The organism is Bradyrhizobium lablabi (genome assembly GCF_018131005.1).
Lineage (GTDB): Bacteria > Pseudomonadota > Alphaproteobacteria > Rhizobiales > Xanthobacteraceae > Bradyrhizobium > Bradyrhizobium lablabi_D.
In genome coordinates, this window is sequence record NZ_JAFCJK010000008.1 from 56,761 (window position 1) to 113,133 (window position 56,373).

Genomic DNA, 56,373 nt, shown 5'->3' on the forward strand with positions numbered 1-56,373 from the left:
TTTGCGAATTTCCGCAAGAGCTCGGGAATATCGACACGCGTGTTGAATTCATCGATCGCCTCGATGTCGATATCGACATCCTCACCCAATACCCTGCGCGCGGCGCTGTCGGCTGCGATGCCGTAGAGGCTGGCGAGCGAATTCGACGGGATGATCGAACGCCACCACCTGATCACGTAGCCGTCATCGCCATAGTGTGATGGCTTGATAAGGACAAGCTGGAAGCGACGCCGAACGACTGCGGAGCCACGCATAAATCCCCCACAATCGCAGCCACATCAGCTGCTCACTTAAGACAGACCTGCATATTCGAGATTCTCGTATGGTTCCAAACGAAGCGGAGTAGTTCGGTCAGGATCCCAGCGCCTCGGTCTCGAAGGCGCCTATGATGTGCACATGAATCTTTTCAGAACTATTTCATCTTCGGCCGAAAGCATTTCACTTGTAACGAGACGCCGGGCGGCCGACACGATCAGCCGCAGTCTGGCGACGACGCTTGCGAAATCGCCTGTTGGTCCGTCGGGGAGGTGTGACTGGTCTCGTTGAGGTCCGCTCAGCGAGGTAACGCCGACTGGATCACCCACGGCATGCTTTTCGCGTTTGACCCAAACTCGGCTTCGCCCGTGGGGTTTCCGGCCCGAACGCGCTGACGGGGCCTGCGCACCGGTCGAAATCGCGATCCGGCTGGCGCTCGGACGGCGCTGAAGCGTCATGATGTTTCGTTGAACCGGCGTCTCCGCAAACTCCCTTCACCTCTCCGCTTGCCGGAGCGGTCGCCTTGCTTCGATAGAAGCAAGGCGGGTGGGGCTCTTTCCGCAACGCAACTCGTGGTGAGACCCGACCCCAACCTGCCCCGCAAGCACGTGTCGCCTGCCGCCTTGTTGCGGCCGCGGACCTGACGGCGTCTGTCGACTGGCATACTTGCCAGCCTCGGCCCCGAGTGCTGAATTGCTGTGGGCAGGCAGAACGGAAGGAAGGGTGCGCCGATGGACAGAATCCTCGCCGCCGCAAAGGCGATCGCCAGCGCCCGCCGCAGCCGGGCGCCGCTGAAGGCGCTGACCAAAGACATCGTGCCGCGCGACGAGGCCGAGGGTTACCGCGTGCAACGCGCGCTGCACGATCTGCTGCAGTCCCAGCTCGGCAGTCTTGTCGGCTACAAGATCGGCTGCACCAGCCCGGTCATGCAGGAATATCTCAATATCCAGCATCCCTGCGGCGGTGGCGTGTTCGAGAAGGTCGTACATGACAGCGGCGTGCGGCTTCCGGCCGCCGACTACGTTCATGTCGGCGTCGAGTGCGAGATCGCGGTGCGGCTCGCGCGCGACCTTGCAGCCAGCGAGGCGCCGTTCACCGCCGAATGGGTCGCCGAGGCGATCGAGGCCTATCATCCCGCAATCGAGATTGTCGACGACCGCTATGTCAAATGGGAGACACTGGGCGCGCCGACGCTCGTCGCCGACGATTTCTTTGCGGCAGGCTGCGTGCTGGGCGAGGCAGTGCCGCGCATCACGGCGCCCGACCTGCTTGGCGTGACCGGCCGCGCCATCGTCAACGGCAAGGAGGAGGGCTGCGGCTCCGGCGCCGACGTGCTCGGCCACCCTCACAACGCGTTGGCCTGGCTTGCCAATCATCTTGCGGCCGAGGGCAGGGCCTTGCACGCCAGGCAGATCGTGCTGACGGGCAGCCTCGTCAAGACAGTCTGGCTGAAGGCCGGCGACGCCGTCGTGATGGAACTCGAAGGGCTCGGGAAGGTCGAGGCGACATTTACGTGATAGTCCTCCGTCATTGCGAGCGAAGCGAAGCAACCCACGCTTCCGTTCAACGCAAAATTGCTTTGCAATTTTGTCGCGAGCTCCTCGCAATGACGGTGACGATAGAGCTCACCCGACCAATTCGACCTTGCCATCGCCGAGGCGGTAGATGCCGCCGATGATCTTGAGCTTGCCTTGATCGACCGCCGCGCTGAGGATCGGTGTCGCCGATTTGAGCTTGGCGACGTTGTCGATGACGTTCTGCCGGATCGCGTTCGCGAGCCGGTCACCAGGCTTGCCTTCGGTTGCTTTCACCGCTGGTGCGATTGCGCTGACCAGCGAGGGCAGATGTCCGGGCAGGGTGGTGTTGTCCTTCAGCGATTTGATGGTGGCGTCGACCGCGCCGCAACTGCCGTGGCCGAGCACCATGAACAGCGGCGTGTTGAGCACGGAGGCCGCATATTCGAGGCTCGCGACAGTCTCGTCGCTCGCGAAATTGCCGGCGACGCGACAGACGAACAGGTCGCCGCGGCCGCTGTCGAAGGCATATTCCGGCGCGATGCGCGAGTCCGCGCAGCTCAGGATACCGGCAAAAGGATTTTGACCGCCTGCCAGTGCCTCGCGTTCGTGCTTGAAATCATGCCGCCGCGCCAAGCCCTCGATATAGCGGGCATTGCCTTTCATCAGGCGGTTCAGCGCCGCATCCGGCGACAGCACGTTTTGCGGCTTTGGCGGCGGCTTTGTTTCTTTTGCGAAAGCCGGGGGCCCGAAGGCGAAGCTCGCGGCGGCGCCGCCCGCAGCGATCATGAAGCGGCGGCGCGACATCTGCGGGAGGGCGGCGGCGCAAAGCTGGCACATGAAGTTCTCCGTCGTGACGCAGGCGGCGTCCTCGGCAATGTTATGTCATGGCGAACTGTTGGCTCGCAACGACGATATGGGGCATTCGGGCAAAATAGAATCGCTGTCGCAACAACACTTGCTAGTGTCGATCAGGTCTTGCCAACTTGCAACGAAGCACCGGACCACGGCCCGAGGCATCATGGAATCCGTCTTTCTCGGTCGAGACGTGCAATTTCTCCGTTGGTCACCAAATCCAGCCACGCCCGCACCGAAATTATTCTGCCGTACACGCCATATTTTTCGGGCGCGGCGCAGCCCTCTCCCCAACTGGTATCTGCGAATAGAACGCGGGTACCGCCTTGCCCTCGGGCAAGTGCCGGCCCGCCACTGTCTCCCGCGCACGCATCCTTTCCTCCGCCCTGCACGCCGAGGCAAATCATTCTTGCGGTGACCTTTCCGTCATACGAGTTCGCATCGTTGCAGTCCGAGCGGCTAATGATTTTGACGTCAGCCTTCCTCAGGAACTGCTGAACCTGTCCGTTTGGTTCTACCGCGCCCCATCCGGTGATGGTCGCGACATCGCCTTCGTTGATGAATTGATTATCGGATCGGGTGACCACAGGGATTTCTCGATCCGGAAAGGACGCGCGAATTTTGACCAACGCGAAGTCGTAATCGTGCGTTGCGTCACTATACCTTGGGTGTACCCAGATCTCGTCGATATCAAATTCCTCGAGTTTGTTGAGGTCTATGCTTCCCGCGCCTACAGCGATGAGCTCCTTGAAAGCGACCATGCCCACCACGCAATGGGCCGCGGTAAGAACCCATTGATTGGAAATGATGGAACCCGCGCAAAAAAAGCGATTGATGCCCGGCTGATGGCCGTTGTCATCTTTGGCCAGAAAACCGATTTGATGAGGAAATTCTCCGGGCTTTGCATCGGTACCGCCAACGATTTTTGGCAACAGTTTTCTCTGCTGGGCGACCAGGTCAGAGACGATCTTTTTTGCCGACTCGTCTCTCGGCCCACGAGGCATAAGGCTTTCAGCATCAGCGGAGGCGGCGCATGCGAGGGAAGATAATGCGGCGAGAACACAAGCCAATTTAATACTCATGGCCAATCTCCCTGAAAATTGAAAAGCGTATGAGCAGTGCCTTTTGGGAAGAATAGTCTAGGTTGAGAAGAACCGAGAATCAACGTCGCGGAGAGATTCCGAGAGTTGCTGAAAAACTTTCACCGCAGGTGTAAGAATGCCTACAATTGTCCGCATCGGCGTTTGGAGCGGAGCGCTGTGAAGGGAGCGTGACACGACCGATGGGCGCTCCTGCTCACAGCACAAACTGGATTCAGATCAGAACCGGTGTCGCACCACGGCGTGCACGCCCTCCAGGAATTCACTTATCCTCCCGAGTTCGGCGCGCAGCCTGATGCGCGCATCCCCCAGTGTAGGAGGGCCAAGCAAAAAGCGGGTGCGACGACCCCCGAGATTGGCGCGCCACGTCTGTGTTCTGCTATAATGGCGCCATGACGATCGGGATTTCCGGACCCGAACGGAAGGCTCCAGGGCGAAGCGCCGTGGTGGGGTCGATCATCGCGGCCATCATAGTCGCCCTTGCCCTGACCCTGCTCGCGCTCGCGGGAGACGTCCTGGTCGACTGGATGTGGTTTTCCGCAATCGGTTACGCTCAGGTGTTTTGGACGACGTTCGGCGCGAAGGCCGGAGTCTTTTTCGTTGTTTTCGCGGCGACCGCCTTTGCGGTGTGGACGAACGCGCGGCTGGCACTTGGCCTCTCCGGGCGGCGACGCCACCTTCCGCTCGACTTCCAGGCGAAGCTTGCGGCCACTGCGACGCCACCCGATCCCCTTGAATTCATGCGCAACCGGCTGCAGTGGCCCTGGGTCATCGTCGCCAGTGCGGGGGTCGTCGCTCTGCTGGTCGCCTGGGGAGAAACCAGCAACTGGAATGCCATTCTTCTGTTTCTTTATCACGTGCCCTACGGATCCACCGATCCATTGTACGATAAGGACATTGGATTCTATCTCTTCTCTCTGCCCGCCTTTATCGCCATAAAAAATTGGGCATTGGTCACGCTCTCGTTGAGTGCGCTGTTCGCCGGATTTATCTACTGGGTGCATGGCGACATCGAGTACCCGCCCCAACAATCGATGTCGCCGGCAGCAATCTCCCACGGCTCGGCGCTTCTGGGCTGCTTCTTTGCCGTGAAGGCATGGTCGTATGCTCTCGACCGCTACCTCTTGCTTTACGGGGATAACGGCGTCGTGCTCGGCGCAAGCTACACCGACATCCATGTGGAACTGCCGGTCCTGTGGCTGCTGATCGCGCTTTCGATAGTCGCCGCTTTCGCCGCATGGGCGAACGTGTGGGCGCGCACTTACCGGCTCCCCGCTGCGGCAATCGTGTTGCTGTTCGGGGGCGCTTTCCTGCTGTCGGGCGTGATCCCGGGATTGTTTCAACGATTTTACGTAAAGCCCAACGAACTGGAGTGGGAGCGGCCCTACATCACGCGCAACATCATGCTGACTCGGGAAGCCTACAATCTCAATCGGATCATGCCGAGGCCATTCCCTGCCGAACAGGACCTGACCCGTGAGACACTCGAGGCCAACAAGGCAACGATCGACAACATAAGATTGTGGGACTGGCAGCCACTGGCCGATACCTACGCCCAACTGCAGGAGATTCGCACCTACTACAGACTGCGCGAGCTTGATGTCGATCGTTACTGGCTTGGCGGCACTTACCAAAGTGTCATGCTTTCGGCGCGCGAGCTCAATTCCTCGCTGCTGCCACCGAACGCACAGACATGGGTGAACCGCCATATCCTGTTCACTCACGGCAATGGCGCGGTAATGAGCCCGGTAACCCAAAAGAGCGGTGAAGGGCTTCCGCCGCTCTATTTGCGCGATATTCCCCCGGTTGCGCACGGGGGCCCCGAAATTCGCGAGCCGCGCATCTACTACGGAAAGGAGACTAACGACTACGTCATCGTCCAGGGAATCGTTCCGGAGTTCGACTATCCAAAAGGAAAGGACAACGTCTACGCAGCCTATGACGGCTCCGGCGGTGTCCCGCTGTCGGGGATGGTGAGGAGACTGATCTTCGCCCACCATTTTGGCGACGTAAACCTGCTGCTTTCAGACTACATCACCGACCACAGCCGAATTATGATCCGGCGCAACATACAGACACGGGTCGGCACCATCGCCCCGTTCCTCAGCCTCGATCGCGACCCCTATCTGGTCATCAGCGATGGCCGTATGTTCTGGATACAGGACGCTTATACGACGAGCGATTATTTTCCTTCCGCGCAGCCCGCGCCGGGCCTCAACCTCAACTACATCCGCAATTCGGTGAAGGTCGTGATAGATGCCTATAACGGCACCGTCGATTTTTATCTGATGGATCTGGCGGACCCGATCGTCTCCACCTATCAGCGTATCTTTCCCGAAATGATGAAGCCGTTCGCGGCCATGCCACCCGATCTGCAAAAACACATTCGCTACCCCGAAGACCTTTTCCTGATTCAGGCGCGGCTTTTCCAAACCTACCACATGGAATCTGCTGACGTTTTCTATAACCGCGAGGACCTTTGGCAATTTCCGCGCCAGCCCGCTGGCGACGGCGTCTCTGCAATGGACGGCCTTACTTTGATGGTCCCTTACTACATCGTCATGCGGCTGCCTGGAGAAGCCCAGGCCGAGTTCTTCATCATGATCCCCATGGTGCCGAGCCGCCGCGACAACATGATAGCTTGGCTTGCCGCGCGCTGCGACGCGCCCGACTATGGCAAGCTCATCGTGTACGAATTTCCCAAGGAGAAACTGGTCTACGGACCGTTCCAGATCGAGGCGAGAATCCACCAGAACACGGAAATCTCCCAGCAGATATCGTTATGGAACCAGATGGGTTCGCGAGTGGTCCGGGGAAACCTGCTTGTCGTCCCGATCGAGAATTCGATCCTCTACGTGTCTCCGCTGTATTTGCGGGCCGAGCAAGGACATTTGCCGGAGCTCAAGCGGGTGATCGCCGCCTATGGTGAGAATGTCGTCATGAAGGAAACCCTTGCCGAGGCGTTGTCGGCACTCTTCGTGGAAAGCGGAACCGCGCTGGTAGCGCCCGGCGCTGAAGCGAAGATGTCGGACGAAGGGTCCGCAGTAAGACGCGCGCAGGAGGCGCTCGATCGCTACAATCAGGCGATGGAGCGGTTGAAGTCCGGAGATTGGGCAGGCTTCGGCAAAGAGATCGGCGCGGTGCGCGGTCTTTTGGAAGATATCCGCCGGCAATCGGGTAGCCGCTGAGGTGCCCGGGAAGCGCTATTTTCTGATCTGCACGGCACAGCGTTTATGAGTCCGCACGCTATGCGGAAACGTCGACGAACTGGCCCTTCTTGTCGGCGTTCTTCTCGAGCTCCTGGGTGATGAGATCCTTGATCTTCTGCTCGACCGCGCGTTGCTGGTCCGGCGACATGTTGTTCAGATCGTCTTCCGTCAGACCCATGCTCTTCAGGATATTGGCGCGCAGCCGGTCCATCGGACTCATCTGCGCATATTTGAGGAACTGCTGCTCGACGCTGTTATCCGCAAGTAAACCGACCGGACCTCGGGTGGTCCCGTCGGCGTTCAATGCCGTCTTCAACGCGGCGCTCGTCATGCTCGCCGTGATCGGCCCGAAAGCCGAGATTGCCGTCATCTTCACCCCCTGCGATCCCTCGATCGACGAGCAAGCCCCGTGCCAGCACGGGCGCATGTTTTTCCAGGGAGATTGCAGCCGGTGTCGATGCACCCAGCGGTGAACGCGGAAAGTTCTGCCGAGTCACGTTTTCCCGGTCGCTGCCATGCGAACGGCGGGAAGCCGTTCGCGGCTGGTCATCGCGGTCAAGTCCGGCGGTTGGCGTCGCGGCGACCGTCACGCCTTGGTATGCACAATCACAGGCCCGGCGACCGCGGTAGCTTGACCGACCAGCAACGGCCCGAGATTCTGATCGATCCAGGCAAGCGCTCGGCGGTTGGCCTCTTCGGCGCTGGCGTGATTGTTGAAGACGCTGATCGCGGTTACCGTATCGTCGCCGGCATAGACCACGTAGTAGGCCATGAAGCCTTCGACATCGCTGATAATCGGGATTGCGCCTTCCTTGATCCGGCGTGCGAGTTCTTCGGCCGAGCCGGCTTTCGCCCTGGCCTGACGGATGGCGGCATACATGACTTCCTCCTTCCGGCTGCATCGATCGGGATGTTGCGCGTCGCGGCGGATCGTACGCCCGGTAGGGCGGCGGCGCCACCGGCTTCGGAGTTCCTAAACGTCGGCGGCTGGCGCCTCGGCGCGACGGACGGTCAGCCGAGACGCTTAACGAACGGCTTTGTCGCGCGTCGGTTCGCTGGAAGCTTCGGCAGTTTTCTGATGTCAGGTGATGTGGACGCCTGTTTGGGATCCGGCGCCAGCGACGCTTCCGGCTGCAGGAAAAGCGTGACCTCAAAGCGCAGGCCGGGAGCTTGCTTGGCGGTTCCGGAGCACACCGCGGTGGTGCCCCTGATCTCTCCGGTCAACTGCGCCTCGATCTCATCGAGGCCGAACACGGTGGTCGGGCCGTCGGCGTACCTTCGGGTCGTCACCGTTGCCGTGAAGCGATGCTCGTCAATCTCGTAGGAGCCGCCATAGACGAACGCGCAATCGCCGCCGGAAATTCGGCCGTTTGCCAGATGGACGATCCCGGTGCCTTCACCGTGCGCCGTCCGGTACCAGGCCGCATATTCGCCGTCTCTGAGCATGGAACATTCGGATCAAAAACTCTGCAGGCGCTTAGCTATGGCGGAATGCACGCGATCGCCAGCGGACCCTCATGCGACAGTTAACGAGTCGAGAAGGAGGTCGGAAGATTTGTAAGGGAGGTCGCGTCAAGCCGAGATTGCAGCCCAGTATTTGCGGCCGTCGGTTTGGGGGCCGAATTGGCGTTCGCCGAAAACCAGATGCATTTGCAGGAGCGTCATTCGGTGTCGTCATAGTCGTCGACGAACTTATTGGCCCACCAAGCATTGTGAGGGCGATGTAGTTGCTGTGAGTGCCGGTGAGCGGCCTTCGCCGATCTTGTGCGCCAGTACAGACTCGAAAATTGCGCTGGTCTTGCGCAATTTAAGGATTCACGTAAGAGTGCAACCTGTAGGCGGCCAGCAGGTTCTGAGGAGCGCGGGACCACGATGACCTGGTGGATTCTGACCATTGTGGCTTTGGTCGTACTTCTTTTTTTGGCCTATCGGTTCGCGATGTGGTGGCTCTGGCGCGGCGGCAACTGGAACAAGGATTGATAGTTAGGCGAACGGGAACCCGGTCCGCCGTCTACCCTGCCGATACTCATCCAGTTTGAGCCGCCCGTTGCAAGTCAACTTCAAACCCTAGTTTTTGAATCTACGTTCCACGGCAGCGCCACTGTCTGTGGGCGGCCGCTAGTCCCATCATTGAAAGGCAAGACTTTCCGCTGTCTCGCCAAAACTGACACGGCCCTCGCCAGGGGAGCTAGCGAGGGCCGTGTCGATACACCGCGTCGCGCCTAGGTTCGCGACGAGATGTGGGAGCTCGTCGAACTCTTCAGCCCGGCATGGTTCTTTTTCGGGAACCGGTTCTCATGCTTCGATGCCATGCCGCTAGAATGGCAGCAACACGTCCATCACCTGCTGGCCGTAGCGCGGCTGTTGCACATCGGTGATCTGGCCGCGGCCGCCATAGGCGATGCGGGCCTGTGCGATCTTTGCGGAATCGATGGTGTTGTCGCTCTGGATGTCCTCAGGACGCACAATGCCGGCGACGATCAACTCGCGGATCTCGAAGTTGACGCGAATCTCCTGCTTGCCTTCGACCACGAGATTGCCGTTCGGCAGCACCTGGGTCACGACTGCGGCGACGTTGGTCTGCAGAGCTTCCTGGCGGTTCACTGAGCCCTTGCCGTCGCTGGAGGCGGTGGAGTCGGTGGTGAGGATGCGGCCGGGCAAGATCTTGAGCGGTTGGGTGACTGTCTGGGATCCGAGGAAGGCGGTAATGCCCGAATCCTCCTTGCTCGTGCGGCTGCGCTGGGTCTCGTTGGCGATATTGGCCTTGTCGGTGAAGTTCACGGTGACAGTCAGGATGTCGCCGACGCGGGCGGCGCGTTGGTCCTTGAAGAAGGCGCGACTGCCGTTCCGCCACAGCGAGTTCGGGCTGTAGGAGGCTACTTCCGGCTTCGGCATCGGCATCTGCACCGGCTTGTAGCCGGGCTGCGCGGTCGGATTCTCGATCTCCGTCAGCCTCGGCTTCTCGCCGATCTGGGAGAGACGGTCGATCGACGAGCAGCCGCTGGCGATTGTTCCGAGCGCGAGCAACGCGGCGGAGAGGATAAGGCGATTGATACGAAAGCGGTACATGAACTTTACTCGGCGTTTGGAACGACTGAACTGAGCTTGACGGTGGCGGATGGCGTGGTGTCGCCCGAGGATGGGGTGGCGTCGGCGACCGGCGGCTGGCGCGGCGTCGCGATTGTGATCGAGACCTCGCCGCGGCCCGTGACGACGCCGGAAACGACGCGCTTGGACTGCAGGTTCATGACGCTGACGACGTCACCCTCGGCGCCGCCATCCATCGCCTTGCCGCGGACGGTGAGATAGAGGCCACTGCTGCGATAGATCAGCGTGACGCTCTGATCGCGCGTGACGAGATCGGGCTTTGCGAGATCGGCGGTGCGCAGCGCCTGGCCGGCGCGGAGTTGCCGGCGTGCCTGCATGCCGATGGCGGCGTCGCGCAGCGCGGCGTCGTTGCCGACCTCGACTTTCGGGCGCCGCTCGACCAGCACATCGGAGGCCTTCAGCACCTCGCCGCGCTCCACACCGCGCAACAGCACGGCCGCCTCGATGGTTTCGACTGCGGTTCCCGTGAAGCGCAGCTTGAGTGGCGCGGCGCCGGCATCGTTTGAAATTTCAAAAGTGACGTCGAAACGGTTGCCGCGCGGTTCGTAGCGCACCGCGATTGGCTGCATCGTGCCGCCATAGCTGGCGTCGAGGCGGATGTCGCCGGAATCGCGGTCGAAGGTCAGGGCGATGTTGGCGGCGTCGCCAAGTCCTTGGCGGCGCTCGAGCGCATGCGCGACCTGCCGTTCGATCTCCGCGGTATCCAGCGTGCGGGCGAGACGGGTGACCGTGATCTCCTTGAGATCGCGGGTGTCGACGCCAATCACCTGATGGGTGCGCAGCGTGTTGAGGACCTGCGCAACAGGCAGCGTGCCTGTCATGCCGAGGTCGGGAGAGCGGTAGACCGCGATCGTGGCGGCGCTGCCGGCGTTGTCGATGAGATCGCCGACCCGCACGATATCGCCGGAGACCGTGACGCTGGCGCGCAGCGCCGGCACGGCGATGACCTCGTTGCGGCTTTGGGCGGCGGAACTGACGGTGGCAGCGAGCAGCATAGAGATGGAGAGGAGCGAGCGGGCGATCATCGACGTCAATCCTCAGCGGAACAGGTTGGAGGTGGACTGCAGCATCTGGTCGACGGACGAGATCACTTTGGCATTCATCTCGTAGGCGCGCTGCGCGGCGATCAGGTCGGAGATTTCCGAGACCACCTCGACATTGGCCTGTTCGAGGTTGGATTGCTGCATGTCGCCGAACCCGTCGGTGTTGGCGATGCCGTCCTGCGGCTGGCCGGAGGCCGGCGTGTCCACGAACAGGTTGTCGCCGATCGGCTGCAGGCCGGCCTTGTTGATGAAGCGAGTGAGACCGATCTGGCCGATCGTGGTCGGCGTGGTCGAGCCCGGCAGCATCACCGAGACCTGGCCCTGCGTATTGATCGTGAGCTGCGAGGAATTTTGCGGGATCGTGATCGTTGGCTGAACCGGGTTGCCCTGCGCGTTGACGATGCGACCCTGGTTGTCCATCTGGAAGGAACCGTCGCGGGTGTAGGTGAAGGTGCCGTCCGGCATCTGGATCTTGAAGAAGCCATCGCCGCGGATTGCGATGTCGAGGTCGTTGCCGGTCGGCGACAGCGTGCCCTGGCTCATCAGGCGCGGCGTGCCCACGGTCTTGACGCCGCCGCCAAGGTCGATGCCGACGGGCAGGATGGTGCCTTGGTCGGAGGCCTGCGCGCCGACACGGCGCACGTGGTCGTAGATCAGATCCTGGAACGCGGCGCGCTGCTTTTTGTAGCCGGTGGTGCGCAGGTTCGCGATGTTGTTGGAGATCACCTGAACGCTGAGTTCCTGCGCCGCCATTCCGGTCGCCGCGGTGTAAAGTGCGCGCATCGGTCAGGTCTCCCGGATCAGGCCGGCACGTCGGCGAGCTTGTCGATCGCCGATTTGTGCAGGTCGCTCTCCTGTTGCAGCAGCGAGGCGATTTGGGTGTAGGTCCGCGTGATCTCGATCATGCGGCTCATTTCGGTGACGGAATTGACGTTCGATTTCTCGATGAAGCCCTGGCGAAGTTGCGATTTGGTGTCCTGCGTGGGCGGGATGCCTTCGGCCGAGTAGAGGTTGGAGCCCTCCTTGAGGAGGCGCTGGGCCTGTGCGAAGGAGACCATGCGCAGCTTGCCGCGGACCGAATCGACGCGTCCGGTGCCCTCGAGCACGGTCACGTTGCCGTCGGTGGCGATGCTGATCGACTTGTCGGTCTGCTGGAAAACGATCGGGCCGGAGTTGCCGAGCACCGGGTAACCCGAGGCGTTGACAAGCTGGCCCTGGTTGTTGATGTGCAGGTTGCCGTCGCGCGTGTAGCGTTCGCCGGTAGGCGTCTGCACCACGAGGAAGCCCGTACCGTCGATCGCGACATCGAGCGGGTTCTTGGTCTCTTCGGACGGGCCCTGGCTGAAATCGTGGAAGGTGGCGCGGTCCTGCACAAATGAGACGCGGCGGTCGCCGGACATGAAATTGTCCTCATGCGCGCCCGACGCCAGATATTCCTGGAACAGCGACCGGTCGGCCTTGTAGCCGGTGGTGCCGATATTGGCGATGTTGTTGGCAACGACATCCATCTGCCGTTCCAGCACCATCTGCTTCGATAGTCCGACCAGAAGCGTATTCTGCATCGGCGGTTCTCCCCTGTGAGGTGGTCCGATGGGCAGGCTCTCCCAAGCCGTCGCGTCGGACCGTCGGTAACCGTTCGGCTCTCCCAAGCCTGTCGGTTACGCCGTCCTCCCAGCGAAAGCCGTGCCAACGATGAAAGTTGTTGTTTTTGAGTGGGTTAGGTGCTTGGCTGAGCTTGAAAAGGGGCGGCAGAAAGGTCTTGTTGACCATGTTTGCCCGGCAGTTTTTTCCTAGTGGCGCGCCGATCCTAAGCTTCCATTAACCATTATTACCCTAGCGTTGCGGCTATTGGGGCGCGTGGCGCCGGCGGCACTTGTATCGCGTCTTCAAGCCAAGGCTGGTGGCAATCGCGTTCGCATCCTTCAGATGAAGCGGGCGGACGATGGCGGACGAGGACAAGACGGAGGCCGGCGAGGGCGGAGCCGCCCCGAAAAAGGGCAAGCTCAAGCTGATCATTGCCGCCGCGGCATTCCTGGTCGTGCTCGGCGCCGGCGCGGGATGGTTCTTCTTCCTGCGCGGCCACGGCGAGGAGCAGCAGCATGCCGAAGCGCCGCCGCCAAAGCCGCCTTCTTTCGTCGATGTTCCCGACATGCTGGTCAATCTGGTCGGTGCTCCCGGCGAACGCGTGCAATACCTCAAGGTCAAGCTTGTGCTCGAGGTCAAGGAGGAGAAGCAGGTCGAGACGATCAGGCCGTCGCTGCCGCGCGTCACCGACCTGTTCCAGACCTATCTGCGCGAACTGCGTCCGAGCGACCTCAATGGATCGGCAGGGCTGTTCCGCCTCAAGGAAGAGTTGACCAAGCGTGTCAACCTGGCGCTCGCGCCGAACCAGGTGAGCGCGGTGCTCTTCAAGGAAGTCGTGATCCAGTGACGAGGCGGATGTAGAGCCATGGCCGGCAACGACCAGATGGATCAGGACGCCATTGCGGCGCAATGGGAGGCCTCGCTCGATTCGGAGGATCCGGCGGCCGCCGCAGAAGCGGCCGCCAAGAACGAGCTCACCGAGAGCATGGCGCTGCAATGGGCCGCCATGGTCGAGGACGGCAGTCGCGACTTCGGCGGCAAGAACAACAATGGCGAGCGCGTGCTGTCGCAGGAGGAGATCGACAATCTCCTCGGCTTCACCGTCGGCGACGTCAATCTCGACGACCACTCGGGAATCCGCGCCATCATCGATTCGGCGATGGTGTCCTATGAGCGTCTGCCGATGCTCGAAATCGTGTTCGATCGCCTGGTGCGGTTGATGACCACGAGCTTGCGTAATTTCACCTCCGATAACGTCGAAGTCTCGCTCGACCGCATCACCTCGGTGCGGTTCGGCGACTACATGAACTCGATCCCGCTTCCGGCGGTGCTTTCGGTGTTCAAGGCGGAGGAGTGGGAGAATTTCGGCCTCGCCACCGTCGATTCCAGCCTGATCTATTCGATGATCGACGTGCTGCTCGGCGGCCGCCGCGGCCAGACCCAGCTTCGCATCGAGGGCCGGCCGTACACCACTATCGAGACCAACCTGGTCAAGCGCCTGATCGAGGTGGTGCTCGCGGATGCCGAACACGCGTTCCGGCCATTGTCGCCGGTGACCTTCACGATCGACCGGCTGGAAACCAATCCGCGTTTCGCCGCGATCAGTCGTCCTGCCAACGCCGCGATCCTCGTTCGCCTGCGCATCGACATGGAGGACCGCGGCGGCAACATCGAGCTGCTGCTGCCCTACGCGACCATCGAACCGATCCGCAACGTGCTGTTGCAGATGTTCATGGGCGAAAAATTCGGCCGCGATCCGATCTGGGAGGGCCATTTCGCCACCGAAGTGGCGCAGGCCGAGATCGCGGTCGACGCCGTGCTCTACGAGGCCGACATCCCCTTGAAGCAATTAATGCGGCTGAAGGTCGGCGACACGCTGCCGCTGGACATCCGTCCCGACGCGCTGGTCTCGGTCCGCTGCGGCAACGTCACCCTGACCGAGGGACGCATGGGCCGGGTCGGCGACCGCGTCGCGATCCGCGTCGCCAAGAACTTGCGCAAACCCCAAACGACCTTCGCGATGTTCGAGAAGGCCGACGAGCAGACCAAGATGATGGAGGCACCATGAGTCACGCGCTTGGAATGGCAATCGAGAGTCTCGTTGCCATGCTTCTCATGCTGACGATCGGCTACTGCTGGCTGCTCAACAAGCGCCTGCAGCGGCTGAAGGCGGACGAGCATTCGCTGAAGGCGACCATCGCCGAGCTGATCACCGCGACCGAGATCGCCGAGCGCGCGATCGGAGGGCTCAAGCACACGGTCCGCGACGTCAATGAAAACCTCGGCAGCCAACTCAACGCGGCGATGGAATTGTCGGCGCATCTGAAGAACCAGCTCGCAGAAGGCGACAATGTGGTGCGCCGCCTGTCCAAGATCGCGCTCGCGGCACGGTCGTCCGAGCCCGCGCCCGCACCGGCGGCGCCAAAAGTTTCGACTGCGAAGGCGGTTGCGGCGGCTGCCGAAGCCTTCACTGAACGTCGGAGGGCCGGTGGCCTCGCTGCATGAAGTCGTTTCGTGACATCAGGGTCATCCCCGTCGTCCTGGTTGCGATCTTCGGCCTGATGGTGCTGAAGATCGCAGGGCTGGTGCTCGATGGCGGCTATGTGTTCGACTACGATCCGCAGTCGAACAGGCTGTCATGGGCGCAGGAAACCTTCAACTTCCCCGGCGGCAACAAGGCCATCGTCGCCCCCAGGATCAAGATCGACCCGGTCGAGGTCACGGGATCGGTGCACGGCAAGGAAGAGAAGAAGGAGGAGGCGGCGAAACCCGTGGCAGCGGCAGCGGAGGCATCGAAGCCCGACGGCGTGGTGGTCAATATGGAGCAGACCGCTCAGGTGTCGCCCTCCGAGCGCGCGATCCTGGAGCGGCTGCAGGCGCGCCGCCAGGAGCTCGAGCAGCGCGCGCGCGAGGTCGAGATCCGCGAGAGCCTGTTGAAGGCCGCCGAAAAGCGCATCGAGGCCAAGGTTGAGGAAGTCAAGGCGAATGATGCCAAGGCGAGCGCCGCAGCGGCGGCCAAGACCGAGGCCGACGCGGCCCGCTTCAAGGGCATCGTCACCATGTATGAGAACATGAAGCCGAAGGACGCCGCGAAAGTGTTCGATCGACTGGAGATGAACGTGCTCTACGAGATCGCCTCGCAGATCCAGCCGCGCAAGATGTCTGACATCCTCGGCCAGATGCAACCGGAGGCCGCCGAGCGGCTCACCGTGGAGCTCGCCCGCCGTGCCGGCGGGGACAAGTCAGCGGCGACTGCCGAGCTTCCCAAGATCGAAGGCAAGATGCTGGCGCCGAAGGCGAATTAGAGCGTGCCTGAACAAGGGATGCTGGACCCCGGTCTACCCAGGGCCGGGTTGTCGATGAAGTGACAAAGGTCACAAAGGCGGAGAGCGTCCGGGCAGCAAATCAGAGATCGGTCTTGGCTGATTGGCGGCGCGCTCGAACCTGGGACCCGCAGATTGAGCGGCGCGACAATTGGTTTTTATGGCTCGTCCCGCCGAACATGAGGTTTGCCGGACATTGGGGTTACCCCATCTGAGCCGATCGGCGTCCTCCCGCCGCAAATACCTTTCCGGACTGGATTGGCTCTCGGAATCTCCTCCGCAAATGGCATTCGGCACTACCGCACCTCGCGCGTGCCCGGAAGAGTAGCGGGATCGGCCAATCCGGGGACTTGTACGACTTGTGATCCGTTGTAATGTCAGAGCATGCGGCACTCGCATAGCTGCTGCCCGAAAAGGGCAGGCATCACCATAAGCAGGGGCGAACCAACGCGCCGGTTTTTGGGATCGAGACCGACATGGCCGGCGGTGGATCGTTCGATACGTTCCCCAAACTGCTGCTGCGAAATGCTGCGCGTTTTGGCGCGCGTCCGGCGTTCCGGCACAAGGATCTTGGCATCTGGCAGAGCTGGACCTGGGTTCAAGTTGCCGAAATCGTGCGTGCCTATGCCGCGGGCTTGCATCGCCTTGGCGTGCAGCCGGGCGACACAATCGCCGTCGTAGGCTCCAATCGGCCGAAGCTTTACTGGACCATCATGGCAGCGCAGGCGCTGCGCGCGATCCCCGTTCCGGTCTATTCGGATGCGGTGGCCGACGAGCTTGCCTTTGTTCTCGCTCATGCCGAGGCGAAGCTGGTCGCGGCGCAAGACCAGGAGCAGGTCGACAAGGTCTTGTCGGTGTGCGACCGACTGCCGCAACTCGACAAGATCGTCTATGACGAGCCGCGCGGCCTTGATGACTACGATCACAGTCGATCGATCGCAATCGGCAATGTCATCGAGGACGGCCGCGCAGCACTCGCGGCTGACGCCGCGCTTGGTCAACGAATTGATGAATTCGTTCAGGCAGGCAACGGTTCGGACATCGCGGTCATCCTCTATACGTCGGGAACGACCGGCACGTCGAAAGGCGTCATGCTGTCGACACGAGGCTGCATTGACGCCGCAACGGATACCACGAGGTTCGACGGACTGACTCACGACGACATGGTGCTGGCCTATCTGCCGCTGGCCTGGGTGGGCGATCACTACCTCAACTATGTGCAAGGTCTTGTCGCCGGATTCTGCATGGCGTGTCCCGAGAGCAGTGACACGATCGAGCAGGATCGGCGTGAGATCGGACCAACCTTCTACTTCGCTCCGCCACGCGGTTTCGAGGCCATGCTGACGCGGGTGATGATCCGCATGCAGGACGCCGCCCCTATCAAGCGACGGATGTTCCACTACTTCCTCGACCTCGCCCGCCGGTACGGCGAGCGAGTCTTGACCGGGAATCCGGTGCCGCTGTCAGGCAGGTTGCTCTATGCGCTCGGCCGCTTACTGGTCTACGAGCCTCTCAAGAACGTCCTCGGCCTGTCTCGGGTGCGCGTCGCATATACTGCAGGCGAGGCTATCGGTCCGGATCTGTTCGCGTTCTACCGCTCGATCGGACTTAACCTGAAGCAACTCTATGGCCAGACCGAAGCGTTCCTTTACGTGACGTGCCAGCCTGATGGCGAGATCTACTCCGATACGGTTGGTCCGGCGGCGCCGAACGTTGACATCCGCATTGCGGAATCGGGCGAAGTGCAGTTTCGCTCACCCGGCATGTTCGTCGGATATTTCAAGGATCAAGCAAGGACCGCGGAAACCATGACGTCCGACGGGTACGTCAAGACCGGCGATGCGGGCTATTTCGACGAGAAGACTGGACATCTAAAGATCATCGATCGCGCGAAGGACGTCGGTTGGCTGGCTGACGGCACGATGTTTGCTCCGAAGCACCTTGAGAACAAGCTGAAGTTCTTTCCCAATATCAAGGAAGCGATCACTTTCGGCGACTCAAGAGAGTTCGTTTGCGCCATGCTCAACATCGACGCGGTCGCCGTCGCGAATTGGGCGGAACGCAACAACGTCGCCTACGGATCCTATCAGGAGCTTGCCGCGCATCCGCTGGTTTACGACATGGTCGCGAACGACGTCGCCGCAGTGAACCTCTCTCTCGTCAAGGAGAAGGCGCTCGCGGGCGCCCAGATACGCCGCTTCCTGATTTTGCACAAGGAACTTGACGCGGATGACGGCGAATTAACCCGCACGCAGAAGGTGCGCCGCCGCTTCATTACCGAACGCTATGCGCCGCTGCTCACGGCGCTCTACGATGGCTCGCATGAGGCTGACATCTCCACTGAAGTCACTTTTGAGGATGGCCGCAAGGGCATGATCGCGGCAAGGGTCAGGATTCGCGACATGCAAGCCGTTGGCCCGGCGGAATCTCTGGGGAAGGCCGCATGAGAGCTCCGGACACAAACGAGATCATGCTGCAGGTCGATGGCATAGCGCTGGCTTTCGGCGGCGTCAGGGCGCTGAGGGATGTTACGTTCAACATCAGAAGAGGCGAGATTCGAGCCATCATCGGACCCAACGGCGCCGGCAAAACCTCGTTGCTCAACGTCGTCAACGGTTTCTATCATCCCAATCATGGCGCCATCACCTTCAAGGGACGAACCCGGGCCAGGATGCAGCCGTTCGAAGCAGCCCGCGGCGGCATCGCGCGCACCTTTCAGAACGTCGCGCTGTTCAAGGGAATGAGCGCACTCGACAACATTATGGCCGGCCGCACCTTGAAGGTGCGCCGGGGCCTATTGTGGCAGATGCTGCGTTACGGTCCTGCGCTGGCCGAGGAGCGCGAGCATCGGCACCGAGTCGAGGAGATCATCGACTTTCTGGAGATCGAAGCGATCCGCAAGGTCCCGGTTGGGCGTTTGCCGTATGGCTTGCAGAAACGCGTCGAACTTGGCCGCGCTCTCGCGATGGAGCCCGACCTTCTTCTCCTCGACGAGCCGATGGCGGGCATGAATCTCGAGGAGAAGGAGGACATGTCCCGTTTCATCATCGATGTGAACAGTCATTACGGCACGACGATCGCGCTGATCGAGCACGACATGGCCGTGGTCATGGATCTCTCGGATCGCGTGGCTGTGCTCGATCATGGGATAAAGATCGCCGACGGTACGCCGGACGAGGTGAAGAAAAGCCAGGCCGTCATCGAGGCCTATCTTGGAGTTGCGCACTGAGGAGCATTCGTGGTCGCACTGGGTCAGTTTCTCGAGGTCCTGATCGGCGGATTGATGTCCGGCGTGCTCTATTCGCTGGTCGCGCTCGGCTTCGTGCTGATCTTCAAGGCATCCGGCGTGTTCAATTATGCGCAGGGAGCGATGGTATTGCTCGCGGGGCTGGCGATGGTTCGCACCCTCGATCTCCTGGTTGCCAACGGCTTTCCGCCCTGGGCCGCGATCGTCCTCGGTATCGGTTTTGCCGCCGTGATCATGGCGGCAACAGCCTGGCTCATCGAGCGGTTCGTGATCGGACCGCTTGTCAACCAGGACGGCCTGACGCTGTTCATGTCCACTATCGGCGTGACATTCGTCATCGAGGGCGCGGCGGAGATGATCTTCGGGTCGGATGTCTACCCGTTGCGGCTGTTCCCGACGGACGCCTGGTTTGTGTTAGACGGTCTCTTTCCAGGCGGAATTCTGATCAACAAGCTGGATGTCTGGGGCGCGTTGATCGCAGGCATCCTGGTCGCCGGCCTCGCGATCTTCTTTCAGCGTACCAAGACCGGTCGCGCACTCAGGGCTGTGGCCGACGATCATTTGGCCGCGCACTCCGTCGGGATACCAATCAATTGGATCTGGTTCGTGGTCTGGCTCGTTGCCGGTCTCGTTGCGCTGGTCGCGGCGACCGTGTGGGGCACCAAGCTTGGCGTGCAGTTCTCGATCACCTTTCTCGCGCTGAAGGCTCTGCCGGTCTTGATCATCGGAGGGCTCACCTCGATCCCGGGAGCCATCGCCGGCGGGCTCATTGTGGGGGCGGGTGAGAAGATCGCAGAGGTATACCTGGGGCCATCCGTCGGCGGCGGTATCGAATATTGGTTTGCCTACGTGCTGGCGTTGGCGGTGCTGCTCGTGCGGCCGCAAGGTCTGTTTGGCGAGCGGATCATCGAACGTATCTGAGGCAAGGAGTTCGTCGTGCTTTATCGCGAAGCTGGCCAGTTCAAGACGACCTACGCAGAGGACATGGCGATCTTCCCGATCCGGCAGGACCGCATTGCGCTCGCTATCTTGCTCGGTATTGCCTTCATCGGCGTGCCGCTGCTGGCCACCTTCCATGTCTGGCCGTTCGGCAGCGACTATCTGTTATGGGCCATCTTGTTGCCGTTTCTTATCCTGGCGCTCGCCGCCATCGGGACGAACATTCTCGTCGGCTATTGCGGACAAATCTCGCTAGGTAGCGGCGCGTTCATGGCCATCGGAGCCTATTCGGCCTACAAGCTCGCGACAGGCGTTCATATCCCGTTTGCCTGGCTTGGTTTCGCGATCTCGATCCCGCCTCTGCCCGTACTGGCATCCATTCTGCTTGGCGGGCTCATGGCAGCGGGTGTCGGAATCCTGTTCGGTATTCCCAGCTTGCGGATCAAGGGCCTCTATCTGGCGGTTGCAACGCTCGCCGCGCAGTTCTTCTTCGATTGGGCGTTTCTGCGGATCCCGTGGTTCACCAATTACGCACCGTCGGGATCGGTGAATGCGCCGGCTCTGGATTTCTTCGGCCTGGTCGTTCGCACGCCGGTCGAGCGCTACCTGCTATGCCTGCTCTTCGTGACGGTGATGACGGTGTTGGCGAAGAATCTCGTTCGCAGCAATCTCGGCAGACAGTGGATGGCGATCCGCGACATGGATATCGCTGCCGAACTGATCGGTATCCGGCCGCTCTATGCAAAACTCACGGCTTTCGCGGTCTCTTCGTTCATCGTCGGTGTGGCCGGCGCGCTCTGGGCGTTCGTCTACCTCGGTTCATGGGAGCCGCTTGCGTTCTCGATAGACCGCTCGTTGCAGCTTCTGTTCATGGTCATCATCGGCGGCCTCGGATCGATCATGGGTTCGTTCGTCGGGGCGGCCTTCATTCTCATCGTGCCGATCATGCTGAACCTCGTTCCAACCGAGCTCGGCGTGCCATTGTCGACACAAACGATCACTCACCTCGAATTCATCATCTTCGGATCGTTGATCTGCTATCTGCTGATCAAAGAACCGCACGGCTTCGCCCGGCTGATATCGATCGGCAAGGAGAAGCTCAGACTCTGGCCGTTTCCCTATTGAACAGCGATCGCGCCTGGGATCGCAACGCAGACAGCGGCCGCAGGCAGAGGAGGAAGAACAACCAATCCCCCTGACGGAAAAGAGGGGCTCAAGAGAGGAGGATATCAACATGACAGGTGTTGCACGCAATGTATTGATATTGGCGGCGGCCGTCCTTTCCGGCGCGCCGTTCGCCCCACCGGCCGCCGCGCAAAACGAGCAGTTCGTCCCGATTCTGTCCTACCGGACAGGACCGTACGCGGTGAACGGCGCGCCTTATGCAAATGGCGTTGCCGACTACTACAGCCTGATCAATGAACGCGACGGCGGCATCAACAGCGTCAAGCTTCTGGTCGAGGAGTGCGAGACCGGTTATGCGACCGACAAGGGCGTCGAGTGCTACGAACGCCTCAAGGGCAAGGGACCGACCGGCGCGGCCTTCATCAATCCACTGTCGACCGGCATCACCTTCGCTCTTACCGAAAAGACGGAGACGGACAAGATCCCGATCATAACGATGGGGTACGGCCGAGCCGACTCGAAGAACGGCGCGGTGTTCGCGTACAATTTCCCGTTGCTCGGCACCTATTGGTCCGCGGCCGATATCGCAATCCAGCACGTGGCCAAGGAACTCGGCGGGTTCGACAAGCTGAAGGGCAGGAAGATCTCACTGCTGTATCACGACAGCCCGTACGGCAAGGAGCCGATCCCGATGCTGCACGTGCTGGCAAAGAAGTACGGCTTCGAATTCACGCCGATCCCGGTCACTCACCCCGGTGTCGAGCAGAAGTCGCAATGGCTGGCGATCCGCCAGAACCGGCCGGACTATGTCCTGGTCTGGGGCTGGGGCGTCATGAACGGCACTGCAGTCAAGGAAGCTGCGGCCGTTGCCTATCCGCGCGACAAGATGATCGGTGTCTGGTGGTCGGGTGCAGAGCCGGATGTGACGCCCGCGGGCGATCAGGCGGCAGGCTACAAGTCGCTGATGCTTCAGCATGGCGCAGGCAAATTTCCCGTACATGCCGACATAGAGAAATACGTCTACGCCAAGGGCAAAGGCTCGACAGAACCCGGCAAGGTCGGCGAAGTTCTCTACAACCGCGGCATTGTGAATGCCATGCTCGGCGTCGAGGCGATCCGCAAGGCGCAGGAGAAGTTCGGCCAGAAGCCACTGACGGGCGAGCAGGTCCGCTGGGGCCTCGAGAACCTCAATCTCTCCGATGCCCGCATCAAGGAGCTTGGCTTTGAGGGAATGTTGAAGCCGATCAGGATCTCCTGCTCCGACCACGAGGGCACGCGCGACGGGCGCGTACAGCAGTGGGATGGCAAGGCCTGGAAGGTGATCTCCGACTGGTACACGGCGGACGAGCCGCTGATCGACCCGCTCGTCGCCGACGTTTCCGCGAAGTACGCCGCGGACAAGAAGATCAAGCCGCGCGACTGCGCGAAGGAAAGCTGAGGCATGTAAGCATGCAAGCGATCCGGGAGCCTGTGCCGGCTCCCGGAATCCGGCCACCGTCTGGAAAGGTCTGCGCGTGTCAGCTCCGGTTCTGTCGGTCAACAATATCGAGGCCGTCTACGATCACGTCATCCTCGTGTTGAAAGGAGTGTCGCTGGAGGTACCGCAGGGCGGCATAGTCGCGCTTCTCGGCGCCAATGGTGCCGGCAAGACCACGACGCTGAAGGCGATCTCTAATCTGCTGCATGCAGAGCGCGGTGAGGTCACCAAGGGCTCGATTCTGTTCGACGGCGTGGAGGTGAAGTGCCTGTCGCCAAACGATTTGGTGCGGCGCGGCTGCATTCAGGTGATGGAGGGGCGTCGTGCCTTTCCTCACCTTACGGTCGAAGAGAATCTGCTGACCGGTGCTTTCACGCGCAGCGACGGCAAGATGGCGGTCGCGCGGGATCTTGAGCGGGTCTATGCCTATTTCCCCCGTCTCAGAGAGCGGCGCGGTTCCACGGCTGGCTATACGTCGGGCGGCGAACAGCAGATGTGCGTGATCGGGCGCGCGCTGATGTCGCGCCCCAAGATGATTCTGCTCGACGAACCTTCGATGGGGCTCGCGCCGCAGATCGTCGAGGAGATTTTCGAGATCGTGAAGGATCTCAACGTCAAAGAAGGCGTGTCGTTTCTTCTCGCCGAACAGAACGCCAATATGGCACTCAGATATGCGAGCCACGGCTATATCCTCGAGAATGGCCGGGTGGTGATGGACGGTGAAGCGCGCGCGCTCGCTGCAAACGAGGACGTCAAGGAGTTCTATCTTGGCGTCGCCGGCGACAAGCGAAAATCATATCGCGATGTGAAGCACTACAAGCGGCGCAAGCGTTGGCTCGCTTGAGGCGACGACGGCTTTTGCCTTGAGCAGCCGGGCCGCTGATTGCCTGCGTGCTGGTCCGCTTCTGGCCGCGACGCGGACGTGTCAGCAACCGGTCCAACGGTTGGGTTCGACGGCAAAATCCGACACGGCCATGTGCTCGGTGCCGCGGTACGCCCCGGTTAGCCGTGACCGCCGTGGCGGCGACCCAAGACAGGCCGGAAATCAATCAATTAAGGCATCTCAAACGGGCATATTTAACAGGTCCTTAACGCCGCCAATCCATGATCGGGATGCGTGGGCGAGGGTGCTTCGCGCTTGGCTCGTTGAGACTTAGACAAGACGTTTCGAGATGGCGCGAACCGCTGCCGCTGGAACATGGTCGCAAGGCCGCGCCTGGGCGTGGGCCGCACGTCTGTGCTTGCTTGCCACCATCCTTGTCGCCGGACTGACATCTCCAACCGTCGCGCTCGCCGAACCGGTGCGGGGCGAGGCGACATTTACGTCCGCCAACGGCTTTGCCAGGCTGATTCTCAAGCTGAAGGACGACGTCGAGTCCGAGGTGACGACAGCAGGCTCGATCGTCGTGATCCGCTTCAAGCAACCGGTCGATATTCCGGTCGCGAAACTGTCAGATGCGGTGCCCGACTATGTCGGTTCGGCGCGGCGCGACCCCGATGGCTCGGCGATCCGCCTGTCGCTGGCGCGCCGCGTGACAATCAACACCATGACCGCGGGCGAACGCATCTTCATCGACTTCCTGCCGGATGGCTGGAAGGGTCCGCCGCCGCCGCTGCCGCAGGAGGTGATCCGCGAACTGGCCGAGCGCGCCCGCGCCGCCGAACGCCTGTTGCGGATGCAGCGTGCCGCCGATGCCGCCAGGAAGAAACCACCGGTGCGCGTCCGCGCCCTGGTGCAACCGACATTCGTGCGCTTCGTGTTCGAGGCTCCGGAGGGCGTCGGAATCTCCTCGGTGCTGAACGAACAAAAGCTGACGCTCTCCTTCAACAGCGTACTGACCTTCGACCTCGCGGACGCCAAGATTGCGGCGCCGCCGAACGTCGCCTCGATCAGCCAGCGCACGGACGCCGACACGTCAGCCGTCGAGATGACGCTCATCGGCGATGCCGATGTTCGTTCGTTCCGCGAGGACAAGAACTACATCGTCGACGTCGCGGTCCAACAGAACGAGCAGCAGCCCACGGCGGCCGATGCGCATGGCGCAGGTGCGGCGCGCGCGCCGGCAAGGCCCCCGGTTGCCTCGCTCATCCCCGACGCCCGCGGCATGCTGCTGGAGACGATGCCGCCGCAGCAGCCGGCGCCAATTGCGCCCGTGACCTCGGAAGGCATCGCCGAGCAGGCCAGGATCGAGATCAAGCCCGAACAGCCCAAATCAGAGCAGGCCAAATCAGAGCAAGCCAAGCCCGAGCAAGCGCTGGCCGGGCCGGCGAAGGCCGCCATCGCACCGGGCGAAACCGCGCAGCCGGCCGAGAGCGCCACGGCGAAGCCGGCGCAGGAACGGCCGGCGGCTGCCGCCGCGCAGGTCACGCCTGCAATCGAAAAGTCGCCGGAGCCGGGGAAGGCAGCCGTGCCGCGGGACGGCCAGTCCGCGCCTTCCGAAGAGGTGCGGGCCGCGGCGAGCGAGGTGGATCCACCGAATCCCAAGCCGGCTGTCCCGGACGCGCGGCCCGGGGACGCTCGCCCGGACGCCAAGGCCGGATCGGTCGAGGCGCAGCGCGACAGCGACGGTTTGCGCGTCACCTTCTCATTTCCATCGGCAACGCCGGCCGCGCTGTTCCGCCGCGCGGACGCCGTGTGGATGGTGTTCGACACGGTCGAAGCGATTGACGTCGATCCGATCCGCGCCAAGGGCGGCGCCGTTGTTGCCGACGTCGCCCTCATCCCGCTCGACAAGGGCCAGGCGGTCCGCATCCGCCTCAACCGGCCGCAAATGCCCGCCCTCGAAAGCGACGAGCGTTCGCGCGGCGTGACTTGGACACTGATCTTCGCTGACCGCGTGCAGAAGCCGCCATTGCCGCTCACCGTGGTGCGCAACGTCACCGACCGCGCGCTGGCTAGTGTCAGCGTGCCTCTGGCCAATCCCGGCCGCCTGCACAAGCTGGTCGATCCCGATGCCGGCGACACGCTCTGGGTGGCCACCGCGCCGCCGCCGACCCGCGGCATCATCAAGCGGCACGATTTCGTCGAATTGTCGCTGCTGGAGTCGATCCATGGCCTCGTGGTCCGTCCGAACGCCGACGATGTGAAGGCCGAAGTCGGCGCTGACAAGGTGATGCTCGGACGGCCCGGTGGGCTGACGCTGTCATCGGCCGACGTCGCCGCCGAGCGCGCGACCGCCGCGGTCAAACCCTTGTTCGATGCCGACCAATGGCGCAAGAACAAGTCGGAGAATTTCCTCGAACACCTCGACGATCTGATCGAGGCCGCCGCGGTGGCCAATGCCGAGCAGCTTCCGCAGGCGCGGCTCGATCTCGCCGATTTTTACATGGCGCGCGGCATGTACGAGGAGGCTCACGGCGTCACCAACCTGATCCTCTCCGAGAGCAAGCGCGGCGCCGTGGAGCCCGCAGTGGTGATGCTGCACGCGGTCGCGAGCATCCTGATCGGCCGCCCGGTGCAGGGCCTGAAGGACCTTGCCGATCCCGTGATCGGCAACGGCTACGACTCCCAGATGTGGAAGGGGCTCGCCCTCGCGCGCCAGGGCAAATGGGCGGAGGCGCGGGAGAAGTTCAAGAACGCGGAATTTTCCGTTGCGACGCTGCCGCCCGACCTGCAGCGCATCATCACCCTGGATTCGATGAAGGCTTCGCTCGAGGTGAGGGACTATTCCGACGCCGCGCGGCGAAAGAGCGATCTTGACGTGATCGGCGTCCCGGCCGAGACGAAGCCGGCAGTGGCGGTGCTACGCGGCCGGCTTGCCGAGGCGCTCGGGCAGGAGAAGGACGCGCTTGACGCCTATCGCTTCGCCGCCAGTTCCGCGGACCGGCAGGCCGCCGCCGAAGGCAGGCTGCTCGAAACCCTGCTGCGGCAGAAACGCGGCGAGATCGGCCCGGCCGACGTGCTCAAGGAGCTTGAGCTCCTGTCGATGATGTGGCGCGGCGACGCCGTCGAATTGAAGACGCTGTTCATGCTCTCGAAAATCTATTCGGAGACCGGACGCTACGCTGACGCCTTCGCCGTATCCCGCGCCGCGACGCGACTGCAGCCGAATTCGCCGGAATCGCGGCTGGCGCAGGACGCAGCCTCGGCGCTGTTCGTGCAGCTCTTCCTTGGTCCCAAGGGCGACGAGATGCCGCCGATCGACGCGCTCGGCACCTTCTATGAATATCGCGAGCTGACGCCCATCGGCCGCCGCGGCGACGAGATGATCCGCCGTCTTGCCGACCGTCTCGTCGGCGTCGATCTGCTCGATCAGGCCGCCGACCTTCTGCAATACCAGGTCGACAAGCGCCTCGAAGGAGCGGCGCGCGCGCAGGTCGCGGCACGGCTCGCCATGGTGTACTTGATCAATCGCAAGCCCGACCGCGCCATCGCGGCGTTGCGCTCGACCCGCATCGCCGACCTCTCCGGCGAACTGCGCCAGCAGCGCCTGCTCCTGGAGGCGCGCGCGCAAAGCGACGTCGGCCGTCACGATCTCGCGCTCGACATCATCTCCAATCTCACTGGCCGCGAAGCGATCCGGCTGCGGGCCGACATCTACTGGGCGTCGCGGCACTGGCGCCAGGCGTCCGAGCAGATCGAGCTCTATTACGGTGAGCGCTGGCGAGACTTCACGCCACTGAACGCCGGCGAAAAGGCGGATATCATCCGTGCCCTGGTCGGATACGCTCTCGCCGAAGACGTCATCGGCCTGGCGCGATTCCGGGAGAAGTATGCGCCGCTGATGTCTGGAGAGGCAGACAAGCTCGCCTTCGATACCGCGAGCAAACCGGTTGCGAGCGCAAGCGCCGAGTTCGCCCAGATCGCCCGGATGGCCGCGAGCGTCGACACGCTGGACGGCTTCATCCGCGAGATGAAGACCCGTTTCCCTGACGCCACCGCCCGCGCGCCGCTGGCGGACCCGGTCTCGACGGGATCGTTGCCTAATCCGCCGAAGGTCGAGCCTGTGAGTGCGCTACCGGCTATCACGGACCAGAAGCGCGCCAGCGCTGCGCGCTGACCCCTCTCGACAGACGCCTGCCAAATCGGCAACCTTCGCCAATCAAGCCGCCGGGAGGATGCCGTCACCATGGGCAAGCCGATCAAGACCGAAGCCGAACTGATCGCGATGGCGCGTGCCGAGTTGAAGGTGCACTCCGACTGTCCCGACGGCATCAACATCTCCATCATCCGCGACGGCGACGGCTGGGAATTTCGCGCCAGCGCCGAGGACGCCACCGTGGCAAAGCCCGGCTATCCCGAATGCGTCGCCATGCTGGTGCAGATCGGCGATCACCTCAGCAAGCAGTATGACGTGGAGGGGTGACAGGGACCACCTCGAGCTGGAGACCCGTACTGCGCCCTAACCGCCTTGATCTCCTCATCCCGCGTAACGGATTCGCCATTGGGCTTGCGATGCAAACGTCTCGAAGGATGAGGGGTGATGGCGCAGTGAGGAGAACCGATGGACCGCATCGACGCAATGAAGGTCTTTGTCGCGGCGGTCGACGAAGGCAGCCTGGCGGGCGCAGGCCGGCGGCTGCGGCGGTCGCCCGCGGCGGTCAGCCGCGCGATCGCCTTCCTTGAGCAGCACGTCGGCGCCGAATTGCTGCACCGGACTACGCGGTCGCTGAAACTGAGCGAGGCGGGCGCGCGGTATGCTGCAGCCTGCCGGCGCGTGCTGGTCGATCTCGAGGAAGCCGATATTGCCGCCGGCGGCGAGCGGTCCGCGCCGCGCGGCACGTTGACGCTGACCGCGCCTATCGTCACGGGCGAGGACGTGCTCCGGCCGGCGCTCGACGCCTTCATGAACGAATATCCGGCGGTCGCTGTCCGTCTGTATTTGATCGACCGTCAGGTGAACCTGATTGAAGAGGGAATCGACGTCGCGCTGCGCATCGCGCATCTCGCGGATTCCAACTTTGTGGCGATCCGCCTCGGCGAGGTGCGCCGCGTGATCGCGGCCGCGCCGAGCTATCTGGCGCGTCATCCCGTCATCAACGAACCGGCCGATCTCGCCAAGCACCAGATCATCTCGATGACCAGCTTCGGCGTCGACTCCTGGAGTTTTCCGCCGGGCAAAGGCTCGTCGGTGCCGCGGGCGATCCAGTTCACGCCGCGGCTCGTCGTCAACACGGTTCGCGGTGCGGTTGCTTCAGCCGTCGAGGGGAACGGCGTCACGCGGCTGTACTCCTACCATATCGCGGACGAAATCCGCGACGGGCGGCTACGGATTCTGCTCGACAAGGACGAGCATGTACCCTTGCCGGTGCACCTGCTCGCACCGCAAGGACGCTTCGACGTGCCGAAGGTGCGGGCCTTCGTCGATTTTGCGACGCCCCGCCTCAAACGCTATTTCGAACGGTTGTCGCGCGATGCCAGCCGCAACGCCGGCGTCATTCGTTCGCCACGCGGAAGAGTGTCGTCCGAATAGCGTGCATTCGCACGAAAGCCGGTTGTATTTAGCTTGAGCTCCATCGAGGCGGTGCTGGTGCCGCCTCACCACAGATGGAGAGAGATCATGGGCGCAGAGCAGAAGGTGGCAATCATCACTGGTGCGTCGCAAGGTATCGGTGCGGGCCTCGTCGAGGCTTATCGCGATCGCAACTATCGCGTCGTCGCTAATTCCCGCAGTATCAAGCCGTCGTCCGACTCCGACGTGCTGGCTGTGCCGGGCGACATCAGCGACCCCGCCGTCGCGGACCGCGTCGTTGCGCAGGCACTGGAGCGCTTCGGGCGGATCGACACGCTGGTCAACAACGCCGGCATTTTCATCGCGAAACCATTCACCGACTATTCCGCCGATGACTACGCGTCGGTGCTTGCGATCAATCTTGGGAGCTTCTTTCGCCTGACGCAGCGCGCCGCCCGGGAAATGCTGAAGCAGGGGTCGGGACACATCGTCCAGATCACCACGAGCCTCGTCGACCACGCCGACAGCAACGTTCCCTCGGTGTTGGCGTCGCTGACGAAGGGCGGTCTGAACGCCGCGACGAAGTCACTGGCGATCGAATATGCGAGAAAGGGCGTGCGGGTGAACGCGGTGTCGCCGGGCATCATCAAGACCCCGATGCACAACCCCGAGGCGCACGACTTCCTGTCCAAGCTGCATCCGGTCGGACGTATGGGCGAGGCCAAGGACGTCGTCGATGCCGTGCTGTTCCTGGAAGGGGCGGGTTTCGTCACCGGCGAGATCCTGCATGTCGACGGCGGCCAGAGCGCCGGCCGCTGACGTCGGGGAGCGTGTCATGCCCATCGTGGCAATCCAGGTCACGCGCGAGGGGACGGCGCCGGGTGCGTCGTCCACCACCGCCGAGCAGAAGGCGGTCCTGATCAAGGGTGCAAGCGAGCTGTTGCGTGACGTGCTCAACAAGCCTCCGGAATCGACATTCGTGATCATCGAGGAAGTCGACACCGACAATTGGGGCTGGGGCGGACTGTCCGCGCTCGAATACCGCAAGAAGCTTGCAGCGGCCCGCACAACGTCGCAAGGCTGAAACCTTTCTGCAAAAGCTTCGGCAAGGCCGATCGCCTCTCCCCGGCGGGGAGAGGTGAACTGTCCAGTATCGCTACGAACAATCCCAGCGTTCGCAATTAATCATTTCTCACGCACTGCCCACGGGCTTAACGCCATGTCAATGTCCAGCACCAATGTCGATCATCGTCGCCAGCATCATCACAGCGCGCCGCATCACGGAGCGGGTGGACCGCTGTGGCTCTCCGCCGTCGCGGGCCTGTGCGCCTCGTTGGTCGGCCTCGGCCTGGCGCGCTTCGCCTACACGCCGCTGATCCCGGCCTTGGTCGCCGCCAAATGGTTCACCGCGGCGGAGGCGGTCTATCTCGGCGCGGCCAATCTCGCCGGCTACCTTGCCGGTGCACTGATCGCCCGCGATTTCGGCGCACGTGTCGGTGCGGTGGCTGCTTTGCGCGGCATGATGCTGCTGGCCTCGATCTGCTTTTTTGCCTGCGCCGTGCCGATCTCGTTCATTTGGTTCTTCGGCTTCCGCTTTCTCGCCGGCATCACCGGCGGCGTGATCATGGTGCTGGCGGCATCGACCATCCTGCCGTACACCGCGCCGAGCAAGAAGGGGCTTGTCGGCGGTGTGATCTTCGCCGGTGTCGGGCTTGGCGTCGCGGCATCCGGCACGCTTGTTCCGTTGCTGCTGCATCAGGGCCTGAAGCAGACCTGGTACGGTCTTGGCCTGCTATCCGCCGTGCTGACCCTGGTTAGCTGGAAGGCGTGGCCTGCGGAGCCGCGCGCAAGGCAGAGCGGTGCCGGGCATCATGCCGCGGCTCATCAGGTGCATGGCGCGCGGTCGCCGGCGGTGCTGATGCTGTACCTGGAGTACGGTCTCAACGCGGTCGCGCTGGTGCCTCACATGGTATTCCTGGTCGACTTCGTTGCTCGCGGGCTTGGACAGGGGATTGGCGCTGGCTCCCACTACTGGGTGCTCTATGGACTTGGCGCCATTGTCGGTCCGCTGCTGACCGGGCATCTCGCCGATCGCGCGGGATTCGCCGCTGCGCTCCGTGTTGCCTTCCTGGTCCAGGCGGTCTCGATCGGGATACCGGCCGTGAGTGGCTTGCCTGTCGCAATGATCGTGTCGAGCCTCATCGTCGGCGGCTTCACGCCCGGCATCGTGCCGCTCGTGATCGGCCGTATCCATGAACTCATTCCGCATTCGGCTGCCAGCCAGGGCACTGCCTGGGCGCAGGCCACGACGACGTTCGCCCTGTTCCAGGCGGCGGGAGCCTACAGCCTGTCCTTTCTGTTCGCACAGAGCGGCGGCGACTACCGGCTGTTGTTTGTCATCGGTGCGGCCGCGGTGGCCGCTGCGCTTGCGCTGGAACTCGTGGGTGCTGTTGCGACGGCGCGCGGGCGCGCGAACTAAGGGTTAACGCTCTGCCTGTGCCAGCGATGCGGACGCTGAAACGGCGGTAGCGGTCACGCCGGCGCCGCGGGTCTGCCCGGCGGCCGCGTGCAGGACGAGGCCGGCCAGGATTGATCCGTAGAGGCTGAAAGAGACCAGCGTCCAGTTGTTGGCAACGCGACGTTCGCCGCTGTCCAGCTCTTCGATGAATTTTTGCATCGGCGCGCTCCACGTATTTCGCGTCAGGAAACACGGCGCGCGCGGCCCGCGATGTGAACCAGCTCACGTTTGCCGCCCCCATGCGCAGAAGAACGGATGGCATGGTCAACGAATGGTTGCTTCGGTTCTCATTCAATCAGAACCAATAATTGCTCTAACTGCGGAGTATCCGCCTCAACGCAGCGATGAAGCGATCGGCGTCGGCCTCGTCGTTGAACACATGGGGCGAAATGCGCATCCGGCCGAGCCGCAGCGCGACATGAATATTCTCGACGGCGAGGCGCGAGATCAGCTCTTTCGGCAGGCCGCGCGCAAGGCCGAGGCTCAGGATGTGCGGGGCGCGCAAGCGGTCGGCCAGAACGGTGAAGCCAAGGTCGCTGATGCCAACGGCGATCCGCCGGGTGATCATGCCGAGCCGCTCGGCGATCGCGGGCGCACCCCATTCCGCCATCATCTCGATGCCGATCGAGGCCATCTCCATCGAGATGAAATGGTCGCGCTGGCCCATGTCGTAGCGCCTGGCGTCGTCGACATAGGCGAGATCGCCGAAATAGACCGCGCTCTCGGAGTTCACGTTGCGCCGGCCGGCGGACGTCTGCTCCAGCGGCACACCGTTCTGGTGGCGCTTGGCCATGTAGAGGAAGGCGCGGCCGTAGGGGCCGATCAACCATTTGTAGGTCGGAAACAGCACCGCATCAGGGTCGAGCCGCTTGACGTCCATCGCCAGCACGCCCGTGCTCTGAGTGGCGTCGATGACGAACTTGGCGCCCTGCCGCCGCAGCGCCGCCTGCACCTGCTCGATATCGATCAATCCGCCGTCCGACCAGTGCACCGAGGAGATCGAGGCGAGGCCGACCGATGGCGCGCCAGAGCGCTCTATCGCCGCAAGGACTGCCGAGGTCCAGTCCCCGTCGGTGGGCTGGCTGACGGTCTCGACCGTGAATCCTTGCGCCTCGGCGCGGCCGTGCCATTCCAGTACCGGCGAGGAATGATCGTTCTCCAGCACGATGACGCGCGAGCCGCGTGGAACGGTCAGCACCTTCGCCGCGGTCGCAACGCCATAGCTGATTGCCGATATCAGTGCGATGTCGCTTGCATCGGCATTGATCAGGCGTGCCGCGGCAGTGCGGGCGCGTTCATGCTGGCGGTTGGCAAAACCCGCATCCAGCGTCCATGGCTGACCCTTGCGACCGACCGCGGCACGGCCGGCCTCCTGCGTGCGCAGCGGCAGCGGGCTATAGGAAGCGGAGTTGAGATAGCAGACGTCTCTCGGAATATCGAACAGGTCGCGCTGCGAGGCGAGCATGAGCCTATCCTCCGTAACTCTGCACCAGGCTGCCGGCAACCAGTGACCAGCCGTCGACCAGCACGAAGAAGATCAATTTGAACGGCAGCGACACCACGATCGGTGGCAGCATCATCATGCCCATCGACATCAGCACGGAAGCGACCACGAGGTCGATGATCAGGAAGGGCAGGAACAGGAGAAAGCCGATCTCAAAGGCGCGCTTCAGTTCGGAGATCATGAAGGCCGGCACCAGGATGCGGAGCGACATATCTTCAGGCGTCGCCGGCGCAGGCTCGCGGGAGAGATCCATGAAGAGCTTGAGATCCTTTTCGCGCACGTTCTTCTGCATGAAGGTGCGCAGCGGCGCGGATGCGCGCTGCAGCGCTTCTTCGACGCCGATCTGGTTGGCGACCAGCGGCTTGATGCCGTCATCATAGGATTTCTGTAGTACCGGTCCCATCACGAAGGCGGTCAGGAACATTGCGAGTGCGATCATCACCGAGTTCGGCGGCGCGGTGGCGGTGCCGAGCGCGGTGCGCAAGAGCGACAGCACGACGACGATGCGGGTGAACGACGTCATCATGATCAGGATCGACGGCGCGATCGAGAGCACCGTGAGCAGCGCGATCAGTTGGATCGCGCGCTCGGTGACGCCGCCATTGCCCTGTCCGAGATTGATGCTGATGTCCTGCGCCATCGCCGGATCGGTCAGCGATCCGGCGACTATCAGGGCAGCGATGAAAAATACTCTACGCGGGAGCGCCGGCCTCACGAAGGAGTCTTTGGCCGCCCCAGGAGGGACGCCATTTCATCTTCGAGATTTTCAAAGCCGCTCTTCTGCGGCGCCGGAGCAGGCGCCGCGGGCGCCGCTGGCGCCGGCGCGGGTGCCGATACGGGTGCCGGGCGAACCGGGGGCGCCTCAGGTGCCACTGGCGGCGCGACGCTTTCGCCTCCGCCGGCCGGGCGGCGCAACGCCGCTTCGAGCCGCTGTGCCATTTCGGCGAGGTTGGCGTCGGCATTCGACGCGGCCGGCGGCACGGGTGGTGCGGCCGGTGGCTGCGGGGAAGGCGGTGTTGGTGGCGGAGCGGCAGCAGCGCGCTCGGGCGCACGGACGGGCGGCACCTTGGGCGGCTCGCTGGGGCGTGGCGGACGTGGGATGACAGGTTCGGGGCGAGTCAGTCGCGGCGGGAGCGGATCAGGCCGCGGCTCTGCGCGATCGGGGCGGGAGCCGATGGCTTCAGGCGTGAAGCCCGTGAGCGGATCATTGCGGCGCTCCGCGACCGGCGGCGCGGCCGGGCGGCGAACCTCGTCGGCGAACGAGGGGCGCGTCGGGCGCATCGGCGGCTCCGGCATCTGTGGCTCGGCCTGATCGAAGATGTCGGCGCGGGCGCCGTCGCCATCGGTCCACGCCGCGTCAGGCAGCGGAGCGATTCGCGGCGGTGGCTCGCCGGTCACGGCGGGCCGTGGCGCCATCTGATCGCGGCCGGGCATGGCGCGGACGATATTGGGTTCCACAACGATATCGCTGGGGCCGCCGATCATCAGCAGATGCTCGACATTGTCGCGCCGGACCAGGACAAGGCGGCGGCGGCCGTCAACAGCGGCAGCGTCGATCACGGCGAGTCGCGGCATTCGCCCGCGGTTTGTGTTGGCGCCTATACGATTGCTGGCAAAGCGCCGCACCAACCATGCAGCGACGCCGATCAGCGCCAGCACGGCCACGAACGCGAACACGAATGTCAGTGCCTGCATACTTGAGTCCCCGGCCATCTTGGCCTTCCTCGGCTTTCCGGCTTCAACAAGCGCGGACGTTGCGCGGCGAATCACGCCCGAGATTCGCCTTATTGTTTAATTCCCCACGGCTTACAGCCGAACGTTCCATTAATAGACCAAGAATCGCTTGTCCCAAAACGACTTCTGAGCGTTCCAAACTGCGTTCAGCCCGGGCTGGTTAACGCAGCATTCGTGGCGAAAGTGCGCTCGCAAGCGGCTGCCGGGCGGTTCTCCACGGAAGGGGAACCGATTTTAACCCCCCGTTAACCATAAACCGGGCAAATTCTGCCTACCTCGGGAGGCCCCAGGGGTTAACGGAGCCGCGGCAATGCCGATGAACGATCTGCCGATCCTGTCGGCGTTGCGCACCAAAATGCAGTGGCACCAAGAGCGCCAGCGGGTACTTGCCGAGAACATCTCCAATTCCGACACGCCGAACTTCCGACCGCGCGACCTGATCGATCCGAAGTTCGACCAGAACGGGTCCACCGTCGGTGCCGGCATGGGGACGCTGCCGATGATCAAGACCAGTGCCACCCATTTGGCGGCGTCGGGCGCGCCTGACTCTTTCGATAACGATCGCGGGCGAAGCGGGTTCCAGACCCGCCCCGCCGGCAACGCGGTCAATCTCGAGGATCAGATGCTGAAGGTCTCGGCCAACCAGATGGACTATGCGGCCGTGAGCTCGCTTTACAGCCGCAGCCTGCATCTCCTGAAGACGGCGATCGGCAAGGGCTAGGCCAGTAGAGGCTGGAGGACATCATGGCCGATGAGGCAAGCGACTTCGCCCGTTCGATGAGCATTGCGACCTCCGGCCTGCGGGCGCAGGCAGGACGGATGCGGGTGATCTCGGAAAACATCGCCAACGCCGATTCGACCGCCCAGACCGCCGGCGGTGATCCCTATCGTCGCAAGGTGCCGACCTTCTCCTCGGCGCTCGACCGCACGCTCGACGCCAAGGTGGTGACGCTCGGCAGGGTACGCCCGGACCGGTCGTCCTTCCGTATCAAGCACGAGCCGGGCAACCCGGCGGCGGATGCCGCCGGCAACGTCAAATATCCCAACGTCAACTCACTTGTCGAAATGACCGACATGCGTGACGCCCAGCGCTCCTACGAGGCGAACCTCAACATCATCAGCGCCACGCGGCGGATGATCCAGCGCACGCTCGACATCCTCAAGGCCTGAAGCAGCAGAGCAAGACAGGGACCGTAAACCATGGCCTCACCGACAGTCGCCGCCAACGCTTATGCCAGCCTCGCAAAGATCATGGAGCGGAGCGGCGCCGAGAAAGCGGGCCAGGCCGCAGCCGGTCCGTCCTTCAGCGCGCTCTTGCAGGACGCCGTCGGCAGCGTGATGGACACTGGCAAGAAGGCCGACGCGCAGACCATGGCGATGGCCTCCGGCAAGGCGAACGTGATGGACGTGGTGACGGCGGTCGCCGAAACCGACGTCGCGGTGTCGACACTGGTCTCGGTCCGCGACCGCGTGATCCAGGCCTATGAAGACATCATGAAGATGCCGATCTGAGAGGGGCGAGTAGCGAATAGCGAGTGGCGGATTGCACGACAGCACATGCCATTCACGATTCGCGCCTCGCGCTTCGCGCTCTGGACCGAAGACGCAAGCAAATGAGAGAGCTGCAATGACTGGCCCTGAAACCCTCGACGTGGCACGCGACGCGATCTGGACCATCGTGCTCGTGTCGTCGCCCCTGATGGTGGTCGGCCTCGTCGTCGGCGTCGTGGTATCGCTGTTCCAGGCCCTGACGCAGATCCAGGAACAGACCCTGGTCTTCGTGCCGAAGATTCTGGCGATCTTCGTGACATTGCTGCTTGCGCTGCCGTTCATGGCAGACTCGCTCTACGGGCACATGATGCGGATTTCGTCGCGAATCGTCGGTGGTTGATGCACTAATGGCCCAGTCATGCGCATCGACGTCTCCCTGCTTCCGGCGCTCGCCGCGGTCTTCGTGCTGGTCTTCGCGCGCGTGGGCGCGATGGTGATGCTGCTGCCCGGTTTCGGCGAGAGCAACATTCCGACCCGGGTGAAGCTTTCGATCGCGCTCATGCTGGCGCTGATCATTCTGCCGCTGCATCGCAGCGCCTACCATGTCGATGTGACCTCGATCACCTCGCTCGGGGTCTTGATGGTGCACGAGATCATCATCGGCATCGTGCTCGGCGCCACCGCGCGCGTGACGCTGTCGGCGCTCTCGGTCGCGGGCTCGGTGATCGCCCAGCAGCTCGGCCTCGGCTTCGTCACCTCCGTCGATCCGACCCAGGGACAGCAGGGCCAGATCATCGCCAACTTCCTCACCATCCTCGGAATAACGCTGTTGTTTGCGACCGACAGCCACTATCTCGTCATCGCCGCGCTGAGCGAGAGCTACCGGATCTTCTCGCCGGGCGAGGTGATGCCCACCGGCGACGTCGCCTCGCTCGCCACCAGCGCTTTTGCCGCCGCGTTCAAGATCGGCCTGCAACTGTCGGCGCCGTTCCTCGTGTTCGGTCTGGTCTTCAACATCGGGCTCGGCATTCTGGCGCGGCTGATGCCGCAGATGCAGGTCTATTTCGTCGGCGTGCCGCTCTCGATCGTCGCCGGGTTCCTGATCTTCGGCCTCGTGCTCGCCGCAATGATGGGCACCTATCTCGACTACTTCCTTGGCGTCATGCGCCAGCTTGCTCCATTGAACTAGGGAGCAGCTATGGCCGAGGATACCGACGACAAAACAGAAGACCCTACGCAAAAACGTCTCGATGACGCGCATGCGAGGGGCGACGTTGCCAAGAGCCAGGAGGTCAACACCTGGTTCGTGATCGCCGGCGCCACGCTGGTGCTGTCAACATTCTCGGGCTCGATCGGCGGCGGCATCCTGATGCCGCTCCGCAACCTGATCGCAAAATCCTGGATGATCCGCACCGACGGCCCCGGTCTTCTCGCGCTGACCCAGTCGCTGGGCTATGCCGTGATCGCTGCGGTCGGCGTGCCATTCCTGATGCTGGCGCTGGCGGCGATCGCCGGCAACATGGTGCAGCATCGCCTGGTGTGGTCGGGCGAGTCGCTGAAGCCGAAAATCTCCAAGGTGTCGCCGGGCGCAGGCTTCAAGCGCATCTTCGGCAAACAGGCGGCGGCGAATTTCTTGAAAGGCCTGTTCAAGCTGATCGCGCTCGGCGCGGTCATGACCGCGATACTGTGGCCCGAGCGCCTGCGCCTGGAAGCCTTTCTGCGCCTCGACACTGCCGAGCTCTTGCCCGCTATCACCAGCTTGACCCTGCATTTGATGGGCGCCGTGGTGGCGATGCTCGCGGCGGTCGCGATCGGCGATTACTTCTTCCAGTACCGGCAGTGGTACCAACGGCAGAAGATGTCGCTGCAGGAGATGAAGGAGGAGTTCAAGCAGCAGGAAGGCGATCCTCACGTCAAGGGCAGGATCAGGCAGTTGCGGGTCCAGCGCATGAAGAAGCGCATGATGGCCCAGGTTCCCAAGGCCTCGGTGATCATCACCAACCCGACCCATTTCTCGGTGGCGCTCGCCTATGACCGCAGCATGGCCGCGCCGGTCTGTGTCGCCAAAGGCGTCGACAATATCGCCTTCAAAATCAGGGAGATCGCGAAGGAGCACGACATTCCGGTCGTGGAGAACGTCCCGCTGGCGCGCGCGCTCTATGCCACCGTCGAGATCGACGAGGAGATTCCTATCGAGCACTACCATGCAGTTGCCGAAATCATCGGCTACGTGATGCGGCTGAAGCGGGGGCTGTCTGGCCTCCGCGGGTAGGACATACTGGGACGGATATCCGCTTGAAATGCGCGTAACTTGCGAAATTGCGCCCTGATGGACTTGCGTCTTTGGGTCCGATTCAGGCACTCAGGAGCGGGCGGCCGGACCGGACGCCTCCTCAATGCCGACGAGCCATGTCTCTCCAGATGACCGCCGAAACCAACGATCATCCAGCGCCCGAGCCGTTCGTGGCCCATGGACCGGCGCGGCGGGGCGGCTCCATCCTGCTGGTCTTGCTGATCGCAGCCGGTATCGTTGCGGTGGCGGTCTGGCTCATGACCATGGGCCGCAGCCAGGCGCAGCCCTACGTTCTTGGCGTGCTGGCGCTGCTCGCCACCATCGGGCTGTTCAACCTGTTCGCCTTCGCCACCGGCATCATCCGCTTTTCCGACCGCACGGTCGACGACCCGGTGGTCGGGCGCATTGCCGACCATGCCTCGGACGGGCTCGCGGTTACCGATCCGCGCGGTCACGTGGCCTATTCCAATGCGGCCTACCTCACGCTGACCGGCGCGACGGGGCCGCAGGATGTTCGCCCCGTCGAGCGCGTCTTTATCGGCAATCCGGACGTCTCCGAAGCCGTGTTCCGCCTGCTCAAGGCCGCGCGCGAGGGCAAGCGGCAGCAGGAGGAGGTTCGCATCGCGGGCCATGATGGCGGGCACGGCCGCTGGCTGCGGATGCGGGTGCGCCCGCTTGGCCAGGCCAAGCGCGAGGCGAAATACGCCGTGTGGTCGATCGCCGACATCACGCGCGATCGCGAGCGCCAGGAGGACGTCTTTCAGGAACTGCGGCACGCGATCGAATATCTCGATCATGCCCCGTGCGGCTTCTTTTCCGTCAACCCGGCCGGCGAGATCGCCTATGTCAACGCGACGCTCGCCAACTGGCTCGACTATGATCTCGCCGAGATCGGCTCGGGCGGGCTGAAGCTGACCGACATCGTCTCCGGCGACGGCGCAGCGCTGCTGACCTCGATCGCGCCGATGCCCGGCGAGGTCAGGACGGAAGTCTTCGACATCGACCTGCGCATGCGCGGCGGCAAGACCATGCCGGTCCGGCTCTATCACAAGCTCGCCTTCGGCGCCGACGGCGCGGCCGGTGCCTCGCGCACGCTCGTGATCAGCCGCGCCCGCGACGAGCATTCCGATCCCGAGCGAGCCGCCGAAGTGCGCTTCATGCGCTTCTTCGACCACACGCCGATGGCGATCGCCACCGTCGATCGCGGCGGCAACGTCGTCGGCGCCAACGCCCGCTATGCCAAGCTGGCGCAGAGCCTGAACGGCGAGGGCGGCGCGGCCAAGTCGATCTTCCACGCTGTCAATCCGCGCGACCGCGGCCTTCTGATCGCCGTGATCAACCAGGCTGCCGAAGGGCAGGGCGACATCCCGCCGGTCGAGGTGATGCTCGACGGGCCCAAGGAGCGCTTCGCCCAGTTCTTCGTCACGACCATCGAGAAGGACGAGCGCGACGCCGAGACCGCGATCATCTACATGCTGGAAACCACCGAACGGCGTGCGCTGGAAAACCAGATCAACCAGTCGCAGAAGATGGAGATGGTGGGCCAGCTCGCCGGCGGCATCGCCCACGACTTCAACAACGTGCTCTCGGCCATCATGATGGCGAACGACTTCCTGTTGAACGCGCACAAGCCGACCGATCCGTCGTTCCAGGACATCATGCAGATCAAGCAGAACGCGACCCGCGCCGCGACGCTGGTGCGGCAGCTCCTGGCGTTCTCGCGGCGCCAGACGCTGCGGCCGCAGGTGCTCGATCTCGGTGATGCGCTAAGTGACCTCGCCATGCTGCTGCGCCGGCTGATCGGCGAGAAGGTCAAGCTCGACCTCGTGCATGGCCGCGACCTGTGGCCGGTGAAGGTCGACGTCTCCCAGTTTGAGCAGGTGATCATCAACCTCGCGGTGAACGCGCGCGACGCCATGCCCAACGGCGGCAAGCTGATCATCAGGACCGCGAACATGCCGACCGAACAGGCTGCGCAGCTCGCCTACAAAGGCATGCCCGCGGCTGACTATGTGAAGATCGAGATATCGGATACCGGCACAGGTATCCCGCACGAGATCATCGACAAGATCTTCGAGCCGTTCTTCTCGACTAAGGAAGTCGGCAAAGGCACCGGCCTCGGCCTGTCTACGGTTTACGGCATCGTCAAGCAGACCGGCGGCTTCGTCTATGTCGATTCCGAGCCGGGCGAGGGCACTACGTTCCGCATCTTCCTGCCGCGACATCGGCCGGAGCAGGAGGTCGCGTCGGAGGCCCACGCGGCCAATGGCGCCGCGAAGGAGGCACCCGCCGCGGAGGCGGCGAAGCCGAAGCCCGACCTCACCGGGCAGGGCACCATCCTGCTTGTGGAAGACGAGGACGGGTTGCGTTCGCTGAACGCGCGTGGCCTGCGCTCGCGCGGCTACAGCGTGATCGAGGCCGCCAACGGCGTCGAGGCGATGGAGGCCTTCGACGAGAAGAACGGGGAGGTCGACCTCGTGGTTTCCGACGTGGTGATGCCGGAGATGGACGGCCCGACGCTGCTCAAGGAAATGCGCAGCCGCAATCCAAACTTGAGGATCATCTTTGTGTCAGGCTATGCCGAGGACGCCTTCGAGAAGAGTCTGCCCGAGAACCAGCAATTCGCGTTCCTGCCGAAACCCTTCACGCTGACTCAGCTGGTTGCTGCGGTGAAGGAAACGATGACGGCGAATTGAGCGGACTTTAGCCTCCGCAAGGTTCATATCGTCACATCTCCGCGACCGAGGGCCGCAGCCGCGGTTCCAGTTTACCGCTTCACTTTTATCCAACCCTACCCATGTTAGGGAGCGTTTCCCCATGCCGGGGATTCTGAGGAAACAAACATGAATTTCTCGCAACGCACGCGTGGAATTGTTCGGGCGATCGCCGTCGCGATGGCGCTGGCGCTGCCCGTCGTGATGTCAGTTTCGTCAGCCGACGCGCGCGCCGGCGGCGGCTTCGGTTCGGGCTCGCGCGGTTCGCGCAGCTTCTCGGCGCCGCCCAGCACCAGCACGGCGCCCGGAACCGCGCAGCCGTTCAACCGCACCTTCAGCCAGCCTGGCAGCCCCAGCATGGGCACGCCGGCCGCAACGACGTCGGGTGGCCTGTTCGGCCGCGGTGGCGCCGGCCGTGGCCTGCTCGGCGGTTTCGCCGCGGGCTTCCTCGGCGCCGGCCTGCTCGGCATGCTCTTTGGCGGCGGCTTGTTCTCCGGGCTCGGGGGCCTGTCGTCGATCCTTGGGCTGTTGTTGCAGATCGGTCTGATCGTGCTCGTGGTGCGGCTTGCGATGTCGTGGTGGCAGCGCCGCAACGCGCCCGCGCCAGCCTATGCCGGTGGCCCGGCAACCGGTCCCGGCGGCCCGCAGCCGAACTACCGCTCCGGGTTCGGCTTTGGCGTCGGTTCGTCGAATGCACCGGTCGAGATCGGGCCCGCCGACTACGAGGCGTTCGAGCGCCTGCTCGGCGAGATCCAGGCCGCCTGGTCGAACGAGGACATCGCGAAGCTGCATACGCTCGCCACGCCGGAAATGGTGTCTTACCTCTCGAAGGATCTCGAGCAGAACAAGGCAGACAATGTCACCAACAAGGTGAAGAATGTGAAGCTCCTGCAAGGCGACCTCGCAGAGGCCTGGCGCGAAGGCGACAGCGAATATGCGACGGTTGCGATGCGCTTCTCGCTGGTCGATACGACAGTCGAACGCGGCAGCGGCCGGCTGGTCAGCGGCAGCGAGCAGCCGGTTGAGGTCACGGAGGTCTGGACCTTCGTGCGCCAGCGCGGCGGCAACTGGGAGCTTTCGGCGATCCAGCAGACCAACTGATCGACAACCAGATGAAGTGCAAGACGCCGCGGCTCAAACCCGCGGCGTTCTGTTTTTGCGCGCGTTACAACAGCGCGCCGAAATCGACCATCATCGCGTTTCAGTTCCCTGTTTGGGCACACCGTTCCGGACGACTCGTGGCGTGGCGCTGCGCCGGAATATCTGGCGACGCCGCGGGTTGATGTCAGCGAACTACAACAACCATTGGGAGGATGAAATGAACGTCGTTGCTCGGATTGCCGTTCCCACATGCCTTGCCCTTGCCGTCATCGGCGCGTCGCCGGCGCTGTCCCAGACAGCCGACACCAGCTTCTTCCTCACCAGCAACGGCGTCGGCAATGGCGGCAATCTTGGCGGGCTCGCCGGCGCCGACAATCACTGCCAGACGCTGGCGCAGGCCGCGGGCTTCGGTGCCCCGAAGACGTGGCGGGCCTATCTTTCCATCCAGCCGGCGGATGGACAGCCGGCGGTGAATGCGCGCGATCGCATCGGCAAGGGGCCGTGGAAGAATGCCAAGGGCGTCGTGATTGCGAAGGACGTTGCCGATCTGCACAGCGCCGGCAACAATCTTACCAAGCAGACCGCGCTGAGCGAAAAAGGCGAAGTCATCAACGGTGCCGGCGATACGCCGAACCGCCACGACGTGCTGACGGGATCGCAGGCGGATGGCACCGCGTTTGCGGCAGGCGAGGATCGCACCTGCAAGAACTGGACGAGCAGCACGCAAGGCGCCGCCATGGTCGGGCATTTCGACCGCAAGGGGCTGCGCGACGACGAGCCGTCAAAATCCTGGAACACATCGCATCCCTCGCGCGGTCCCGACGGCGGCTGTTCGCAGGCCGACCTGAAGAGCACGGGCGGCGACGGCTTGCTGTATTGCTTCGCGGCGAACTGATCCCGGGTTTGACGGTTGCGATGTCGCCCCGCAGATTGCGGGGTGACATCTTCGGCGTTCGCTTCGCTCGAAACGGGACCGTCCATGCGCTATCAGCTCTACTATTGGCCGATGATCCAGGGCCGCGGCGAGTATGTCCGGCTTGCGCTGGAGGATGCGAGCGCCAATTACACCGATGTCGCGCGCGGCGAGGGCGGCAGTGACGCGATGATGAACATGATGGAGGCAAACAAAGGCACGCCGCCCTTTGCGCCGCCGTTCCTCAAGGCCGGCAAGCTCGTGATCGGGCAGACCGCCAACATCCTGCTCTATCTCGGCGCGCGCCATCGACTGGCGCCGAAAGCGGAACCGGGCAGGCTGTGGGTGCATCAGCTGCAACTCACCATCGCCGACTTCGTGCTGGAGGTCCACGACACCCATCACCCGCTCGGCCCCTCGCTCTATTATGAAGAGCAGAAGGCGCCGGCGAAGAAGCGCACCGAGGAATTCTGGGATTCGCGCGTCCCGAAATATCTCGGCTATTTCGAGGACCTCGTGGCGGCCAATGGTGGTGCCTATGTCACGGGCCGCCGCGCGACCTATGTCGATCTTTCGCTGTTCCAGATCGTGGAAGGGCTGCGCTATGCCTTCCCGAAGCGCATGCAGGCCTTTGAACCGGAGACTCCGCGTCTGGTCGAGCTGCGCGACCGCGTCGCCGAGCGGCCCAACATCAAGGCCTATCTCGCAAGCGAACGGCGGATTCCGTTCAACGAGGAGGGAATTTTCCGGCGCTACAAGGCGCTGGATGTTTGAATTGTCCGGGCGGCTTTCTCCGTCGTCATGGCCGGGGACAAGCCCAGTATGACAGACCCGAAAGTCCTAGTTGTTCCGGCCATCCATCGGCGTCATCGCGATCTTTGACAAATCGATGCCGTCGATGCAGCTCACATTCAGCGCCACGACGTCGGTGCCGTCGGGCTTCTTGCCGCGAGCGAACACCTCGACGCCGCAGTCGATGCAGAGCTGGTGGCGGATCGCGTGGTGATTGAATAAATATTCCTTCAAATTCTCCGCACCGGCGCGGAGCTGAAAGCTTGATGGCGACAGGAAGGAGAAGTGCAGGCCCTTCTTTGTGCAGATCGAGCAGTTGCAGGCGGTGACCATCGCCATGTCGGTCGTGCATTCGAAACGGACCTGGCCGCAATGGCATCCGCCGGTATAGGTCTTGTTCTCCGTCTTGACCCGCTCGTCCATGATCGTGCCTCACCATAGCCCCGGCACGAGACGATAGCGCACCCGCGCCGCATAGTCAGCATAGCCCGGCAGGCCCGCCAGCAGCGTGCGCTCCTCGATTCGCGTGCGGACCGCGAACAAAAGGAAGAACAGCGGCAGGAAGGCGAGGCCCCACCACGATCCGAGCGTCAGCGGCACGCCGGCGAAAAACAGCATGATGCTGGCATACATGGGATGGCGGACCACCGCATAGGGGCCGTTTGAGATCACCTGGTGATCACGCTCGGACTGCACCTTGACGACGGGTGCGGCGAAGGAGTTGGTGCGGAACACCCACATGATCAGGGCGGTCGAGATCAGGTACATCGCTGTGCCGACCACTATCTGCGCGGCGCCCGCGTCGGCCCCGTTGATCCGGCGGTCGAGCCCCATCGCGATGAACCAGAGCAGGGCGGCGACCAAGAACACCAGCATGAACCGCTTGTCGTCCGAAGGCTGCTCCTCGCGCGCAGTTAGCTTCATGCGCTCGGCGAGCAGCGCGGGATCGACCCTGGCAAGCCACAGGCCGCACACCGGACCGATCACAGCCGAGGCAATGAGGTAGACCCACGCGCCGGGCCAACGCAGCGTGCCGGCAAAGCCGAACAGCAGCACGCCCATCGCGACAACGACGAGCGTGTTCTGCATGAGGAGCTTTCCGATCATGGGCGACTCCCGTCAGTTCCATGCCTCCGATGTTCGCGCGCTTTCCGGCGAACTTGCGGCCGGCCGCGATCGACTCTCGGATTATTCCAGGCGACTGGGACGGCGTCGTGCGTTGCGAGGTGCTGGAGTGCGATCCGCCGCGGCTGTTGCGCTGTTCCCGGAAGGGCGGCGCGGACACCGATCCGGCCTATGGTTCACGGGTCGATTCGACGGTCACCTGGACACTGAAGGCGATCGAGGTGGCACGCTCGTTCGCCTGGTGCATGATGGCTTCGTCATGCCCGGCAACAGCTGGCCTATGACATGATGAGTTCAGGCTGGCAGGACCGCCGACGCCACGGCACGGGCACGGGGATTGGCTCGGGCCGATAGCTGGCGCTCGAATTGAAATCGGCTCTACGAATTCTGACTATTTTCGGCCACGCCGCGTTGCCGGCTTGGAATAGGCCGCCATGCGGTCGAGCAGGGCCCCGGCTTTGATCAGGACCGCGCGCTCGCCGGCTGTGAGGCACGCATCCATGGCTTCGGCAAGCCAGCGCTCGCCGCGCGCGCGGCTCTCGTTGAGAAAACGCTGCCCGGCTGCACTGAGCCGCAGCCTGACCTTGCGCCGGTCCTTGGCGTCCTGAGTACGCACGATCAGCTTGCGCGCTTCGAGGGAGCGCAGCGCGGCGGCAAGATTCGAGGACCGCATGCCTTCATCGGCCGCGAGCACCGAGGGTGTCGCCAATTCGCCGTGCCGATCGATGGCACCTAGCACCAGCAGCCGCGCCCAGGATCGGTCGTCGGCTGTGGCCTCACGGCGCAGCCGGCGGGAAACCCCCATCAACTGCGTTCGCAATCGCGTGAGGTCGTGCGTTGAGCGTTGAATTTTCATATTGCTACCATAAGATAGCTATTGTCGTATAGCAATACAGGAGCGAGTATTCTGCCGCGTCCTTCTGCGCAGGAGACGGTGCGGCACTTCGATCGCGGCCGATCACCGTAACGATCGTCGGCCCATCCAGAATCAGTCAGGAGATGGTGATGGCATCCAGTACCTTACGAACGTTGATCAACGAAAAGCCGTTTGTGGCCTGTCCTGGAGTCTTCGACCTGGTCTCAGCCAAGCTTGCCGATCGCACCAAGGCCGACGCGCTTTACATGACAGGGTATGGGGCTGTGGCGTCTTACCTCGGATTGCCCGATGCCGGTCTGGCGACCTATTCGCAGATGCTCGATCGCGTGCAGGCTATCGCCCAGACCGTGCGCAAGCCGCTGATCGCCGATGGCGATACCGGCTACGGCGGTTTGCTGAACGTTCACCATGCGGTCCGCGGCTACGAGAAGGCTGGGGCCGCGGCGATCCAGCTCGAAGATCAGCAGAGTCCCAAGAAATGTGGACACACACCGAACCGGCACGTGATCTCCGTCAGGGAGATGATCAACAAGTTGACGGTCGCGAGCGATGCGCGCTCGTCAAAAGATTTTCTGATCATCGCGCGCACCGATGCACGCACGTCACTCGGCCTCGATGAGGCGATCCGCCGTGGCGAGGCATATGCCAAAGCCGGCGCTGACATTATTTTCATCGAGAGTCCGGAATCGGAAGCGGAGATGCGAAAGATCGGATCGGCGCTGGACGTGCCGCTGGTCTCGAACCAGCTTCATGGTGGCCGGACCCCGATCCTCACCCAGGAAAAACTGAGGGAGATCGGCTACCGGATGGCGATTTATCCGACGGCGGGCCTGCTCGCCAGCGCGTATGCGCTGAACAGCGTCTATGCTTCGCTGGTCGACGACAAGCCGGTAGAGGCGCCGCTGTACGACTTCAACGAGTTCAGCGCGTTGATTGGCTTTCAGGAGGTGTGGGAATTCGAGAAGAAGTACGCCTCACTTGAGGCGGATTGAGCAGCGACGTGACCGGTTCCCCTGATAGTCAGCCGAAAGCCTATGACCGCACGACGATCACGCTGCATTGGGCGACCGCAATCCTCGTTGCAATCGAATTCCTGATTGGCAGAACGACCAATCTTCTGCCGCGCGGCCCACTTCGGGTAGACATCTGGTCCCTGCATGTCCTGCTCGGTTTTGCGCTTGCTACCGTGGTGGTCGTGGGAATGCTTTGGCGGAACACGCGCGGCCGTAGATTGCCGCCATTCAACCGCGGCGGCCTCCACGTGGCCGCGGTGGCGACGCACCGGCTACTCGATCTGCTGCTGTTGATCATGGTCGCACTGGGCATTGCCAATGTGTTTGCGCACGGCTTTCCGCTGTTCAACATTTGGCACTTTGCGAAATTCGGCGGTAACGATTTCATGCGCAGCGTCAATGCGTGGCATGGATTGATCGCGAACATCATCATCGTTGTAGCGCTGTTTCATTCCGCGGCCGCGCTTTTCCATCACCATGTGATCAAGGACGGGGTTTTGCGCAGGATTTGGCCAGCCTGACTGAGCGGATGACGTTCAAACAAAGAGATGCTGCGATTCAACCTGATCGCATCCTGATCTAGTCGTCCCGGCTGCGCGTGATTGCGATCGAGGCTTCAGTCTTGGTGCGCGTGCATTCCATGTTGAGGCGGCGGTAGCGCATCGACACCTTGTCGCCGCGCAGGAGGCCCATCCTCTTCAGGCACCGCGCCGAACCGGTGGTGGTGTCGTCCTTCGTCACCGTGAAGGCGAGCGCGGCCGCGCTGCCGACGAGACTGTAGAAGTCGGGCTTTGGCCGCCGGTCGCCCTTGGCGTAGAGTTCGATGGAATAATTCTGTCCCCGACAGCCGAGCGACAATTCTTTGGCCGCCGGATGGGTCAGGTAGACAATGTTGGCGGCGCGGAAACTGACCTTCAGCCCGTCGATCTGATTGGCGAGCACCTTTGCGATCTCGTCGCACTGATCGGCATGAGCCGGGGCAGTGGCGAAGGCCGCGCCCAACGCCAGCACCGCCCCCGACAGGGTGGTGCGAAGGCTGAACGGCAAGCGTCGGCGCAGTCGTCTTATCATTGATACCCCCCGCGGTAAGAAATGCGCGCGACGGTTCATGCAGCCTCCCGCCGACGCCGTCAACGCCGGATTACATGTCCGTGATGATCCTGCGCATAACCGGACGCGCCGGCTTTCCCTTCCTTTTGTCCAAAAAATGCTTAGAACGACTCTACATTGCCGGCCGGCCTTTCGCGGCCGTTCCCGGCCTCTCGAACCGACGAGCAGCCTATGAACGCCCCCACCGCCTTTCCTGACCAGCAAAAGCCCGTTCCGCCCTACAAGCACACCCCGCTGTTCCCGTTGGGCGCGGATACCACCCCCTACAAGAAGGTCACGAGCGACGGCGTGAGGGTCGAGAAGGTCCTGGGCAAGGATATGATCGTGGTGTCGCGGGAGGCGATGCGTGCGCTCTCGGAGGCCGCCTTCGGCGAGATCAATCATTATCTGCGTCCGGGGCATCTGAAGCAGCTCCGCTCGATCCTCGAAGACAAGGAAGCGAGCGACAACGACAAGTTCGTTGCGTTCGATTTCCTGAAGAACGCCAACATCGCGGCCGGCGGCGTGCTGCCGATGTGCCAGGACACCGGCACCGCGATCATCATGGGCAAGAAGGGCTGCAACGTCATTACCGATGGCGATGACGAGGCCGCGCTTTCGGAAGGTGCGCGCGACGCCTATCTGCGCCGAAATCTGCGCTATTCGCAGGTCGCGCCCTTGTCGATGTACGAGGAGAAGAACACGGCTAACAACATGCCGGCGCAGTGCGAGATCTATGCCGAAGGCGACGATGCCTACAAGTTCATGTTCATGGCGAAGGGCGGTGGTTCCGCCAACAAGAGCTTCCTGTTTCAGGCGACGCCCTCGGTGCTGACGAAGGATCGCCTGCTTGCGTTCCTGAAGGAGAAGGTGCTTACGCTGGGTACCGCCGCGTGTCCGCCATATCACCTTGCGATCGTGATCGGGGGCACCTCTGCGGAACTCTGCATGAAGACGGTGAAGCTTGCCTCGGCGCGCTATCTCGACGCGCTGCCGACCCACGGCTCGGCCGACGGCAACGCCTTCCGCGACGTCGAGATGGAGCAGGAAATCCTCAAGATGACGCAGTCGCTCGGCGTCGGCGCGCAGTTCGGCGGCAAATATTTCTGCCACGACGTTCGCGTGATCCGGATGCCGCGCCACGGCGCCTCGCTGCCGATCGGGCTCGGCGTATCCTGCTCGGCCGACCGCCAGGTGCTCGGCAAGATCACCAGGGACGGCGTGTATCTCGAGGAGCTCGAGCACAATCCGGCGCAATATTTGCCCGCAGTCGAGCAGTCGCTCGGCGGCGAGGTGGTCAAGATCGACCTCAACCAGCCGATGAAGGGCATCCTCGCGACTCTGTCGAAGCGTCCGATCAAGACCCGCCTGTCGCTGACCGGCACGATGATCGTGGCGCGCGACGCGGCGCATGCCAAGCTGCGCGAACGGCTGGAGAAGGGCGAGCCGTTGCCGGATTACTTCAAGAACCATCCGGTCTATTACGCGGGTCCCGCCAAGACGCCCGACGGTTATGCCTCGGGCGCGTTTGGCCCGACCACAGCGGGGCGAATGGACTCTTTCGTCGACCAGTTCCAGGCCGCTGGCGGTTCGATGGTGATGGTTGCCAAGGGCAACCGCGCGGTCGCGGTGCGCGAGGCCTGCAAGAAGCACGGCGGCTTCTATCTCGGCTCGATCGGCGGTGCGGCGGCGAACCTCGCCGAGCACTGCATCAAGAAGGTCGAGGTGGTCGAGTATCCCGAGCTCGGCATGGAAGCGATCTGGCGCATCGAAGTCGTCGACTTCCCGGCCTTCATCATCATCGATGACAAGGGTAACGACTTCTTCAAGGAATTGAATCTGGGTTGAGGGCGCTCGGCCTCGACGGATTTTCCAACGGCTGGGTCGCCGTCTGCCTCGACGGCGACACGCAGGAGATCGCTTTCCATCGCGATATTGCGGACGCGCTTGCGCGTCCATTCGACTGTGCCGGCATCGATATCCCGATCGGCATGAGCCATGACGGCGCGCGCGCCTGCGACCGTCTCGCGCGCAATCGGCTGCGGCCACACACCTCGCGCGTTTTCACCGGCGCGCGGCGCTGGCTCTGGCAGGAATTTTGCGATCCCGACAAGGCGAACCAAGAGGCGCTGCGTCGTGGCCAGACGCGGGTCTCACGGCAGCTTTGGCACATCGGGCGCAAGATCATGGAGGTTGACGCATTCGTGCGCGCGCACGGTACACGCAACATCCGTGAGGTGCATCCCGAACTGGTGTTCCTGCGGCTGAACGGCAGCAAGCCGCTGGCGCGGAAGAAGTCGCAGGAAGGCGATGCGTGTCGCCGCGCGTTGCTCAAACGCTTTGGCTTTCGCGAGATCGACCGGTGGCTGACCGAGGTGCGGATAGGCACCGGAGCAAAACGCGACGATGTGCTGGATGCCTGCGCGGTTGCGATCGTCGCACGCGATGCCGCGGGCTGCGTTCCCGACGGAGCGCCGCCGCGCGACCCGTACGGCCTGCCGATGCAGATTTGGTTCTAGGTACAGCGCTCTGCCGACGCCGTCGTGGCGAGCAATGCCATGACGGCGATGGAAGTCAGGATGCGCATGCGTATGCGAGAGGTGGTTGTTACGCTCGCGTGCCGGTGAAGGGGAAGCTGCCCATCGGGCCGATGCCCATCTCGCCGGAAATGCTGTCGCCGGCGACCTTGCCGCTGAAGTCAAGCGTCAGCGGCATCGGATTGGTGATGGAAACCTTCCATGCGACGTCGTCGCCGTTCACGCTGCCGTCGAAGATCTCAGTCGAGTTGCCCTCGGCGCCCTGCGTGCCCGTGAGCGTGCCACCGGCGCTCTTCAGCGACAGCGTCGCCTTGCGCTCGCCCATCGGCGTCGTCATGGTGAGATTCCAGTTTCCGTCCACCGCCATATTTGATTCCCCTCAAGCTGAAGTGTGCGCGGCGGTATAGCCCATCTTGCCGCGCAATCCTAACGCTTTACGTCAGGCGCGTGCGGCGGCGCGCAGGCGGTTTCCGATCAGGATGCGGAAGGCGGCGTACTGGATCGCGAAGGCGGCGAGCTTGGCACCGATGAGGACCACTGACACGTAGAACGCCCACAGCGTCATGTTGCCGGTCGATGCGATCGCCACCGTGCCGGCGGCAAGTGCGAACATCAGTGCCGCCCACGCGTAGCCCGCGAAAATTGCATATTCGGGAATCGTCTGGGTCACGATGGGCGGCAAATAGCGCAGCATCCAGCCGCGCTTGAGCATGATCGCGCCGATCGCGACGTGGCCGATCGCGGGTTTAGCCAGCACGAAGCGCGGATCGTTCGTCAGCAGCGTCGCGCCGCCCAGCACGATCACCAGCGCAAGGCTCGCCCAGGTCATGTAGCCGAGCGTCTGTCCCTTGACGCGGGACCAGACCACCTGTCCGACCGCTCCGAGAATCGCGACCGACGTCGCCAGGACGACGTTGTCGGTCGCAAGGTAGATCACCAGGAAGACGATGGTCGAGAGGAAGTCGGAGGCGAGCCGGCGAAATACGTCCTTCATTGTGCGTCCCTGTCCTGCTGGCGGGTTCAGTGCGACGGCAGCGCGTTGGCCGGTGGCGTTCCATGCTTGGCCTTGCGGTACTGTGGATACCATTTTGTGAAGTAGACCGCGCTGTTGCGGGCAGCAAAGGCGACCAGCAGGCCCGACCACAGCGGCAGGTTCGGCACATACAGCACCGCGATGTTGCCGATCATCATCAAGAGTGCGGCACCGGTCCAGGCCCAGGTGATCAGATAGTTGGCGCGCTCGAAGCCGGGCAGGCGGGCGGTCTCGGCATTGACGACTTCCATCGCATATTGCCGCGTGAACGGATGGCGGAACAAGATCGAGAGCAGAGAGAGCAAGAAGATGCCGGTGTCGACGGCGAATCTCACTGCGGTGCTGCTGAGCGTCGCGTCGAAAAAGGTGAGATAGAGGCCGATGGCGGAGAACACGACCACCGAGCCAACGCCGAGGATCTTGATGGTGCGGCCGCGAGCAACATCGAGCGCGATCACGGCGAGACAAATGAGGGCGGCGCACAACAGGCTGACGGTGGCCGGGGTCACCAGCATCAGCATTGCGAAGGCGCCGTAGGGGGCCAGGATCAGGAAGATCGTCATCGGAGGCCTCATGACAAATCTTTACATCGTAAAGATAGCCTAGGGTCGCAGAATGGAATCGTCAAGCGAAATCTTTACAGTGTCAAAATGGTGAAGCGTCGAGAAAAGGAGAGTTATATCAGTCGATTACATGGGGCGCCCTACGTGAGCCCTCGCGGATCATCGCGCGGCGACGAACTTCAAACGCGCAATTGCGCATCAGGGCTTCTAGAGTCCCGCCTCAGCACCGCCGGCTGCCCCGGAATGACGGGAGACCGATGTTACTCCGCGCCAACCCAGTTGCCGTGAAAGCCGTCGGGTACACGATGGCCGAGATGAACCAGCGCGACAGGTCCGGTTTCGATGTCGGCCGCGTTGAAGATGGCGAGGTCGCTGCGGTTCTCCTGCGCGCGCCAGACCACCGCGAGCAGCCAGCCGTCGCCCTCGGCGGCATCGGCGCCGCGCTCGACGAAGACGGGCTCGGAGATCGTATCGCCGGCCGGCAGCAGATAGCGGCCGAGACGCTTGCCCGCTCCGTCGACATGCACGATGCCTGACAGCGCGCCGAACATCGGCAGGTCGGGGTTGGCGCAGGCGTACCAGCCGTGATGGCTCTTCAAGCCCGCGCGGCGATCGTCGACGCGTGGAAATTCGCCGGTAAGGTCGTCGAGATAGGTCTGCGTGAAGCGATCGGTATTGCCGGCGAGGTCGAACGTCCAGCGGCAATGGCGTGCACGGTTCTTCTTCGGATCGGTCGACGATCCGTCGGGATGGTTGAACAGCGGCGCTTCCTCGAACTGCATCACGTCGGCGATGATGCGGTTTCCGTCTTCCCACGCATTCATGACGTGGAAGACGTAGCAGCTCTCGGCGCGGAACCAGATGATGTCCTTTGACGAGCCGCTGCGCTTCATCACGCCGACATAGGCGCCTTTCTCGGGCTCCCAGGCGTACGGCGCTTGTCCCCGCATCGCGCGCTGCATGTTGCCGGTGATCGGCAGGATCGGAAACAGCACATGGCTCTCGGTGACGATGAAGTCGTGCACCATGCTGGCATAGGGCGATTCAAGGCGTTCGAATCGTGTCACCACGCCGGACGCACTGACCGCGCCAAACGACAGCGCCGGCGTCAAGGGCCCGGCCGCGTTGTAGCCGAAGAACACCAACTCCCCAGTGAGGGGATCAATCTTGGGATGTGCGGTGAAAGGGCCGGAGATCGCGCCCTTGTAGTCGCAATAGCCGAGCCGGTTGAGCGTGCCGGGCTCGATCTCGGTCGGCAGGTGACCTTCCTCGAGCGCAAGCAGGTGGCCGGCGTGAAAGATGATGTTGGTGTTGGCGACGCCGCCGTCCGCCGGCGCTGAGGCCGGCGCATCCGGCAGCTTGCGGCCGAAGCCGCCATATAGCGCGCGGCCGGCGTCATGCTCGGCCTGCCATTTCGGAGTGCGGACCCAGCGGTTGCGATAGCTGGCGCGGCCGTTCTCGACGTGGAAGGCGTGCAGCATGCCGTCGCCGACGAACCAGTGCGCGCCGGGTGCCTCGAATTGCGGATTGGGGCCGTTGCGGTAGAGCGTGCCGTTGAGCTCGCGCGGCAATTCACCCGTGATTTTCAGGAACGGCGCGTCGCACTCAAAGGGAATCGGCGCCAGATTGGTCCGCGCCGCATTTGACGTCACCCGGTCGGGCATCTCGCGCTTCCTTCATAATCTTTACACCGTAAAGATACGGATAGTGCAGGCGGCCTGGATCGTCAAGCAAAATCTTTACACTGTAAAAATCGCGTCATATAACAGACCGCATGGCAAGATTATCCAAGGAAAACAAGGCAAGCCGCGCAGCATTGGTGCGGACCCGCCGGACCACACGGGCAGCAGCCGATCGCCCCGCGCGGCGGCCGCGGCGCACAACGGATGCGCCCTATCATCACGGCGACCTGCATGAGGCGCTGTTGAAGGCCGCCGAGCGCGTGCTCGAGCGCGACGGACTGGCCGGCCTCACGCTGCGCGCCGTGGCGCGCGAAGCCGGGGTTTCGCATGCGGCACCGACGCATCATTTTGGCGATCTCACCGGGCTCGTCAGCGAACTTGCGGCGATCGGCTTCCGCCAGTTCAACGATGCCATGATCGCGGCCGGCGCCACCGGCTCGACGCCGGCCGAAAAGGGGATGGCGCGGGCCAAGGCCTACATCGCCTATGCACAGGCCCATCCCGGAATGTACGGCCTGATGTTCCGAACCGAGCGCCTCGACATGTCGAGGCCTTCGCTGCACGAGGCGGCGAGTGCGTCTTTCGCCGGGCTCGCGGGCGCGGTCGGCGCCAGCCGTCACGAGCAGATTCATGAGAGGGCGCTGTCGCTGGATCAGGCCGCGGCGATCGTGCGCGCCTGGTCGCTGGTCCACGGCTTCACGACACTGCTGCTCGACGGGCGGCTCACCGACGTGCTCAGGCGGATGCCGTCAGGCAACACCGTCGACACGCTGCTCGAGGCGATGCTGAAAGGCACGATGCCGCGCCCCGCGGCACCGTAGCAACACAACCCAATGCTCTCCCACGCATTGTCGGCTACATCAGCGACACCACGCGCGCCGCAAGCGCCGGCTCGCGCAGCGCTGTCTGCGGCTTGAGCAACTGCTGGACTTCTGCCGTCAGCCGGTGCACCTCCGGATCCTGCGCGGCGAGCTTGGTCAGAGCCATCCCGTATTGCAAGCGCTGTGCGAGGTCGGCAGGGCGAACGCCGCGCGTTGCGGGGTACACGAAATCGGACACGGCAACGCCCCACGGCGTTTCGATGGTGCTTTGGATGGCAGCGAAGAAGTCCCGCGCCAAACGGTCCATGGGAACCTCGTCAGTCAGTAGCCGGTCCAGTATCACCGCCTCCTGCGCCGCCACGCTCATGCCCTGGCCAAAGACCGGATTAAAGCGGCAAAGTGCATCGCCGATCGCAAGCAGCCCTGCCGGAAAGAACTCCAGACGCTCGAAATGCCGCCGTGTGCTGCAGGGCAGTTTGTACCGCACTATGTCGGTTAGCGGCCGGGCATCCCTGATTGCCTCATAGACCGTCGGGGTTCGAAGGCTCTTGACGAAATCCATGAACTCCGCGCGTTCGCCGGAAGGCGCATCGCCGTGATTGGCTCCAACTGAGACCAGCCATCGCTGCTTCTCGATCGGAAACAGGAACGCGCCGCGGCTTGTGGCAGGCGCGGCAGGCAGGATGATATTGCCCAGCCAGTCGGCGCCACGGTCAAGCGGCCGTTCGACGATGGTGCTCGCGTACGCCTGGTCGATGCCAATCTCGGTTTCCTCGGGTTTCGGGAGGGACAGTTCTTCGAGGAACTGCAGTGTCAGGCCACAGCGCCCGGAGGCGTCAACTACCAGATCGGCTTCGAGCGTCACGGCAGAACCGTCTTCGCTATCATAACGGACCGCTTCCACCCGCTTTGCATCGCGCGATGCGGCAAGCTTGGTCACACGGGAGCGCACTGAGAGGTCGATGTTTGGGGTCTGCTGCACGCGCCTCCGGGTAACCGCCTCGAGCAGTGGTCGCGACATGGAAAAGATGTCGAGGCCGAGATCGCGTATGGGAAACGGATCGAAGCCGGGGCGTTCCATCCGAATGTCTTTGCCGGTGCGGACCTTGACGGCGCCGGCGTCTGCCAGATCCTGCTCAAATCCCGGAAACAGGGCCTGCAACGCCTGTAGCCCGCCGGCGAGCAGCATGTGGGCGTGCGGCGCTTGCGGTGTGCCGGTTCGGGGCGCTGGTTCTGCAGGAAGCATGTCACGCTCGAGCACCGTGACTTTTCCGAAATGCTTGGAGAGAGCCCGAGCGGCAGTAAGGCCGGCCATTCCGGCGCCGATCACGACAGCACTAGCTCTAGCAGAGTGTGGCACGTATGCCTCCTGAAAAAATAAAATGAAACAGGATCAAAAATG

57 protein-coding genes (1 of these 57 only partly in view) are annotated in these 56,373 nt (G+C 63.0%); 34 read left to right on the forward strand and 23 right to left on the reverse strand.

The features are described 5' to 3' along the window. Nucleotides 1–254, reverse strand: the 5' end (the start) of a protein-coding gene (locus JQ553_RS23840) for a radical SAM protein (RefSeq protein WP_212502470.1). 1,519 nt of this gene lie to the left of the window's left edge; the window shows 254 of its 1,773 coding nt (coding positions 1–254); the start codon lies at nt 252–254; its stop codon lies off the left edge, out of view. Nucleotides 255–986: 732 nt separating this feature from the next. Here JQ553_RS23840 and JQ553_RS23845 point away from each other — a divergent pair. Further along, the gene (locus JQ553_RS23845; protein WP_212502471.1) at nt 987–1,772 is read left to right on the forward strand and encodes a 2-keto-4-pentenoate hydratase; all 786 of its coding nucleotides are present in this window, start codon (nt 987–989) and stop codon (nt 1,770–1,772) included. A 108-nt stretch (nt 1,773–1,880) separates the two neighbouring features. On the opposite strand, the gene JQ553_RS23850 is transcribed toward JQ553_RS23845, so the two are convergent. Together JQ553_RS23850 and JQ553_RS23855 are read right to left on the reverse strand one after the other, a co-directional pair. After that, nucleotides 1,881–2,609: a carbonic anhydrase gene (locus tag JQ553_RS23850; protein ID WP_212502472.1), complete on the reverse strand. Its 729-nt coding sequence runs from the start codon at nt 2,607–2,609 to the stop codon at nt 1,881–1,883. A gap of 179 nt (nt 2,610–2,788) precedes the next feature. Continuing rightward, complete coding sequence (locus tag JQ553_RS23855; protein ID WP_212502473.1) at nt 2,789–3,706, reverse strand: serine protease; 918 nt, start codon at nt 3,704–3,706, stop codon at nt 2,789–2,791. A gap of 410 nt (nt 3,707–4,116) precedes the next feature. On the opposite strand from JQ553_RS23855, the gene JQ553_RS23860 reads away from it, so the two are divergent. Next, nucleotides 4,117–6,912: a UPF0182 family protein gene (locus JQ553_RS23860; RefSeq protein WP_212502474.1), complete on the forward strand. Its 2,796-nt coding sequence runs from the start codon at nt 4,117–4,119 to the stop codon at nt 6,910–6,912. Nucleotides 6,913–6,970: 58 nt separating this feature from the next. Here JQ553_RS23860 and JQ553_RS23865 read toward each other — a convergent pair whose 3' ends face one another. The 7 genes from JQ553_RS23865 to flgF all read right to left on the reverse strand — a co-directional run bounded on the left by JQ553_RS23865 (nt 6,971) and on the right by flgF (nt 12,646). Then, nucleotides 6,971–7,303 (reverse strand): hypothetical protein, encoded by a 333-nt coding sequence (locus JQ553_RS23865; RefSeq protein WP_212502475.1) that lies wholly within the window; start codon nt 7,301–7,303, stop codon nt 6,971–6,973. A 216-nt stretch (nt 7,304–7,519) separates the two neighbouring features. Then, the gene (locus tag JQ553_RS23870) at nt 7,520–7,813 is read right to left on the reverse strand and encodes an antibiotic biosynthesis monooxygenase (RefSeq protein ID WP_212502476.1); all 294 of its coding nucleotides are present in this window, start codon (nt 7,811–7,813) and stop codon (nt 7,520–7,522) included. Between the two features lie 131 nt (nt 7,814–7,944). Further along, entirely contained in the window at nt 7,945–8,379 is a 435-nt protein-coding gene (locus tag JQ553_RS23875) for a hypothetical protein (RefSeq protein WP_212502477.1), read from the reverse strand. 870 nt (nt 8,380–9,249) lie between these two features. Next, entirely contained in the window at nt 9,250–10,002 is a 753-nt protein-coding gene (gene flgH / locus JQ553_RS23880; RefSeq protein WP_212502478.1) for a flagellar basal body L-ring protein FlgH, read from the reverse strand. A gap of 5 nt (nt 10,003–10,007) precedes the next feature. After that, nucleotides 10,008–11,066: a flagellar basal body P-ring formation chaperone FlgA gene (gene flgA / locus JQ553_RS23885; RefSeq protein WP_212502479.1), complete on the reverse strand. Its 1,059-nt coding sequence runs from the start codon at nt 11,064–11,066 to the stop codon at nt 10,008–10,010. A 12-nt stretch (nt 11,067–11,078) separates the two neighbouring features. After that, nucleotides 11,079–11,867, reverse strand: a complete 789-nt coding sequence (gene flgG / locus JQ553_RS23890) for a flagellar basal-body rod protein FlgG (protein WP_212502480.1) — start codon at nt 11,865–11,867, stop codon at nt 11,079–11,081. A gap of 17 nt (nt 11,868–11,884) precedes the next feature. Continuing rightward, complete coding sequence (flgF, locus tag JQ553_RS23895; RefSeq protein ID WP_212502481.1) at nt 11,885–12,646, reverse strand: flagellar basal-body rod protein FlgF; 762 nt, start codon at nt 12,644–12,646, stop codon at nt 11,885–11,887. A gap of 380 nt (nt 12,647–13,026) precedes the next feature. Here flgF and fliL point away from each other — a divergent pair, with 380 nt between their 5' ends. From fliL to JQ553_RS23975, 16 genes are all read left to right on the forward strand, one after another. Then, complete coding sequence (fliL, locus tag JQ553_RS23900; protein ID WP_212502482.1) at nt 13,027–13,515, forward strand: flagellar basal body-associated protein FliL; 489 nt, start codon at nt 13,027–13,029, stop codon at nt 13,513–13,515. Between the two features lie 18 nt (nt 13,516–13,533). Then, on the forward strand, nt 13,534–14,736 hold the full coding sequence (gene fliM / locus JQ553_RS23905; RefSeq protein ID WP_212502483.1) for a flagellar motor switch protein FliM: 1,203 nt from the start codon (nt 13,534–13,536) through the stop codon (nt 14,734–14,736). Next, the gene (locus tag JQ553_RS23910; RefSeq protein ID WP_212502484.1) at nt 14,733–15,173 is read left to right on the forward strand and encodes a DUF6468 domain-containing protein; all 441 of its coding nucleotides are present in this window, start codon (nt 14,733–14,735) and stop codon (nt 15,171–15,173) included. Before fliM ends, JQ553_RS23910 begins: the two co-directional genes overlap by 4 nt. Further along, a complete protein-coding gene (locus JQ553_RS23915; RefSeq protein ID WP_212502485.1) occupies nt 15,170–15,973 on the forward strand; it encodes a MotE family protein in 804 nt (267 codons plus the stop codon). Before JQ553_RS23910 ends, JQ553_RS23915 begins: the two co-directional genes overlap by 4 nt. A 494-nt stretch (nt 15,974–16,467) precedes the next feature. Further along, nucleotides 16,468–18,438 carry an AMP-binding protein gene (locus JQ553_RS23920; RefSeq protein WP_212502486.1) on the forward strand — a complete coding sequence of 657 codons (1,971 nt, stop codon included), beginning with the start codon at nt 16,468–16,470 and terminating at the stop codon, nt 18,436–18,438. Then, nucleotides 18,435–19,220: an ABC transporter ATP-binding protein gene (locus JQ553_RS23925; protein ID WP_212502487.1), complete on the forward strand. Its 786-nt coding sequence runs from the start codon at nt 18,435–18,437 to the stop codon at nt 19,218–19,220. Before JQ553_RS23920 ends, JQ553_RS23925 begins: the two co-directional genes overlap by 4 nt. Nucleotides 19,221–19,229: 9 nt before the next feature. After that, nucleotides 19,230–20,159, forward strand: coding sequence for a branched-chain amino acid ABC transporter permease (locus JQ553_RS23930; protein WP_312015190.1), 930 nt, complete (start codon nt 19,230–19,232; stop codon nt 20,157–20,159). A gap of 15 nt (nt 20,160–20,174) precedes the next feature. Continuing rightward, entirely contained in the window at nt 20,175–21,302 is a 1,128-nt protein-coding gene (locus JQ553_RS23935) for a branched-chain amino acid ABC transporter permease (protein ID WP_212502488.1), read from the forward strand. Between the two features lie 109 nt (nt 21,303–21,411). Further along, nucleotides 21,412–22,740 carry an ABC transporter substrate-binding protein gene (locus JQ553_RS23940; RefSeq protein WP_249144545.1) on the forward strand — a complete coding sequence of 443 codons (1,329 nt, stop codon included), beginning with the start codon at nt 21,412–21,414 and terminating at the stop codon, nt 22,738–22,740. 76 nt (nt 22,741–22,816) lie between these two features. Next, nucleotides 22,817–23,623, forward strand: a complete 807-nt coding sequence (locus JQ553_RS23945) for an ABC transporter ATP-binding protein (RefSeq protein ID WP_409363090.1) — start codon at nt 22,817–22,819, stop codon at nt 23,621–23,623. Nucleotides 23,624–23,951: 328 nt separating this feature from the next. Next, nucleotides 23,952–27,779, forward strand: coding sequence for a tetratricopeptide repeat protein (locus JQ553_RS23950; RefSeq protein WP_212502489.1), 3,828 nt, complete (start codon nt 23,952–23,954; stop codon nt 27,777–27,779). 69 nt (nt 27,780–27,848) lie between these two features. After that, nucleotides 27,849–28,085 carry a hypothetical protein gene (locus JQ553_RS23955; RefSeq protein ID WP_212502490.1) on the forward strand — a complete coding sequence of 79 codons (237 nt, stop codon included), beginning with the start codon at nt 27,849–27,851 and terminating at the stop codon, nt 28,083–28,085. 138 nt (nt 28,086–28,223) lie between these two features. Continuing rightward, entirely contained in the window at nt 28,224–29,192 is a 969-nt protein-coding gene (locus JQ553_RS23960; RefSeq protein WP_212502491.1) for a LysR family transcriptional regulator, read from the forward strand. Nucleotides 29,193–29,279: 87 nt separating this feature from the next. Next, nucleotides 29,280–29,990 (forward strand): SDR family NAD(P)-dependent oxidoreductase, encoded by a 711-nt coding sequence (locus JQ553_RS23965; protein ID WP_212502492.1) that lies wholly within the window; start codon nt 29,280–29,282, stop codon nt 29,988–29,990. A 16-nt stretch (nt 29,991–30,006) separates the two neighbouring features. Beyond that, nucleotides 30,007–30,255, forward strand: coding sequence for a 4-oxalocrotonate tautomerase family protein (locus tag JQ553_RS23970; protein WP_212502493.1), 249 nt, complete (start codon nt 30,007–30,009; stop codon nt 30,253–30,255). 141 nt (nt 30,256–30,396) lie between these two features. Continuing rightward, nucleotides 30,397–31,650: a YbfB/YjiJ family MFS transporter gene (locus tag JQ553_RS23975; protein ID WP_212502699.1), complete on the forward strand. Its 1,254-nt coding sequence runs from the start codon at nt 30,397–30,399 to the stop codon at nt 31,648–31,650. A 3-nt stretch (nt 31,651–31,653) separates the two neighbouring features. On the opposite strand, the gene JQ553_RS23980 is transcribed toward JQ553_RS23975, so the two are convergent. From JQ553_RS23980 to JQ553_RS23995, 4 genes are all read right to left on the reverse strand, one after another. Further along, nucleotides 31,654–31,848, reverse strand: a complete 195-nt coding sequence (locus JQ553_RS23980; RefSeq protein WP_212502494.1) for a hypothetical protein — start codon at nt 31,846–31,848, stop codon at nt 31,654–31,656. Nucleotides 31,849–32,002: 154 nt separating this feature from the next. Beyond that, nucleotides 32,003–33,154, reverse strand: a complete 1,152-nt coding sequence (locus tag JQ553_RS23985; protein WP_212502495.1) for an aminotransferase class V-fold PLP-dependent enzyme — start codon at nt 33,152–33,154, stop codon at nt 32,003–32,005. Nucleotides 33,155–33,158: 4 nt separating this feature from the next. Beyond that, the gene (gene fliP / locus JQ553_RS23990) at nt 33,159–33,908 is read right to left on the reverse strand and encodes a flagellar type III secretion system pore protein FliP (protein ID WP_212502496.1); all 750 of its coding nucleotides are present in this window, start codon (nt 33,906–33,908) and stop codon (nt 33,159–33,161) included. Beyond that, nucleotides 33,905–34,888: a flagellar biosynthetic protein FliO gene (locus JQ553_RS23995; protein ID WP_212502497.1), complete on the reverse strand. Its 984-nt coding sequence runs from the start codon at nt 34,886–34,888 to the stop codon at nt 33,905–33,907. The genes fliP and JQ553_RS23995 overlap by 4 nt, the downstream gene beginning before the upstream one ends. A gap of 349 nt (nt 34,889–35,237) precedes the next feature. Here JQ553_RS23995 and flgB point away from each other — a divergent pair, with 349 nt between their 5' ends. The 10 genes from flgB (at nt 35,238) to JQ553_RS24045 (ending at nt 44,213) form a co-directional block, all read left to right on the forward strand. Continuing rightward, complete coding sequence (flgB, locus tag JQ553_RS24000; protein ID WP_212502498.1) at nt 35,238–35,648, forward strand: flagellar basal body rod protein FlgB; 411 nt, start codon at nt 35,238–35,240, stop codon at nt 35,646–35,648. Nucleotides 35,649–35,671: 23 nt separating this feature from the next. Beyond that, nucleotides 35,672–36,097, forward strand: a complete 426-nt coding sequence (flgC, locus tag JQ553_RS24005) for a flagellar basal body rod protein FlgC (RefSeq protein ID WP_212502499.1) — start codon at nt 35,672–35,674, stop codon at nt 36,095–36,097. A gap of 30 nt (nt 36,098–36,127) precedes the next feature. Next, the gene (gene fliE / locus JQ553_RS24010; protein ID WP_212502500.1) at nt 36,128–36,439 is read left to right on the forward strand and encodes a flagellar hook-basal body complex protein FliE; all 312 of its coding nucleotides are present in this window, start codon (nt 36,128–36,130) and stop codon (nt 36,437–36,439) included. A 115-nt stretch (nt 36,440–36,554) separates the two neighbouring features. Further along, nucleotides 36,555–36,818: a flagellar biosynthesis protein FliQ gene (gene fliQ / locus JQ553_RS24015; protein WP_212502501.1), complete on the forward strand. Its 264-nt coding sequence runs from the start codon at nt 36,555–36,557 to the stop codon at nt 36,816–36,818. 18 nt (nt 36,819–36,836) lie between these two features. Then, on the forward strand, nt 36,837–37,607 hold the full coding sequence (gene fliR, locus JQ553_RS24020) for a flagellar biosynthetic protein FliR (protein WP_212502502.1): 771 nt from the start codon (nt 36,837–36,839) through the stop codon (nt 37,605–37,607). A gap of 9 nt (nt 37,608–37,616) precedes the next feature. Continuing rightward, nucleotides 37,617–38,690, forward strand: coding sequence for a flagellar biosynthesis protein FlhB (flhB, locus tag JQ553_RS24025; RefSeq protein WP_212502503.1), 1,074 nt, complete (start codon nt 37,617–37,619; stop codon nt 38,688–38,690). A gap of 149 nt (nt 38,691–38,839) precedes the next feature. Continuing rightward, nucleotides 38,840–41,407, forward strand: coding sequence for a cell cycle histidine kinase CckA (gene cckA, locus JQ553_RS24030; protein ID WP_212502700.1), 2,568 nt, complete (start codon nt 38,840–38,842; stop codon nt 41,405–41,407). Nucleotides 41,408–41,554: 147 nt separating this feature from the next. Then, nucleotides 41,555–42,526: a Tim44 domain-containing protein gene (locus tag JQ553_RS24035; protein WP_212502504.1), complete on the forward strand. Its 972-nt coding sequence runs from the start codon at nt 41,555–41,557 to the stop codon at nt 42,524–42,526. Nucleotides 42,527–42,743: 217 nt separating this feature from the next. Further along, nucleotides 42,744–43,421: a lectin gene (locus JQ553_RS24040; RefSeq protein WP_212502505.1), complete on the forward strand. Its 678-nt coding sequence runs from the start codon at nt 42,744–42,746 to the stop codon at nt 43,419–43,421. A gap of 84 nt (nt 43,422–43,505) precedes the next feature. After that, nucleotides 43,506–44,213 carry a glutathione S-transferase gene (locus JQ553_RS24045; protein ID WP_212502506.1) on the forward strand — a complete coding sequence of 236 codons (708 nt, stop codon included), beginning with the start codon at nt 43,506–43,508 and terminating at the stop codon, nt 44,211–44,213. Between the two features lie 66 nt (nt 44,214–44,279). Here the strand turns inward: JQ553_RS24045 and JQ553_RS24050 are convergent, their stop codons facing one another. Both JQ553_RS24050 and JQ553_RS24055 read right to left on the reverse strand, forming a co-directional pair. Beyond that, nucleotides 44,280–44,654 carry a GFA family protein gene (locus JQ553_RS24050; protein WP_212502507.1) on the reverse strand — a complete coding sequence of 125 codons (375 nt, stop codon included), beginning with the start codon at nt 44,652–44,654 and terminating at the stop codon, nt 44,280–44,282. A 9-nt stretch (nt 44,655–44,663) separates the two neighbouring features. After that, nucleotides 44,664–45,338 carry an isoprenylcysteine carboxylmethyltransferase family protein gene (locus JQ553_RS24055; protein WP_212502508.1) on the reverse strand — a complete coding sequence of 225 codons (675 nt, stop codon included), beginning with the start codon at nt 45,336–45,338 and terminating at the stop codon, nt 44,664–44,666. Nucleotides 45,339–45,358: 20 nt separating this feature from the next. On the opposite strand from JQ553_RS24055, the gene JQ553_RS24060 reads away from it, so the two are divergent. Continuing rightward, the gene (locus tag JQ553_RS24060) at nt 45,359–45,640 is read left to right on the forward strand and encodes a hypothetical protein (RefSeq protein ID WP_212502509.1); all 282 of its coding nucleotides are present in this window, start codon (nt 45,359–45,361) and stop codon (nt 45,638–45,640) included. Nucleotides 45,641–45,747: 107 nt separating this feature from the next. Here JQ553_RS24060 and JQ553_RS24065 read toward each other — a convergent pair whose 3' ends face one another. Next, nucleotides 45,748–46,212, reverse strand: coding sequence for a MarR family winged helix-turn-helix transcriptional regulator (locus JQ553_RS24065; protein WP_212502510.1), 465 nt, complete (start codon nt 46,210–46,212; stop codon nt 45,748–45,750). 149 nt (nt 46,213–46,361) lie between these two features. On the opposite strand from JQ553_RS24065, the gene JQ553_RS24070 reads away from it, so the two are divergent. Beyond that, entirely contained in the window at nt 46,362–47,225 is an 864-nt protein-coding gene (locus JQ553_RS24070; protein WP_212502511.1) for an oxaloacetate decarboxylase, read from the forward strand. Between the two features lie 8 nt (nt 47,226–47,233). Continuing rightward, complete coding sequence (locus JQ553_RS24075; protein WP_212502512.1) at nt 47,234–47,767, forward strand: cytochrome b/b6 domain-containing protein; 534 nt, start codon at nt 47,234–47,236, stop codon at nt 47,765–47,767. Between the two features lie 58 nt (nt 47,768–47,825). Here the strand turns inward: JQ553_RS24075 and JQ553_RS24080 are convergent, their stop codons facing one another. Then, the gene (locus tag JQ553_RS24080) at nt 47,826–48,317 is read right to left on the reverse strand and encodes a hypothetical protein (RefSeq protein ID WP_212502513.1); all 492 of its coding nucleotides are present in this window, start codon (nt 48,315–48,317) and stop codon (nt 47,826–47,828) included. Nucleotides 48,318–48,527: 210 nt separating this feature from the next. Here JQ553_RS24080 and JQ553_RS24085 point away from each other — a divergent pair, with 210 nt between their 5' ends. Next, nucleotides 48,528–50,183: a fumarate hydratase gene (locus tag JQ553_RS24085; protein ID WP_212502514.1), complete on the forward strand. Its 1,656-nt coding sequence runs from the start codon at nt 48,528–48,530 to the stop codon at nt 50,181–50,183. Beyond that, the gene (locus JQ553_RS24090; protein WP_212502515.1) at nt 50,180–50,854 is read left to right on the forward strand and encodes a DUF429 domain-containing protein; all 675 of its coding nucleotides are present in this window, start codon (nt 50,180–50,182) and stop codon (nt 50,852–50,854) included. The genes JQ553_RS24085 and JQ553_RS24090 overlap by 4 nt, the downstream gene beginning before the upstream one ends. 88 nt (nt 50,855–50,942) lie before the next feature. Here the strand turns inward: JQ553_RS24090 and JQ553_RS24095 are convergent, their stop codons facing one another. From JQ553_RS24095 to JQ553_RS24110, 4 genes are all read right to left on the reverse strand, one after another. Then, nucleotides 50,943–51,239: a hypothetical protein gene (locus tag JQ553_RS24095; RefSeq protein WP_212502516.1), complete on the reverse strand. Its 297-nt coding sequence runs from the start codon at nt 51,237–51,239 to the stop codon at nt 50,943–50,945. Between the two features lie 72 nt (nt 51,240–51,311). After that, a complete protein-coding gene (locus JQ553_RS24100; RefSeq protein WP_212502517.1) occupies nt 51,312–51,866 on the reverse strand; it encodes an inner membrane-spanning protein YciB in 555 nt (184 codons plus the stop codon). Nucleotides 51,867–51,892: 26 nt separating this feature from the next. Further along, a complete protein-coding gene (locus tag JQ553_RS24105) occupies nt 51,893–52,468 on the reverse strand; it encodes a hypothetical protein (RefSeq protein ID WP_212502518.1) in 576 nt (191 codons plus the stop codon). A gap of 260 nt (nt 52,469–52,728) precedes the next feature. Further along, nucleotides 52,729–54,132 carry a carotenoid oxygenase family protein gene (locus tag JQ553_RS24110; protein ID WP_212502519.1) on the reverse strand — a complete coding sequence of 468 codons (1,404 nt, stop codon included), beginning with the start codon at nt 54,130–54,132 and terminating at the stop codon, nt 52,729–52,731. 110 nt (nt 54,133–54,242) lie between these two features. On the opposite strand from JQ553_RS24110, the gene JQ553_RS24115 reads away from it, so the two are divergent. Further along, the gene (locus JQ553_RS24115; RefSeq protein WP_212502520.1) at nt 54,243–54,971 is read left to right on the forward strand and encodes a TetR/AcrR family transcriptional regulator; all 729 of its coding nucleotides are present in this window, start codon (nt 54,243–54,245) and stop codon (nt 54,969–54,971) included. Between the two features lie 34 nt (nt 54,972–55,005). Here JQ553_RS24115 and JQ553_RS24120 read toward each other — a convergent pair whose 3' ends face one another. Then, complete coding sequence (locus JQ553_RS24120) at nt 55,006–56,331, reverse strand: FAD-dependent monooxygenase (RefSeq protein WP_312015191.1); 1,326 nt, start codon at nt 56,329–56,331, stop codon at nt 55,006–55,008. Nucleotides 56,332–56,373: the final 42 nt, after the last annotated feature.

Coding starts and splice junctions, on each gene's coding strand:
- JQ553_RS23845 (WP_212502471.1), top strand. CDS start 987: ATGGACAGAATCCTCGCCGCCGCAAAGGCGATCGCCAGCGCCCGCCGC.
- JQ553_RS23850 (WP_212502472.1), bottom strand. CDS start 2,609: ATGTGCCAGCTTTGCGCCGCCGCCCTCCCGCAGATGTCGCGCCGCCGC.
- JQ553_RS23855 (WP_212502473.1), bottom strand. CDS start 3,706: ATGAGTATTAAATTGGCTTGTGTTCTCGCCGCATTATCTTCCCTCGCA.
- JQ553_RS23860 (WP_212502474.1), top strand. CDS start 4,117: ATGACGATCGGGATTTCCGGACCCGAACGGAAGGCTCCAGGGCGAAGC.
- JQ553_RS23865 (WP_212502475.1), bottom strand. CDS start 7,303: ATGACGGCAATCTCGGCTTTCGGGCCGATCACGGCGAGCATGACGAGC.
- JQ553_RS23870 (WP_212502476.1), bottom strand. CDS start 7,813: ATGTATGCCGCCATCCGTCAGGCCAGGGCGAAAGCCGGCTCGGCCGAA.
- JQ553_RS23875 (WP_212502477.1), bottom strand. CDS start 8,379: ATGCTCAGAGACGGCGAATATGCGGCCTGGTACCGGACGGCGCACGGT.
- flgH (WP_212502478.1), bottom strand. CDS start 10,002: ATGTACCGCTTTCGTATCAATCGCCTTATCCTCTCCGCCGCGTTGCTC.
- flgA (WP_212502479.1), bottom strand. CDS start 11,066: ATGATCGCCCGCTCGCTCCTCTCCATCTCTATGCTGCTCGCTGCCACC.
- flgG (WP_212502480.1), bottom strand. CDS start 11,867: ATGCGCGCACTTTACACCGCGGCGACCGGAATGGCGGCGCAGGAACTC.
- flgF (WP_212502481.1), bottom strand. CDS start 12,646: ATGCAGAATACGCTTCTGGTCGGACTATCGAAGCAGATGGTGCTGGAA.
- fliL (WP_212502482.1), top strand. CDS start 13,027: ATGGCGGACGAGGACAAGACGGAGGCCGGCGAGGGCGGAGCCGCCCCG.
- fliM (WP_212502483.1), top strand. CDS start 13,534: ATGGCCGGCAACGACCAGATGGATCAGGACGCCATTGCGGCGCAATGG.
- JQ553_RS23910 (WP_212502484.1), top strand. CDS start 14,733: ATGAGTCACGCGCTTGGAATGGCAATCGAGAGTCTCGTTGCCATGCTT.
- JQ553_RS23915 (WP_212502485.1), top strand. CDS start 15,170: ATGAAGTCGTTTCGTGACATCAGGGTCATCCCCGTCGTCCTGGTTGCG.
- JQ553_RS23920 (WP_212502486.1), top strand. CDS start 16,468: ATGGCCGGCGGTGGATCGTTCGATACGTTCCCCAAACTGCTGCTGCGA.
- JQ553_RS23925 (WP_212502487.1), top strand. CDS start 18,435: ATGAGAGCTCCGGACACAAACGAGATCATGCTGCAGGTCGATGGCATA.
- JQ553_RS23940 (WP_249144545.1), top strand. CDS start 21,412: ATGACAGGTGTTGCACGCAATGTATTGATATTGGCGGCGGCCGTCCTT.
- JQ553_RS23950 (WP_212502489.1), top strand. CDS start 23,952: ATGGCGCGAACCGCTGCCGCTGGAACATGGTCGCAAGGCCGCGCCTGG.
- JQ553_RS23955 (WP_212502490.1), top strand. CDS start 27,849: ATGGGCAAGCCGATCAAGACCGAAGCCGAACTGATCGCGATGGCGCGT.
- JQ553_RS23960 (WP_212502491.1), top strand. CDS start 28,224: ATGGACCGCATCGACGCAATGAAGGTCTTTGTCGCGGCGGTCGACGAA.
- JQ553_RS23965 (WP_212502492.1), top strand. CDS start 29,280: ATGGGCGCAGAGCAGAAGGTGGCAATCATCACTGGTGCGTCGCAAGGT.
- JQ553_RS23970 (WP_212502493.1), top strand. CDS start 30,007: ATGCCCATCGTGGCAATCCAGGTCACGCGCGAGGGGACGGCGCCGGGT.
- JQ553_RS23975 (WP_212502699.1), top strand. CDS start 30,397: ATGTCCAGCACCAATGTCGATCATCGTCGCCAGCATCATCACAGCGCG.
- JQ553_RS23980 (WP_212502494.1), bottom strand. CDS start 31,848: ATGCAAAAATTCATCGAAGAGCTGGACAGCGGCGAACGTCGCGTTGCC.
- JQ553_RS23985 (WP_212502495.1), bottom strand. CDS start 33,154: ATGCTCGCCTCGCAGCGCGACCTGTTCGATATTCCGAGAGACGTCTGC.
- JQ553_RS23995 (WP_212502497.1), bottom strand. CDS start 34,888: ATGCAGGCACTGACATTCGTGTTCGCGTTCGTGGCCGTGCTGGCGCTG.
- flgB (WP_212502498.1), top strand. CDS start 35,238: ATGCCGATGAACGATCTGCCGATCCTGTCGGCGTTGCGCACCAAAATG.
- flgC (WP_212502499.1), top strand. CDS start 35,672: ATGGCCGATGAGGCAAGCGACTTCGCCCGTTCGATGAGCATTGCGACC.
- fliE (WP_212502500.1), top strand. CDS start 36,128: ATGGCCTCACCGACAGTCGCCGCCAACGCTTATGCCAGCCTCGCAAAG.
- fliQ (WP_212502501.1), top strand. CDS start 36,555: ATGACTGGCCCTGAAACCCTCGACGTGGCACGCGACGCGATCTGGACC.
- fliR (WP_212502502.1), top strand. CDS start 36,837: ATGCGCATCGACGTCTCCCTGCTTCCGGCGCTCGCCGCGGTCTTCGTG.
- flhB (WP_212502503.1), top strand. CDS start 37,617: ATGGCCGAGGATACCGACGACAAAACAGAAGACCCTACGCAAAAACGT.
- cckA (WP_212502700.1), top strand. CDS start 38,840: ATGACCGCCGAAACCAACGATCATCCAGCGCCCGAGCCGTTCGTGGCC.
- JQ553_RS24035 (WP_212502504.1), top strand. CDS start 41,555: ATGAATTTCTCGCAACGCACGCGTGGAATTGTTCGGGCGATCGCCGTC.
- JQ553_RS24040 (WP_212502505.1), top strand. CDS start 42,744: ATGAACGTCGTTGCTCGGATTGCCGTTCCCACATGCCTTGCCCTTGCC.
- JQ553_RS24045 (WP_212502506.1), top strand. CDS start 43,506: ATGCGCTATCAGCTCTACTATTGGCCGATGATCCAGGGCCGCGGCGAG.
- JQ553_RS24050 (WP_212502507.1), bottom strand. CDS start 44,654: ATGGACGAGCGGGTCAAGACGGAGAACAAGACCTATACCGGCGGATGC.
- JQ553_RS24055 (WP_212502508.1), bottom strand. CDS start 45,338: ATGATCGGAAAGCTCCTCATGCAGAACACGCTCGTCGTTGTCGCGATG.
- JQ553_RS24060 (WP_212502509.1), top strand. CDS start 45,359: ATGCCTCCGATGTTCGCGCGCTTTCCGGCGAACTTGCGGCCGGCCGCG.
- JQ553_RS24065 (WP_212502510.1), bottom strand. CDS start 46,212: ATGAAAATTCAACGCTCAACGCACGACCTCACGCGATTGCGAACGCAG.
- JQ553_RS24070 (WP_212502511.1), top strand. CDS start 46,362: ATGGCATCCAGTACCTTACGAACGTTGATCAACGAAAAGCCGTTTGTG.
- JQ553_RS24080 (WP_212502513.1), bottom strand. CDS start 48,317: ATGATAAGACGACTGCGCCGACGCTTGCCGTTCAGCCTTCGCACCACC.
- JQ553_RS24085 (WP_212502514.1), top strand. CDS start 48,528: ATGAACGCCCCCACCGCCTTTCCTGACCAGCAAAAGCCCGTTCCGCCC.
- JQ553_RS24095 (WP_212502516.1), bottom strand. CDS start 51,239: ATGGCGGTGGACGGAAACTGGAATCTCACCATGACGACGCCGATGGGC.
- JQ553_RS24100 (WP_212502517.1), bottom strand. CDS start 51,866: ATGAAGGACGTATTTCGCCGGCTCGCCTCCGACTTCCTCTCGACCATC.
- JQ553_RS24105 (WP_212502518.1), bottom strand. CDS start 52,468: ATGACGATCTTCCTGATCCTGGCCCCCTACGGCGCCTTCGCAATGCTG.
- JQ553_RS24110 (WP_212502519.1), bottom strand. CDS start 54,132: ATGCCCGACCGGGTGACGTCAAATGCGGCGCGGACCAATCTGGCGCCG.
- JQ553_RS24115 (WP_212502520.1), top strand. CDS start 54,243: ATGGCAAGATTATCCAAGGAAAACAAGGCAAGCCGCGCAGCATTGGTG.